This window comes from Streptomyces sp. NPDC050422 (assembly GCF_044458665.1).
Classification (GTDB): domain Bacteria; phylum Actinomycetota; class Actinomycetes; order Streptomycetales; family Streptomycetaceae; genus Streptomyces.
The window spans coordinates 186,684-243,900 of the sequence record NZ_JBITIE010000004.1 but is presented as its reverse complement, the minus strand read 5'-3'; the positions used below and the strand labels follow the sequence as shown (position 1 = coordinate 243,900).

The window sequence follows — 57,217 nt, the reverse complement described above, 5'->3', positions numbered from 1 at the left end:
CGCTGGGTGGGTGGCGCCGCTGCTCCGACCCGGCGACGGCAGGCGTCAGGGTGCTCATCCTGACCACCTTCGACCCTGGACGAGTACGTCTACGCAGCCCTGCGCGCGGGGGCGACGGGCTTCCTGCTCAAGGACACCCCGCCCTCCGAGGTCTTCAACGCCATCGCCGTCGTCGCCACCGGCGACTCGCTGCTCGCTCCCTCGGTCACCCGCCGGCTGATCTCCGAGTTCGTCCGCCGGCCCGAGCCGGGCCGCCCGCCCGCCCGCCCGGACCGTGGACGGCGTCACCGACCGTGAGCTGGAGGTCCTCGGGCTGGTCGCCCGTGGCCTCTCCAACACGGAACTGGCGGCGCACCTGCGTCTGAGCCAGGCCACGGTCAAGACACACATCGGACGGGTGCTGGCGAAGCTCCGGGCGCGTGACCGCGCGCAACTGGTGATCGTGGCCTACGAAACCGGCCTGGTGGGCGGGATTCCGCCCGGCCCATGAGCCGGTCGCGCCTCACTGCCGGCGCAGGCGGATGACGGCGAGGCCGCCGTCGAGGTCGACGGTGGTGCGGTGGGGAGGCGCGCCGTCCTCCTCGTCGTCGCGTAGCAGCAGGGCGCTCTGGCGTTCCTTGAGTTCGCTCTGCTTGCCGGGTGAGAACGTCGCGTGCAGCTGCTCGAATCCGGTCGCCGAGATCTGGCCCTGCCGGGCGCTGTTCCGCCACGGCAGCAGGCCGGCCCGCCCCGCCCGGAGCAGCAGCTGATCGAGGAAGGCGGCGACGGTCAGCCCGATCACCAGCGCGGGCAGCGTCATCATGGCGGCGAATTCCATAGGGGCAGTATCCGTGCAGGGTGGCGCGCTGTGCAGCGGCCGCGGGTATGACGATGCGGGCCGACGCGCAGTGCGCCGGCCCGCAGGGTCGTGGGAGGGGATCGGACGGTCAGCCGTTCGGCAGGATGACCGCGCGGCCGTTGATCTTGCCGGCGTGCAGCCGCTCGTAGGCCAGCGGCGCCTCGTCCAGCGCGTACGTCTCGACGTGCACCTCGACCGCGCCCGCGTGGGCCAGGTCGAGCACCTCGGCCAGTTCGGAGCGGGATCCCCAGTAGGGGGCGGTCACCGTCGTGCTGAAGGGCAGGGAGCCGAAGCCCACCGGCAGGCTTCCGCCGCCGATGCCGACGATCGTGACGTCGGAGTCGATGGCGGCCGCGGCGCCGGCCGTGGCGACGGTCGCGGGGGCTCCGACGAAGTCGAGGACGACCTGGGCGCCGGTGCCACCGGTCAGTTCGCGGATCCGGTCCGCCGCATGCTGGTCGGACAGGACGGTCTCGTGCGCCCCGACCGTACGGGCCAGGGCGAGCTTGTCCTCCGTGACGTCGAGGGCGATGACCCGGACGGCCGTCATGGCACGCAGTAGCTGGATGGCGACGTGACCGAGGCCGCCGGTGCCGATGACCACGGCGGTCGCACCCGGCACCAGCTTCGGCAGGGAGCGCTTGATGGCGTGGTACGGCGTGAGACCCGCGTCGGTGAGCGGCACGGCCTGCACCGGGTCGAGGTCGCCGAGGGGGACCAGGTGGCGCGGGTCGTCGACGATCATGTACTCGGCCATGGCACCGGGCGAGCCCAGCCCGGGCGGGTTGATGCCGAGCTCCTTCGCGCGCAGGCAGTAGTTCTCCTTGCCCTCCGCGCACTTGATGCACGTGCCACAGCCCCAGGGGCCGTAGACCGCGACGGACTCACCGGTCGAGAGGCCGCTGACGCCGTCGCCCAGCGCGGCGACGGTGCCGACGCCCTCGTGGCCGAGGGTGAGCGGCAGCGGGTAGGGGAACTGGTCCGCGGGCCAGCTCATCACCGCGATGTCGGAGTGGCAGACGCCTGCGGCGGTGACCTTCAGCAGCACCTGACCGGGGCCGGGCTCCGGGTCGGGCACGGTGACGACCTCGGGTGCGGCGCCGACTTCACGGTACTGAACGGCTTTCATGGGGTCCTCCTTGACCTCGTTCTGCTCTGATGCTGCCCCCGTCCCCCGTTCTCCGCTCAGGAGGCGGAGTAGCCACCGTCCACCAGGTGATAGCTGCCGTGGATGAAGGACGCGCGGTCGGACAGCAGGAAGGCGGCAAGTTCGGCCACTTCCTCCGGAGTACCGAGGCGTCCCGCCGGGTGCAGCGAGATCAGGTGGTCGCGGGCCGGGCCCTCGGTGTTGCGCAGCAGCGGGGTGTCGATGAAGCCGGGGCCCACGGCGTTGACGCGGACGTTCTGCGCGGCGTATTCGAGGGCTGCCGTCTTGGTGAGGCCGACGACCCCGTGCTTGGCGGCGACGTACGCGGGCGAGCCGGCGAAGCCGTTGGTGCCGAGGATCGACGACATGTTGACGATGGCACCGCCGCCCGCGGCGACGATGGCGGGAAGCTCGTAGCGCATCGAGTAGAAGACGCCGCTCAGGTTGGTGGCGACGACCCGGTTCCAGTCCTCGACCTCGTACGCGCCGGTCGGGCTGCTGGGTCCGCCGATGCCGGCGTTGTTCACGGCGAGGTGCAGGGCGCCGAACGTGTCGACGGCGAACCGCACGCCCGCTTCGACGGAGGCGGGGTCGGTGACGTCCATGGCCACGGCGGCGGCCTTGGCGCCGGCGCTTTCCAGTTCGGCTACCGCCTTGCGGGCGCTCTCCTCGTCGTAGTCGGCCACGACGACGGACGCGCCGGAGGCGGCGAGCCGGTGGGCCAGGGCCAGGCCGATTCCGGAGGCGCCTCCGGTGACGAGAGCGGTGCGGCCGGCGAATTCCTGGTCGGTGGGGGTGGGGGTGGTGCTCATGATGTTCCGTTTCCTTCCGTGGTGCTGTGTGAAGCCGGTGCGGCGGACTACTGGATGAGCTCTCCCGCGAGGGCGTCGAATGCCTGCTCGACGAGTCGGGGCAACTCCTCGGGGCAGCCGCCGCGCACCCAGGCGACCTGGGCGGCGAGCAGCGCGCCGGCTCCGGCGGCGACCGTGACGGCGGGGCGGATGTCCTGCCGCGGGTCGACTCCGAGCCGGTCGGCGACGATGGCGAGCGAGTCCTCCTGGGCGTCCACCCGGATGTGGTGGAACGCCGCGTAGAGGGTCGGCTCCTGCTCGGCGAGGACCAGCAGTTCGAAGATCCTCGGGCGGCGGTGCCATGCCTCCGCTTCGGGGTCCGCCAGCCAGTCGAGAACGGCCCGGCGGTACGCGGTGAGCGGGGGTTCGCCGGCGGGGCGGGCCCGCAGCGCGTCGTTGATCCGGTCGCCGTCGCCCCGGACCGAGTCCAGGACGGCGTCTTCCTTGCTCGTGAAGTACCGGCTGAACGTGCGGCGGTCGACGTCGGCGCGCTCCGCGATCTCCTCGACCGTGACGTCCCTGAGTCCCCGGTCGAGCACGAGCTCGAACGCGGCCTGGGCCAGTGTGTCCCGGGTCCGGCGCGCCTTGCGGCTCCGCCTCTCCGGGGTCTTCGGTTCCCGGTTCATATCTGCACCATACACCCAAAAATGTCCCGACGCGACAAAAGTCTCGTCGGGACATATGGCTTCCTGAAGTGGCGGCCGCTGCTACCGCCCGCTGAACGCCTCCGCTGCCCGCCTCGCGCCGTGGCCCGTCGGTGCGGGCCGGCGGGGAGCGGCGGCCGGTGTCCGCCGCACGGCGAGCACGGCTATGTCGTCGCGCCGCACGCCACCGGAGAACTCCTCCAGGTCGCGGTGGAGCGCGTCGAGCAGTTCCCGGGGGCCGAGGTGAGCCCAGCGGCCGAGCCGGGTGTCGAGCGGGTAGAAGGTCCCATCGCCGTCACGGGCCTCGGTCACTCCGTCGGTGAACATCAGCAGCGTCGCACCGGCCGGGAAGTCCAGCTCCTCGGTGGCACGCGCCTCGCTGCTGAGCTCCGCCATGCCCAGCGGCACCGACGTACGGCGCAGCGGGACGGGGCAGGCCACGTGGTCGTGCAGCAGACGGGGCGGCAGATGCCCGCAGTTGACGGCCCGGACGCGCCCGTCACTGCCGAAATCCAGCACCAGCGCGGTGACGAAGCGTTCGATCTCGCCGGTCTGGGCGGAGAAGGCGTTGTGCCGGGCGACCGCGTCCTCCAGGGCGTCCACGACCCCGGTCAGGGACGGCTCCCGGATCGCCGCCTCACGGAACGCGCCGAGTACGGCGAAGCCCGCCCCTATCGCGGCGAGCCCCTTGCCCTGGACGTCCCCGATGATCACCCGGGTCCCGTAGGGCGACGACACGACCTCGTAGATGTCGCCGCCGACGAGGCGGTCCTCCTCGATCGGCGCGTAGGTGCCGTGGGCGACGACCTGGTCGGTCACGATGGGCAACGGGCGCAGGATCTGGCGCTGGAGCGCGACGGCGGCGGAGCGCAGCCTGGCTATCTCGGTGGCATGGCGGATGCGCAGTGCGCAGGCGCCCACGCCGAGGAAGGAGGCCAGGACCGTGAAGATGACGCTGCTGGTGATGTCCCAGAACGTCCCACCGGTCACCAGCCGCGAGATGACGGCCACCACCATGATCCAGGAGGCCACGCCCACGGTCTGCCGGATCGTCCCGAACACGGAGACGAGGGCGGGCACGACGACCAGCAGCGGCACGATGCGCAGTTCGTCGCCGGACCACATGTCGAGAAGGACGATCACGGCGGTCAGCAGCGCCAGGCCGCCGAACAGCGCCGGGTTGCCGACCCTCCGCGCCCGCACGGCCGCCTCGCCCGCCTCCGTACACGTGAACGCTGGTTCACGCGTCGCCGACAGGTGCTGGAGCCCGATCGTCACGGCCGTCTCCTCCCGGGGTCTGCCGGCCCGGCGCCGGCGTTCCGTACCAGTGCACCGGAGTCACGACAGGTGGCACACGAGGCTTACGGCCTCACACACCGCGCCGAAAGTCCCGGAAACACTGCCGGCAGAGGCCTTCGGCTCCCGGCCCCCGGTCCGCGGGCCGAAGGCCGGAGGCCGGACCTCCCCGGCCCGGGGCATCCGGGCCTCAGGCCCCTCTGCCTCAGGCCCCGCCCCCGGCCCCGAGGTCAGCGCGTGGCGGCCTCACGGACGTCGCCCCGTACCGTGCCGGGCACGCGTACCGGCGGATGCTCCGGGGCGAGTGCCGAGAGGAACGGCGTGCGGCGGCGGAGTGCGAAGCCCAGCGACTCGTAGAGCCTGACGGCGTTGGTGTTGGAGGCGGCGGCATGCAGGAAGGGGGTTTCGCCCCGTTCCCTGATCTCGTGGGCGACGGCCCGTACGAGTCCGCCGGCGAGCCCCTGCCCGCGCACCGACTCGTCCGTGCAGACGCCGCTGATCTCGCTCCAGCCGGGAGGGCGCATGCGTTCACCGGCCATGGCGACGAGCACCCCGTCACGCCGTACGCCGAGGTAGGTACCGAGTTCGACCGTGCGGGGCTCGAACGGGCCGGGCCGGGTGCGGGCGACCAGGTCCAGCATCTCGGGCACGTCGGAGGGACCGAGCCGGACGGCCTCCGGGTACGGCGCCGCGTCGACTCCCGCGTCGACGAGCTGGACGCCCTCCGCGTCGAAGACGACCTCCCAGCCGTCCGGCGGCGGCTCACGGAAGGCGGTGACGGTGACGACTCCGCCGGGTCCGGCAAGCGCGGCGGCGTCGGCCCAGTCGGCGGCCTCCGGCCTGTCCGGAAGGGCGACCCAGGGGGTGACGTCCGGCGGATAGCGCAGGATGCGGCCGCGGCGCTCGGCGAAGTGGGCGTGCGGTCCCCTCAGCGAGGTGCCCACCGGGTCGTCGAGGGGGTGCACATCGCCGTCGGGGTTCCGGGGCTCACTCATGCCGTCACCTCGATCACGGTCTTTCCGAGGGCATGGCCCTCCTCCACCGCACGCAGCGCCTCGCCCGCCTCCGCGAGCGGGTAGCTCCCGCTGACGTGCGTGCGCAGGACACCCGAGACGACGAGTCCGGCCACCGCGTCGAGCACCGCGGCGGTGCGGGCCCGTTCGACGGGCGCCCCGCCGAGCTCGGCCACGAGCGGCTTGTCACCGGCGCTGATCAGCGTGGCGGGGTCGGAGAGCAGCGTGGCCGCTTCGCGCAGCGTGTCGCCGCCGGCCAGGTCGAAGACCGCGTCGATGCCGCCGGGTGCCGCACCCCGTACCCGATCGGCGAGCCCCGCGCCGGATTCCACGTGCACCGCGCCGAGCGACTCGACGAACTCCTTCTTGGCCGCGCTCGCGACGCCGATGACATGGACGCCCGCATGGTGCGCGAGCTGCGCCGCGGCGCTTCCCACCCCGCCGCCGGCCCCCGTGACCAGGAGCGTGGCCCCCGGGGCGAGGTCCAGCTGACGCACTCCGTCGTAAGCGGTGGCCGCCGCGACCGGCAGCACCGCAGCGTCGGTGAACGGGAGCCCGGCCGGCTTGTGGGCGGTCACGGCCACGGGCAGCAGGGTGTGCTCCGCGTAGCCGCCGGTCACCGGATTACCGAAGACCTCGTCCCCGGCCACGAATCCCTCGACGCCCGGGCCGGTCGCCTCGACGACCCCGGCGGCCTCGCTGCCGAAGACCGTGGGAAAGGGCTGCGGCGCACTGCCGGGCCGGGTGTACCCCGTGCGCAGCTTCCAGTCCACCGGGTTGACCCCGGCCGCCCGGACGGCGACGAGCAGTTCCCCGGGGCCGGGCGCCGGCATGTCCTGGTCCACGAGGGCCTCCACCTCCGGTCCGCCGTTGCGGGTGAACACGTAAGCCTTGGACATGGGCTCCCTCTCTGCCGGCGCGGGCACCCCGGCCGGACGCCGATTGCCCCAGCAGCAGGAAGTCCGTTCGCCACGCACGTATTCCCGGGGTCGGGTGCGTTCACGGGGCCGCAACGAATACCGCGGTGAGCGGTGAGGCCCTGCGACGAAGTCAGCCGGATGTGGGGCGCAGGACCAGCGTCACGAAGCCCCACGTCTCCCGGTAGACCCGCAGCCATTCGGTGCGGCGGGTCGCCGCGGTCTCCAGCACCTCCGCGCTCTCCGGGTCGGCCGGGTTGTCCAGGGCCCAGGAGGCCAGCGAGCCCCAGCAGGCCCACTCGTAGGCGTCCAGTTCGGCGCGTGAGCTGACGTGGCCGTGCACGGGCGTCCAGCCGGCGGCGGTGACCTGCTCCAGGGTGGTCGCCAGGTCAGCGAAGTCGCCGAGCATCTCGACGGCCTCCGGCGACGGCTCGCGTTCCCAGAAACCGTCACCGATCAGGACACGGCCGCCGGGGGTGAGGTGCTTGCGCGCGGCCGCGAGGGTCGGAAGCAGTCCGCCGAACACATGCGCGGCGCCGACGCTGAGGACGAGGTCGAACGGGTCGGCGGACGCGAAGGCGGCGCCGTCCTGCTGATGCAGTACGAGCCGCTCGCGCACGCCGAGCCGGTCCGCCGCCCCGCCGGCCTGCCGGAGGGAGCCCTCGGAGATGTCGACACCCTCGGCCCGCAGGCCCGGATGAGCGCTGAGCGCGCGCAACAGCCATTCCCCTCCCCCACAGCCCAGGTCGAGCGCCCTCGCGTCGCCGCGCGGGACAGCATGGTTCAGGAGCTCGCTCACCGAGTCGTCGTCGAGCGGCGCCTTGATCGGATGGCCGGCATGGGCGAGGGCGGAGATCTGGTCACGGTTCACCGGCGCATCCTGACAGCGGCACCCACCGGTGCGCACGTCGTTTTCGGTGCCGTCCCGGACCGTCCGCCGGGTCTGCCGGGCCCCGCCGATCGTCGACCGGCGGGGGAATCCGCCCATCGAGAACGGGGCGCACCTTTCGTTCCCGTACGCCACATAAATCCACCCCGACCGTCCACTCCTTGGACGGCTATTAGTCACCCTTTGACGCCCTCAAAGCGTTCGGATACTGTCCACGCCCAGTTGGGCAGTGACAGTGGACAAAGTGAGATGGGTGGTTCCCGATGACCTCGGAACCGGGTGGCAACCTCAGCCGACGCCGACTGCTGCGCCTCGCCGGCGCCGGCGTGGGCGTCCTCGCCGCGTCCGGTGTCCTCGCCGCGTGTGCGCCCCCGCCCGCGAAGGGCTCAGCTGACGGCGCGTCGGGTTCCGGGACCGGCGCACAGGGCGCGGGCGTGCCGATCGCCACGCTCACTCTCGCCCTGCCCTCCTCCCTCTCCAGCCTCGACGTGGGCCGTGAGTCCGGCGTCCTCAACTACCTCGTCGCGGTGCTGGCCCAGGAGTCCCTGCTCTCGGTCGACCCCTCCGGGAAGCTGGGCCCCGGGCTCGCGTCGTCCTGGAAGCAGCCCGACGCCAGGACGTATGTGTACACACTGCGCCGCGGCGTCACGTTCACCGACGGCACCCCGTTCACCGCGGACGACGTGGTGGCATCCATCGAGGCGATACGGGACCCGGAGAACGGCTCCGCCCTCGGTTACGCGTACGCAGGCGTCGAGTCCGTGAAGTCCACCGGCGACCACGAGGTCACCATCCGGCTGAAGGCCCCCGACGCCATGTTCGCCTGGACGACGACCGCCGGCGGGCTCCTCGTCAGCAGCCGCGCCTTCCTCACTCGCAACAAGGGCCGCATCGGGACGGCGAAGACGCTGCTGCTCGGCACCGGCCCGTACCGGATCACCGAGTTCGCCGCCGACGACCACGTCCTGCTGGAGCGCAACGACGCGTGGTGGGGCGAGAAGCCCGCGGTGCGGAAGCTGAAGCTCTCCTTCGTCCCCGACGCGGGTACGCGGCTGGTCGCGATGAAGTCCGGTGCGGTGGACGGCGCCCTGGGGCTCGCCTCGGACGAGGCCCGCGGCTGGGAGTCGAGCGCCCGTGTCGCGTACACCGGCGACCGTTCCGTGGTGTCACTCGCCTTCGACACCGCCAAGGCGCCGTTCGACGACGTGCACGTCCGCCGTGCCATCGCCCACGCCACCGACCGCGAGGGGATGGTGAAGGGCATCCTGCACGGCCGGGCCGAGGTCGCCGACGCGCTGCCCTCCCGCGAGATGTGGGGCGACCTGATGCCTGCGGACGAGGTCCGCTCGGGCTACGACGCCATCCCCGCCCTGTCCTTCGACCTGGACGCCGCCCGGGCCGAGCTGGAAAAGTCCTCGGCCAAGGGCGGTTTCTCGGCCGAACTGCACTACCCCAACAGCGGTCCTCAGCTGGGCAAGGCGGCGCTCGCGCTCGCCGCTTCGCTCAAGAAGATCGGCATCACGCTGAAGGTCAAGGAGATCACCCTGGAGCAGTGGGTGGCGGAGCTCGGCTCCGGAAAGCAGCCGCTGCAGTTCCTGTGGTACTTCCCCGTCACCGGCGACCCCGCCGAACTGGCCGACCCGTACCTCAACGCGGCGGCCACGGCGACGGACATCGCGCACTACGACAACGACACGGTCAACACCGCGCTGGACACGGCGAAGTCCGCCACGGACAAGGATGTCCGCGCCCGCGAGCTGATGAAGGCGGTGCGGACGGCCGGCGCCGATGTGCCGTACCTCCCGCTGTGGTGGGCACAGACCGCGTCCGCGTTCTCCAAGGAGTTCGTGCTGCTGGACCAGGGGCCGTTCGCGTTCATCGGTCCGTGGGCGACCCGGATCCGCAAGTCCGCCTGATCGCCTCCCCCGCTCCCCCTTCGAGCACTCCCCCTTCGATGAACGGATTCCCATGTCCAGTACCGCTGCGACCGTCGTGCGGCGCGTCCGCGAGGCGATGCTGCGCCTGGTCCACCCGGCAGAGGCCCGGATCAGCCCGGACGGCCGCGCGGTCGCCGTGGCGGCGGCGGGCCCCGAGCGGGCCGGGCTCGTCCTTGCCCCGGTCCCCGCCGGGCTGATCCCCGGGAACGCGGATGTGCCGGCCCCCGTACTCCGCGCACCGTCGGGGCAGGCTGCCGCGACGGACCGTCACAGTCCGCGCTGGCTGCCGGACTCCCGGACCCTGCTGCACATCGCCGAGAGTGCGGGCCCGTCCGGGACCGAGGTGCTGCTCACGGCCCTGGACACGGTCTCCGGCGCCGTACGCACCGTCGTCCGGGCGCCCGGTGCCGTGGAGGAGCTCCTGGTCTCCGACGACGGGACGCAGGCGCTGCTGCTCTGCGCGGCGGACGGCGCCGAGCAGGACGGCATGCACCTCGGCCTGCCGGTGCGGCTCGGAGCCGTACCGGCACCGGAACGCTTCGCCCCGGGTACCGGCCGCCGTTCGCTGCACCTCGTCGGCCTCGCCGACGGCTCGGTACGGGAGGCCGGGCCGGCGGGGCTCACCGTGTGGAACGTCGCGTGGCGCGGCGGCGGGACCGCCGTCGCGACGGTCAGCGAGGACACGCTGCCCGCCGGGTACTACGGCGCCCGGTTCGCCGCCCTGGACCTCGACACCCGTACCGCCAGGACCGTGTACACGCCCCAGGGACAGCTCGGCGCCCCCGCGCTCTCCGCCGACGGCCGGTCCGCGGCGGTCTGCGAAGGGATCTCCATCGTCGCGGGACGCCCCGTCGTGGCCGACCTGGCCACGGGGCAGGCAGCCGTGGTGCCCGGCGTCGAGGACGCGACCTGGCTGCGGTTCGACGACGGCCTCCCCGGCGCCCTGTGGTTCGCGGGCTGGGACGGCACGGGATCCCGCGTCGGACACACCGGACGCGCTACGCGCACCCGCTGGTCGGGTCCGGCCACCCTCGGCGGAGCCGGCTACCAGCCCGCGTTGTCGCTCAGCGGCGACGGGCAACTGGCCGCGACCGTGCTCGACGCACCGGGCCGGCCCCCCGAGGCCGTGGTCGCCCGCACCGAAGGTCCGGACGCCTGGAACTGGACGCCGGTCACCGCGCTCAACGCTGCCGCCGGCCCCGAGCTCGCCGGTGTCCACACCGAACAGACCCTCTGGTCGGCGCCCGACGGCCGCACCGTGCAGGGGCTCGTCCTCACCAGCGGCGAGAGCACCGGTCCCCGCCCCCTCGCCGTCCTCGTGCACGGCGGCCCCGCCTGGCTCTGGTCCGCCGGATACGCGCCCGGCGACGTCCTGGGACTCGCGCCCGCCCTCGCCGCCGCCGGATACCTGGTGCTGCTCCCCAACCCGCGCGGCAGTAACGGCCGTGGCCTCGAACACGCCCGTGCCGTCGTCGGCGACGTCGGCGGCGCCGACCTGGACGACGTGCTGTCCGGTGTGCGCCACCTGACCGACGCCAAACTCGCCGACCCGGACCGCACCGCCGTCCTCGGCCACAGCTACGGCGGCTTCCTCGCGGCCCAGGCCGCGGCGCGCACCGATGTGTTCCGGGCCGCGGTCGTCGTCTCGGCGCCGACCGACTGGCTGAGCTTCACTCACACCAGCAACATCGGCGGCGGCTACGACCGCGCCTACGAGATCGGCGGCCCGGACGCCCCGCAGGAGCTGATCCGGCGCTCGCCGGTCTTCGCCCGCGGCGGCAGCGGCACCCCGACGCTCATCGTGCACGGCTCCGCGGACCGGGTCACCCCGGTCGGCCAGGCCCACGAGCTGTACCGGTCCCTGCTGCGGGCCGGCCACGCCCCCGTCGAGCTGTACGTGTACCCGGACGAGGGCCATGAGTTCGCCGACGGCGGCCATCTCCTCGATGCCGCGGCGCGGGTCGAGCAGTGGCTCGCCACCCATCTGGCGCCGCGTCCCTCGGCAGCCCCACAGACCGCCGTGCCGGGGGACGCTTCCCCCGAGCCGATCCCCGGCACGGCTTTCTCGGCAGGGCCGGACGGTGACACCCCCTCGACACCGTCCGGCCCTGCCACCCCCCTCCCGGCTTCCACCGGCCCGGCCGGAGGTGAACGATGACGGCCACCGCCCGCTCACGGCTGCGCGCCGCGCTCCCCGCCGGGCTCGTACTGCGCCGCCTCGGCGGCACCCTGGGTCTCCTCGTCGTCCTGTCCGTCGCCGTGTTCGCCCTCCTCCAGGCCGCCCCCGGCGACCCGGCCCAGACGCTGCTGGGCCCGCGCAGCGCCACCCCCGAGGCACTGGCCGCCGTCCGGGCCCGCCACCACCTCGACAGTCCGATGGCCGTGCAGTACTGGTACTGGCTCAGTGACGCCATCCACCTCGATCTCGGTACGTCGATCCGCACCGGCGAGAGCGTCGCCGCCGCGCTGGGCGACCGGCTGGTGCTCACCGGGCAACTGGTCGGCCTGGGCTTCGCCGTGGCACTGCTCCTCGGTGTTCCGCTGGGCATCCTGGCGGGCCTGCGCAACCGGCGCGCCACCGACCGGGCCGTACAGAGCCTCGGTGTGGTGGCGCTGTCCACCCCGGCCTTCGCGGGCGGGCTGGTGCTCATCTACGTGTTCGCGCTGATGCTCGGCTGGTTCCCCGCGTACGGGCCGGGCGAGGGCGCGGGGACGGACCGGCTGATGCATCTGGTGCTGCCGGCCCTGGCGCTCGGACTCGCTGTCACGGCCGTCCTGCTGAAACTGACCCGGGCCGCGGTCATCCGGGAACTCGGCCGGGAGCACGTCACGTTCGCCCGCGCCCGGGGGGTGCGGGAGCGGGACATCCTGCTGCGGTACGTGCTGCGCGGCACCGTCGTGCCCGTCCTCACCGGCATCGGGCTGGTCCTCGCCTACCTCCTGGCCGGAACGGTCATGGTGGAGCAGGTCTTCGCGCTGCCGGGGCTCGGTTCCCTGCTCGTCGACTCGGTGACCTTCCGGGACGTACCCGTCGTCCAGGCCGAGGCGCTGCTCATCGCCGCCCTGGTCTGTCTGGCCAACCTCGTCACCGATCTCGTACAACCGCTGCTGGATCCGCAGTTGCGGGCCGCCCCCGCGGCCAGGACCTCGCCCGCCGTGCAGGAGTCCGCCGTGAAGGAGTCCGCCATGGCACTGCCGTCCGGCGCCCGTGAGGAGGAGAACGGATGAAGACCCGTACCCGTAGCCGTATCCCTCGCAGGTTCTCCCCGCTCACCGTGTGCTGCACCGTCCTGCTGGTGCTGTTCTCGCTGGCAGCGGCCGTCGGACAGCTGGTCCTGCCCGACTGGGACGCGCAGGATCTCGCCACCGGCGCGGCCATGCCGGGCGGTGGGCATCTGCTCGGCACCGACGAACTCGGCCGTGACATCGCCCGGATGGTGGTCGCGGGTGCGCGCAGCACCCTGGCCGGTGCGGCGCTGGTCGCGGTCGGCTCGATGGTCATCGGCAACGTCCTCGGACTCCTCGCCGGCTACCGGGGCGGCTGGATCGACACCGTCGTGCGTCGCTGGGCCGATCTACTGCTGGCGCTGCCGGCCCTCCTGGTGACGATCGTCGTGGCCGGCATCGGCGGTGGCGGCTACGCCCTGGCCGTCGGTGTGCTCGTCGTGCTGACGTCGCCGGCCGACATCCGGCTGGTGCGGTCCGCCGTGCTGGAACAGCGGCACCGCGCGTACGTCGAGGCGGCGGAGACCCTGGGGCTCTCCCGCTTCACGGTGATGACCCGCCACATCTGGCCCAATGTGCTGCCTGTCGTGGTGGCCAACACCCTGCTGAACTTCGCCGGGGCGATCGTCGCGCTGAGCTCCCTGTCCTTCCTCGGCCTCGGTGTACCGCCGGGCGCCCCGGACTGGGGCCGGATGCTCTCCGAGAACCGCACCCTGCTGTACGACAACCCGTCCGCGGCCCTGGCTCCGGCGGTGCTCATCGTCGCGGCGGCCGTGGCCCTCAACCTCCTCGGCGACCGGCTGTTCGAGGCGTTCTCCGACCGTGGGAGGTCCTGATGGCAGTACACCCGGCGACGGACAGCCCTCCCGTCCCCGCCGCACCGGCCACCGCGCCGCTGCTGGCCGTCGACGGTCTCCGGGTGGCGGCTACCGCCGCGCCGGGCGGCCCGGTCCCGATCCTGGACGGCATCTCGCTGGAGGTGGGCCGCGGCGAATGCATCGGCATCGTCGGCGAGTCCGGCAGCGGCAAGTCCCTGGCCATGCGGGCCGTGGCGGGGCTACTGCCGTCCGGAACCGGGGTGACGGGCGGTTCCGTACGCATCGACGGCCGTGAGGTGCTCACCCTCTCGCCGCGCGAACTCCACGCGCTGCGCGGCCGGCGCGTCACGCTGCTGATGCAGGACCCGTTCACCATGCTGCACCCGCAGCTCACCTGCGGGCGTCAGATCGCGGACGGCCTCCGCGACCTCGACGGCGGGCAGGCCTGGCGCAGGACGAAGGCGGTCCGGCGCGCGGAGGTGGAGCGGCGGCTCGCCGAGGTCGGCCTCGCTGCGGACGTCGCCGACCGCTACCCGCACGAGCTGTCGGGAGGGATGCGGCAGCGCGTGGCGGCGGCCGCGGCGCTCGCGGGCGACCCCGAACTGCTGATCGCGGACGAACCGACCACGGCGCTGGACGCCGCAAGCCAGCGTGCCGTGCTGGACCTGCTGCGCGGTCTGCAGCAGAGCCGTCGCATGGGCCTGGTCCTGATCACACACGATCTGCGGGTCGCGTTCTCCGCCTGCGACCGGGTGTACGTCCTGTACGCGGGCCAGGTGCTGGAGCACGGCCGCTCGCAGGAACTGGAGTCCGGCCCGCTGCATCCGTACACCGCGGGTCTGCTGGCCTCCGAGCCGTCCGTGCGCGAGCGGTTCGCGGAGCTTCCCGCCATACCCGGCTCCGTGCCCGCTCCGGGTTCCCGGGAGCCGGGCTGCCCGTTCGCCGACCGCTGCGCCCACACGGACCGGGTGTGCCGCAGCGAGCCGGTCGCGCTGCTGCCGCCGGTAGGGGCCGGGAACCGGGCGGAGGCGACGGGCCGGCTGTCGGCGTGTGTACGGATCGCCGAGATCGGCGGCGAGCTCGTCGCACCGTCGGCGCGCATCACCGCCGGGCCCGCGACGGTGCCCGGTCAGGGCTCAGGGGATGAGCCGGACAGCGGTGCCGCACTGGTGGCCTCGTCCGTCGACCGCACGTTCCGCTCGTCGGCCGGAGACCACGCCGCGCTGCTCGACGTGAGCCTGACGGTGCCGCGGAACACGGTCGTCGCCCTGGTCGGCGAGTCCGGCTCGGGCAAGACGACGCTCGCCAGGATCGCGGTCGGCCTGGAGACGTTCGACGGCGGCGCTGTGTCCGTGGGCGGGATCGCCCTGCCCGCCGGCCGCCGCCCCACGACGGCGGACCGGCGGCGTCTGGCGGAGCAGGTGCAGATCGTGTTCCAGGACCCGTACTCCTCGCTCAACCCGCTGCGCACCGTGGGTGCGACGCTGCGCGAGGCCCTGTCCGCCGCCGGGGGCGGGCGCGGGCGGGGCGACGCGCCCGGGGTGGACGCCCTTCTCGCACAGGTCGGGCTGCCCGGGGCCTACGCCTCGCGCCGCCCGGCCGCGCTCTCCGGCGGCGAGCGACAACGCGTGGCTCTGGCCCGGGCCTTGGCCGCCCGGCCCCGGCTTCTGATCTGCGACGAAGCGGTGGCGGCACTCGACGTGTCGGTCCAGGCCCAGCTGCTCAACCTGCTCGTCACACTCCAGCGCGACGAGGGCTTCGCGGTGCTGTTCATCACCCACGACCTGGGCGTGGTGCGGCAGATCGCGGACCTCGTGGCCGTGATGCACCGGGGACGGATCGTCGAACAGGGCGTCGCCGCCGAGGTCCTGGACGCACCTCGGCATCCCTGGACCCGCCGCATGATCGACGCCCTGCCCGGCGCCGCGAAAGCCGGCCGGCACACCTGACGGGTCCGCGCCGACGCGGGTAGAGTGTGCCGCTGACCTGCGCGTACCCGAGAGCGAGGAGGAACGGTGTCCGAACCGACCACCACCGCCGCCGGACCACCCCCGCCCGCGCGTGCGCCCGAGGCGGGACAGTCCGCCTCCGGGGTGCGGGCCTCCCTGGCCGGCAATCTCAACCGCCGCCGCCTCGCCCGCGGCTGGAGCCTGCGCGAGCTGTCGGCGGCGACCGGCGTCAGTAAGGGGCTGCTCTCCCAGATAGAGCGGGCCGAAGCCAATCCGACCGTCGACGTCCTGGTCCGGATCGCCGACGTGCTGGGCACCAACTGCACGGATCTGCTGCGCCAGCCGCTGCTGGAGCCGGAGATCATCCGTGCCTCCTCGCTGGAGGAACCCGAGGACGAGACGTCGGTCAGCCTGCTGTACTCCGGCCACGAACAGGGCCGCATGGAGATCTACCGGACCAGGCTCCACCCACACGCGCAGAGTCAGGTCAGTTCGCACGGCGCCGAATCGGTGGAGTACGTGCTCGTGATGTCCGGTCAGGTGACCCTGGTGGTGAACGACGTTCCCTACCTGCTGGAGGCGGGGGACACCGCCCGTTTCTCGGCCCAGTGCAGCCACTACTACACGACCGAGGACTCGCCCGCGGTCACCCACACGGTCGTCGGCTACCCGCGCGACTGAGCACGCGTCGACCGGCCCGGCCACCGTCGATTTCGACTCAACCATCCCCGGATACACGTCGGCATGCCCCCCTGACGGCTGCGGCTGTGGCACTCTGGTGACGACCGCCCCACCGGGCTCCCCCGTACCGGTGGGGCGGTTCTGCGTTCCGGTGCGCCCGAGACGGCGAAGAGGCGTTGCCTCCCGGCCATTGACGCCATGTCAACTGATCAACTTCCGTTTGTGTGCATGGGAGCCTCCTGACGGGGCAGGCGTCTACACCTCAGGGTCTACCACCAGGGAGCGTGACGAGATGACGGCGCACACTGCGCGGACTGCCGGTGCGGAGCGAGCGGAGAGTGCACGGTCGGTACCGGCCGGCAACGGAGGAGCCCTGACGGCAGTCGTCGGACAGGGGGAATTCACGGGCACCGGGCCGGCCCCCGGTGACCTCGGCGAGCTGCCGTGGATCGAGGACGCGGGCAAGGTGGCGCCCACCGACGCGCGGGAGCTGTCCCGGCTGTTCTTCGACCGGCTCCAGGTCCTTGAGGAGGGGACGCCCGCCCATCAGTACGCGCGGAACACCCTCATCGAGATGAACCTCTCCCTCGTCCGGTTCGCCGCCGGCCGGTTCAGGAACCGGGGCAGCGGCGACATGGAGGACATCATCCAGGTCGGCACCATCGGGCTGATCAAGGCCATCGACCGGTTCGACCTGTCCCGCGAAGTCGAGTTCACCTCCTTCGCGGTCCCGTACATCACCGGGGAGATCAAACGATTCTTCCGTGACACCAGCTGGGCGGTCCATGTCCCGCGCCGGCTCCAGGAGTTGCGGGTCGACATCGCCAAGACCAAGGAGACCCTGGCGGGTGAGCTCGACCGCGACCCCACCGTTCCCGAGCTCGCCGAGCAACTGGGGCTGAGCGAGGGCGAGGTCACCGAGGGCATCGTGGCAGCCAACGGCTACACCGCGGGCTCGCTGGACATGCCCGCCGCCACGACCGACTCGGGGCAGAGCAGCACGACGGGCCGGACCTTCGCTGATGTGCTGGGCAGCCCGGACGCGGCCATGGAGACGGTCGAGAACCTGCACACCCTGGCACCGCTGCTGGGAGACCTGGACGAGCGTGAGCGGCGCATCATCGACATGCGGTTCGGCCAGGAGATGACGCAGTCACAGATCGGCGCGGAGCTCGGCATCTCGCAGATGCACGTCTCCCGGCTGATCAGCCGGATCCTGCACAGGCTCCGTGACGGCATGTTCGTCGAGGAGTGAGCGGAGCGAGGGGGCTCCCGGCCGCGGCGGCCGGGGGCCCCTTCGCGTTTTCCGGTGCCCGTACATTGCGGCCCGATGAAATCGGCGCAGGCCCGGGGCGCCGCCGGCCTTCCGCCTCCCCGGTGGGGCATGCTCCCCCGCGAGCGCACGTCCGCGCAGGTCAACCGCCACGAACGCGGCGCCGCGCAGCGTGGCCGGGCGGCCCTCCCACGTTCCCGCCGGGCTCGTCGGCCGTTCGGGGACGTTGTTGACGCCCCTGCGGCCCACTGACACGCTCTGCCGCATGCCCGCGACTCCGGTTCTCTTCTCGCGGCGCCACGTCGATCTGGGACGCCTCGCGTCCGCCGCGTGTCGCCGCGGTCCGCGCTGCGCCACCGCGCCGTCGGCCGTCTGACCCCCGCCGACGCAGCGACGATTCCGGCGCCCCGGCCTTGAGGCCCCGTACGGGATCCGGCCCCGGATCCCGACCCGCCCCGGCCGCTGCCCGGCCCCGCTCCGTACCGAGAACCGCAGAGGAACCACCATGAGCCAGCCCGTCGACTCCGTCACCGCAGGCCACACCCCCGAGGACATCGACCGTCAGGAACCGGGGGCCGCCTGGTCCTTCGAGACCAAGCAGATCCACTCCGGGGCCGCTCCGGATCCGGCGACCGGCGCCCGGGCGGTGCCGATCTACCAGACGACGTCGTTCGTCTTCCGCGACACCCAGCACGCCGCGGACCTGTTCTCGCTCGCCGAGCCCGGCAACATCTACACCCGGATCCACAACCCCACCCAGGACGTCCTGGAGCAGCGAATCGCCGCCCTGGAAGGCGGCGTCGCCGCAGTGGCGCTCGCATCCGGGCAGGCGGCCGAGACCCTCGCCCTGCTGACGCTCACGGGAGCGGGCGACCACATCGTCTCCTCCACCTCGCTGTACGGCGGTACGTACAACCTGCTGCGCCACACCCTCCCCCGGTTCGGCATCGAGGTGTCGTTCGTCGACGACCCGGACGACATCGACGCGTGGACGGCGGCGATCCGGCCGAACACCAAGGCGCTGTTCGCGGAGACTCTGGGCAACCCGCGCGGCGACGTCCTCGACATCCGGGCGGTCGCCGACGCGGCGCACGCGGCCGGGGTGCCGCTGATCGTCGACAACACCGTCCCCACCCCCTTTCTGCTGCGCCCGATCGAGCACGGCGCGGACGTCGTCATCCACTCGGCGACGAAGTTCCTCGGCGGCCACGGCACCACGATCGGCGGGGTGGTGGTCGACGGCGGTACGTTCGACTTCGGGGCGCATGCCGAGCGGTTCCCCGACTTCAGTGCCCCCGACCCGAGTTACCACGGTCTGCGCTACTGGCCGGATCTCGGGCCCAGTGCCTTCGCCGTCAAGCTGCGGGTGCAACTGCTGCGCGACCTCGGCCCGGCCCTCTCGCCCCACTCCGCGTTCCTCCTGCTCCAGGGCGTGGAGACGCTGAGTCTGCGGCTTGAGCGGCACACCGCCAACGCCCTGGCACTCGCCGAGTGGCTGGAGGGGCGCGACGAGGTGTCGGCCGTCCACTACGCGGGCCTCGCGTCGAGCAAGTGGTACGAGGCGGGGCGCCGCTATCTGCCCCGCGGCGCGGGTGCGGTGCTCTCCTTCGAACTGCGCGACGGGGTGGAGGCGGGCAAGCGGTTCGTGGACGCGGTCGAGCTCTTCAGCCATCTCGCCAACATCGGTGACGTACGGAGCCTGATCATCCATCCCGCCTCGACCACGCACAGCCAGCTGACCGAGGAGCAGCTGACCGCCACCGGGGCCACCGCGGGGCTGGTCCGCCTCTCCGTCGGGCTGGAGAACGTGGACGACCTCAAGGCCGACCTGGAGGCCGGGTTCCGCGCCGCGAAGGCCGCGTCCTGAACCGGACGGCCCTGACACCCGCCCTTCCCCTCCCACCGGCCGCCGGAGGCCGACGGGAGGGGGATCCGCCCGGCCGCCGCTCCTGGGTGCGGGCGCACGTGCCGTTGCCGCTGGAGTCCGGTGGCACGCTGCCGGATGTCCAACTGGCGTACGAGACGTGGGGGAGCCGGGCCCCCGACGGATCCAACGCGGTCCTGGTGCTCCACGCCCTGACCGGGGACAGCCATGTGGCCGGGCCCGCGGAGCCCGGGCATCCCACGGCGGGCTGGTGGGACGCGCTGGTCGGACCTGGCAGGGCGCTGGACACCGACCGGTGGTTCGTCGTCGCGCCGAACGTGCTCGGCGGCTGCCAGGGCAGTACCGGCCCGTCCTCCCGCCGGCCCTCGGGAGCCCGGTGGGGCGGCGACTTCCCGTACCTGACGGTGCGTGACCAGGTGGCCGCCGAGGCGGTACTGGCCGACGCGCTCGGCATCGGCCGGTGGGCGGCTGTGGTCGGCGGGTCGATGGGCGGCATGCGCGCACTCGAATGGGCGGTGGGTCGGCCGGAACGCACCGGAGCGCTGCTGGTGCTGGCCGCGCCCGCCGCCGCGTCGGCGGAGCAGATCGCCTGGGGATCGCTGCAGATCTCCGCGATCCGCTCCGACCCGGGCTGGCGCGGCGGCCACTACCACGACGCGGCGCCGGGCGCGGGACCACACCGGGGCCTCGGACTGGCACGCGGGATCGCCCACGTCACCTACCGCAGCGAACCGGAGCTCGCCGCACGGTTCGGCGGCGCGGCGCAGCCGGGCGAGGATCCGTGGCACGGCGGGCGTTACGGGGTGGAGTCGTATCTCGACCACCACGCGGCCAAGTTGGTGCACCGCTTCGACGCGGGCAGCTATGTGACGCTGACCGGGGCGATGAACGGGCACGATGTCGGGCGGGGACGTGGTGGTGTCCGGCAGGCGCTGCGCCGGGCCCGGATGCCCGCGCTCGTCGCCGCGATCGACTCGGACCGGCTCTATCCGCCCGCGCAGCAGGCGGAGCTGGCCGCGCTGCTGCCCGGAGCCGACCGGCACAGGACCGTGCAGTCGCCCCACGGCCACGACGGGTTCCTGACCGAGACGGACCAGGTCGGCGCGCTCGTGCGGGAGTTGCTGCCGGACCCGGACCGCTGATCCGCCCCCCCCGCTGTCCCGAACCCGTACCCGTCCCATCCGCTCGTCTCCCCTGGAGTTGTCCATGAGATCCGTTCCGCCGTCCGAGGCCACCTACGACGGAATGCGGCTGCGCCAGTGGTCGCGCGGTGCCGCGCGCTCCGCGGGGATCGAGCGGCGTGATCTGCTGCGGCTGGTCGCGGCGGCTTCGGTGGCCGCCCCGCTGGCCGGGCTCGCCGCTCCCGCGGACGCGGCGTCCGCGACCGCGTCCGCCGCCCCGGGAATCGTGAAGCCGCTGCCGCCCGAGGTGTTCACCGTGCGGGGCACCAACGCGGAGACGAACTTCGCCGCGCTGCGGGAGACCGGGCTGCTCACACCGGCCGAGCGCTTCTTCGTACGCAACCACACGGTCACCCCGCGGATCGAGGCGGCCGACTGGCGGCTGAAGGTGTGGGGCGACGGGCTGAAGGGCCCGGCGGTGGAGTTCACGTACGAAGAGCTGCGCGCGCTGCCGGCGGTGACCCGTACCTCGTTCGTCGAGTGCGCGGGCAACGCCCGCAGCTACTACACGTCGCAGCAGAACCAGCAGGTCAGCGGGACCGCGTGGACCCTGGGGGCGATCGGCACGGCCCGCTGGCGCGGGGTGCGGCTCGGCGATGTGCTGCACCGCGCGGGTATCGCCCGGCACGCGGTCGACGTGCTGCCGCGCGGCCTGGACGACGAGGTGATCAGCGACGGGATCAACCTCGGGCATGTGCGCCGGCCGCTGCCGGTCTCGAAGGCGCTGGACGACGTGATCCTCGCGTACGGGATGAACGGCGAACCGCTGCCGCCCGACCACGGCCATCCGGTGCGGCTGATCGTCCCGTCCTGGATCGGCATCGCGAACATCAAGTGGCTCGGCGACATCGAGGTGAGCGCCCAGCCCCTGGTCTCTCCGTGGAACACCGGCCTCTACCGGCTGTTCGGCCCCGGCTACCCGGCCGAGGGCAGTGCGCCGCTGACCCGGCAGACACTGAAGAGCGCCTTCGAACTCGCGCCGGGTGCGGCGTTCCCCGCGCATCGGCGCCAGGTGCTGACGGGGCGCTCGTGGTCGGGCGGGGCTCCTGTGCGCACGGTCGAGGTCAGCACCGACGGGGGCGCGCGGTGGCGGCGGGCCCGGCTGCGTGACGAGCCGCGGAACGGAAGCTGGGTGCGCTGGTCGGCCGACTGGGTGCCCGGGGACCGCGGGCCCGCCGTCCTGCTGGCACGGGCCACGGACCGGTCGGGCCGCACCCAGCCGGACGTCGCCGTGCACAACACGCAGGGCTATCTGTTCGACGCGGTGGTCCGGCACGAGGTGCGGGTGGTCTGACGGGGCGGCGCCGGGCGCGCGCCCCGGATCAGCCGTTGTCCTTCTCCGGGGGCCGTCCGGCGTAGTAGGTGGCGATCATGTCCTCGCCGCCGTGCCCGGCCGCCTCGGCGCGTTCGAAGCGGGCGGCCGACGCCTCTGTCAGGTCCAGCCGGACGCCCGAGTGCTCGGCGGCTTCGAGGATGAGCCGGGTGTCCTTGAGGGCCGTGGACAGGGCGAAGCTCGGGGTGAGGTCGCCGGACAGGACGGCGGCGGACTTGCCCTGCAGGTACGCGGTGTCGAGCGGCCCGCCCTTCATCACGTCGAGGAACGTCTGCGGGTCCACGCCGAGGCCCTCGGCGAGGTTCAGGCATTCCGCGACGCCGCCCACCATGGTGATCACCCAGGTGTTGACCACGAGCTTGAGCCGGGAGGCGGCTCCCGGTTCCTCCGCCACCCACACGGTGCGCTGCCCGATCGCGTCGAGCACGGGTGCGGTCACCGCGCGGGCGGCGGACGGTCCGGAGACGAAGACGGTCAGTGTGCCCTGCTCCGCGGGTTGCCTGGTGCCGGAGACCGGGGCGTCGAGGTAGACGAGGCCGAGGTCCGCGGCGCGCTGCGCCAGTTCGGCGGTGGCCTCGGGCCCGACGGTGGAGCTCTGCAGGAGGATCTGGCCGCGGTGCACTCCGTCGGACGCGGCGGTGAGCGCGGCGGCGACGGCGGTGCTGTCGTTGAGCACGGTGAGGACGACGTCGGCGCCACGTACGGCTTCGGCCGCGGTGTCCGCGACGGTGGCGCCGTCGGCGGCGAGCGGCGCCGCCTTTTCGTGCGTGCGGTTCCAGACTCGGACGTCGAGACCGGCCCTGAGGAGGCTCCGGGCCATGCCCGAGCCCATGATTCCGGTGCCGAGCACGGCGACGGTGGGCCGCTGCGGGACTGCGTCGGCTGCTGAGGTCATGAGGGCTCTACCCTTCGTCGGCCGCGAAGAATGCCTCTCGCGGCGCTTCGGATGGTCAGGATTGCCGCAGTGCGCCTTCGAGGACGGCAGCGTGCACGGCCCTGGCGAGTCGTGCGCCCCAGCGCGAGCGGGGCCCGGCGAACGGCTCGCCCACACCGGCCTCCGTGACAGGAACGGCGATGCAGACGGAGTCGGTGGGGGTGCCGGAGCAGTCGAGTCCGGCGTCCAGGAGCGCCTGCACCTTGGCCTCGGTGGCGGTGGCCACGGCGTTGACGAGTGCGGCATCGGTAAGGGGCACGGGCAGGGTGACGACGATGTTGACCGTCCCCGGCCGGGGCGGTCCGACCGCGTCCTCCACGGGCGCCGCCGCCCAGCCGCGTACGCCCAGACCGCTGGTGACGGTCGCGGTGACACCCTCGTCGGCGGCGACGGTGTACGCGGTGACATCGGCGGCCGTCATCAGTCCGGCGCCGGGCCCGGTGAGCCGTTCGGCGTCGGCGATCTCGGCGAGGTGGCGGTCGGGGTCCATGCGCGGATATCCGCCGGGCACCTGGGCGTTGAGGATCCAGTCGCGCGGGCCGATGCCTCCGCCGAGTACCGCGCTGCTGCACACCCTCCACCCGGGCCCCAGCCGCCACACCAGATGGTGCAGCTCCAGGCCGTCCTCGCGCCGGGCCAGCAGTTCACCACGCTGTTCGGGCAACCGGATGCGTACGGAAGGGATGAGGTGCCTCCGGTGGTGCGGCAGGACGGGTGGTCGGCGTGGACCCGTCGATCATAAGTGCCGCGGCAGGGCTCCTCCCGGGGCGCCCTGCCCGTTGCCGCGGAGAGCGGACACCAAGGGCCCCGTTCACTCGATTGGCCTAATTCTTCCGACAGCCCCGCAGCGGCATCGCACGGGGCCTGCACCGACGTGGGGCGGGTACGGCACCCGCCCTCCGGCGGCCGGGCGGTTGCAGCGTCCATCCGGGTGAGGCGCGATGGAATCCGGACGCGCCTCCCCTGCTGGACCCACCTACAGGACGCGCCCGGGCGAGGAGGAATCGGTCATGGGAGCCGCTGACGGTTTCACGGATTCCGGAGAGCTCGACGGCCTGACGGTGTACGACACCGAGGGCGAGAAGATCGGCAACGTGGGGCGGGTGTATGTCGACGACAGCACCGGCCGACCGGACTGGATCACGGTGAAGACCGGCCTGTTCGGCATGAAGGAGAGTTTCGTGCCCCTCGCCGGAGCCCGTCGCGTGGGCTCCGACCTGCACATCTCGCATCCGAAGGACCGGGTCAAGGAAGCGCCCCGGGTGGACGCGGACGCCCATCTGTCCGTCTCCGAGGAGGAAGAGCTCTACCGGCACTACGGCCTGAGCCGGAACACCAAGGCCAATCTCGGCGACCCCGCCGGGGCCGACGGCACCACGAGTGCCGACGCACCGACCACGACCGGCACCGGCACCATGGGCGCGGCCGCGGCCGGGGCCGGGGCCGGAGCCGGTGCGGCAGCCGGGGCCGGGGCCATGGGCGCCGCGGGCACGGGCCGCACGACCGACCGGACCACGTCGGCCGGTACCACCTCCGGGACCTCGGCCGGCATGGCCGGTGCGGGCACCGGGACCGGCAGGCACCGCGACACCGAGACCTCGGGCACGGCCCGTCCGCTGGTCGGAGCCGGTGCGGGCGCCGAACGCTCCAGCGCCGACCTGAGCGGCAAGGAGGAGCTCATCCGCTCCGAGGAACAGCTCCGTGTGGGCACCGAGGAGTACGAGAGCGGCAAGGCCCGCCTGCACAAGTACGTCGTCACCGAGAACGTCACCAGGACCGTCCCCGTGACGCACGAAGAGGTGCGCGTGGTCCGTGAACCGCTCACGCCGGGCGACAAGGCGGCCCGGTCCGACATCAACGAGCAGGACGTGGAGGTCACCCTCCACGCCGAACGCGCCACGATGCGCAAGGAGACCGTGCCGGTCGAACGGGTCCGGATGGAAACGAAGAAGGTGACCGAGCAGAAGGAAGTCTCCGCCGAACTGCGCAAGGAGCAGATCGACTACGCGGACGGCACCACCAAGAGCGGCAAGGACATGGGTGGCAAGGACATGGGCGGCGAGTTCGGTCAGGGGCGGCGCCGCTGACCCCCCGGCACACCGCGCCGGACGGCCGTACCGCACACGAGAGGGGCGGACCCCGCACCGGGGTCCGCCCCTCTCGCCCCACCGGACAGCACGCCCCGGCGGCCGCACTGCGTCACTCAGGGACGCTCCGGACGAAAACGCACCGAGGGCCTGCCCTGCGGGCCGTCCGGTGTCACGACGGCCCGCACCCGGTAAACGTCGGCGATGAGCGCCTCGGTGATCACCTCCTCCGGGGTGCCGCCCGCGACCACACGTCCTTCGTTCATCACCACGATCCGGTCGCAGAACATCGCGGCCAGATTGAGGTCGTGCAGAGCGACGACGGCGGTCAGCGGCAACGAGGTGACCAGGGACAGCAGTTCGAGCTGGTGCTGGATGTCCAGGTGATTGGTCGGTTCGTCCAGCAGGAGTTCCCGCGGCTGCTGGGCGAGGGCGCGGGCGATCTGGACGCGCTGGCGCTCACCGCCGGAGAGCGTGTGCCAGGACTGGTCGCGGTGTCCGGCGAGACCGGTCCGTTCCAGCGCCTCGCGCACCGCCGCCTCGTCCGCCGCCGTCGGCGCCGACCAGGCACGGCGGTGCGGGATGCGGCCCAGGCGTACGACGTCCACGACGCTCAGCTCGACCTGGGTGACGGCGTGCTGGTCGACCACCGCGACGCGTCTGGCGACGGTGCGGCGGCCGACGGCTGCCAGCAGGTCGTCATCGAGGGAGACCGTTCCCGCGTCCGCGGCCAGGACCCCGGCCAGTATCCGCAGCAGGGTGGACTTACCGGAGCCGTTCGGGCCGATCAGCCCGATCGTGGCGCCGGGCGGCGGAGCGAGTGAGACTCCGTCCAGGATGAGGCGGCCGCCCGCCTCCCTGCTGACCCGGTCGGCCCGCAGGCCGCCGGGGACGGTCCGGGTCATGGGGACCGCCGGGTGCGGTAGAGGACCAGCACGAAGGCAGGCACCCCGATCAGTGCGGTGACGACTCCCACCGGAACCTCCTGCGGGTCGAGGACGGTCCGGGCGAGGGTGTCGACCCAGACCAGGAAGACGGCCCCGGCAAGCGCGGTGACCGGCAGCAGCCTGCGGTGTCCGGAACCGGTCAGCGCACGGGCCGCGTGCGGCAGCACCAGTCCGACGAACCCGATGGCGCCGGCCGAGCTCACGAGTGCGGCGGTCAGCAGCGCGGTCGTGCACAACAGGATGATCCGGGTACGGCCGACGTGAACGCCCAGGGTGGCCGCCGCGTCCTGCCCGAAGGCGAAGGCGTCGAGCGTACGGGCATGGCCGAGGCAGATCAGCAGCGTCACGGCGAGCACGGCGGAGCAGATCCACACGTCGCTCCAGCCGACGCCGCCGAGCGAGCCCAGCAGCCAGAACAGCACCCCGCGGGTCTGCTCGGCGTCGGCGGCCGTCATCACGACGAAGGAGGTGAGCGCGGAGAAGAGCTGCATGGCCGCGACCCCGGACAGGACGACCCGGTCGGTGCTGCCGCCGAGGGTGTGGCTGAGCAGCATGACGAGGGCGAAGGAGCACAGGGCCCCGATGAACGCCCCCGCCGACAGGGAGACCGCTCCCCCGCCGACGCCGAGGACGACCACCACCACCGCGCCGGTCGAGGCTCCGGAGGAGACCCCGAGGACGAACGGGTCGGCGAGAGGGTTGCGCAGCAGCGACTGCATGACCGTGCCGCAGACCGCGAGCCCCGCGCCGCAGACCGCGGCGAGCAGGGTGCGCGGCATGCGCAGGTTCCAGATGATGCCGTCGCGGATCGGGCTGAGCCGCGACTCACCGGCTCCGAGGTGGGAGGCGACCGTGGACCAGACGTCGGCGACGGAGATCCGGGCCGGGCCGATGGTGACGGCGAGGGCGACGGACAGGGCGAGCAGCAGGAGTCCGGCGGCCCACAGGAGCCCGCTGCGGATGCCCCGCGTGGACAGGACACCCCGGGTGCACCCAGCCGCGTCCTCGCGCGGTGGCGCGGCCTGTTCGCTGTCCGTCACCCCGCGAGCCCGAAGGTACGCAGCCCGGCGGCGACGCGTTCCACGCCTTCGACGGTCCGGATCGTCGGGTTCATGGCCTGGCCGCTGAGCAGCACGTAGCGCTTGTGCCGGACGGCGTCCATGTTCTTCGTGACGGGGTTGGACTCCAGGAAGGCGATCTTCTTCGCGGCGCTCTCGGCGGTCTGCGACTTGCGGGTCAGATCACCGATGACCAGCACGTCCGGGTCGCGGTCGGCAACGGTCTCCCAGTTGATCTGCGGCCATTCCTCGTGGGTGTCGGCGAAGGCGTTCTCCGCGCCGAGTTCCCGCGTGATGATGCCGGGCGCACCGCAGCAGCCGGCCAGGTACGGGGCTTCGGAGTTGGCGAACCAGTACATCAGGGAGGTGCCGGAGGCGTCGATGCCCCCGGTCGCCTTCCGCACCCGGGCGCGCAGCTCGGCGACGAGCTTCTCGCCGCGCCCGGGAACGCCGAACACCTTGGCCAGGTCGCGCACCTCGGCGTAGACGCTGTCCATGGTCAGGGCGCCGGTGCGGACGCCGTCGCCGTCCTTGCTGTTGTCCTTGGCGGTGCAGTCGGCGGGCGAGACGTACGTGGGGACACCCAGTTTCTCGAACTGCTCGCGGGGGGCGACACCGCCCTTGGCGAGGGTCGATTCGAAGGAGGCGCTGACGAAGTCGGGCTCCTGGTCCAGGACCTTCTCCGACGAGGGGCGGTTGTCGGAGATCCTCGGGACGCCCGCGTTGGCCTTCTCCAGCCCCTTCAGTACCGGATCGGTCCAGGTGGCCGTGGCGGCGAGCCGGCCGGCGAGGCCGAGCGAGAGCAGGATCTCGGTCGATCCCTGGTCGACCGGGACGGCGCGCTTCGGCGCCGCGTCCACGGTGACGGTGCGTCCGCAGTTCTTCAAGTTGACCGGATAGCCGTCGGCTCCCTGGGACTTGGCGGCGGTGCCGTCCTTGCCGCCGCCGCAGGCCGTCAGCAGGATCAGGGCGGCGGTGAGCAGGGCGGCGGAGCGGGCGCGGCCGGTTATGGGCGGCACGGAGTACCTCGGCGTCTCTGGGCCCATGCGCGGGGCCCGGTGTACGGAGTTCCGCGGCCCGGTACCGGACCGTGGGCGCCAGCAGGTCTTCGGACTCGGGTTCATGCGGACGGGACGCCTTCCCGGGAAACCGTGGGTCTCCCAGTGGCCGTGGCCCCGCCCGTCCCCCTCACCGCTGCGCGTCAGTTCCGGATTCGCACCGGATTCCCTGACCCCTACGTGGAGTTCGACTGGCTCCGGGCACGCTACCACGCACCTCCGCGCAGCTCAGCGGCAGTGCACCCCGGCGGTACGGGGCGGTGGGTGCGGCCGGGGCCGCGTGCCGCGCACCACCCCGGCCGCGGGGTGTCCGGGAGGCCCTCGCTCCGGTTACGCCTTGCGGCGAACCGATTCGCCACCACTGGTGAGCGGCCCCCCGCACCACCGTGAGAGCGCGGCGGCGGTGCCCCAGAAGGCCAGCAGGACGACACGCAGACCCAGCCGCCGGACCGCGTCCGCCGTCCGGTGCGGTGTGCCCGTCATCGCGCGCCCCCAGCCGGTTCCCGGGCCACGGTGGTGTGCCAGGCGGCGCCCGGGTCGTCGTACGCGTCGGTGTAGTGGGCTCCGGCGATGGGCCAGTCGGCGAGCAGTTCCCCGGGCAGTGCGAAGGATGCGGCCAGTTCCGGGAGATGGCGGCTCACCGCGGCGACCAGCTGCTCGGTGGCTTCGGTCAGTCCATCGACCTGACCGGCGGTCAGGTGGCCTGCGGCCAGTAGGTCGCCGCTGTTCCGGGCGACCCAGCGCAGCGCGAACAGCCGGGCCAGCTCACCCAGCCGCTCACGGGCCCCGCCGCCGGGCAGAGCAGCGAGCGCGTTCTCGTACGCGTGGGCCGCCTGCCGGTACGCATGGGCCTCGACGCCCCGCAGCGCGGGGCCGGACGCCGCGTTCCAGCGCTCCAGCGGGCCGCCGCCGGGGACCTGCGCCATCCGTGCGGCCGCCCGGGCGAACCAGATGCGCTCCACCTGGTCCAGAAGCCGTCCGAGGAACCGGAGGTCGGCGAGGTCACCGCTCGGAGGGCCGGCGGCGGGCTCCTCCTGCGGGGTCCGTGCCGCGTCGAAGAGCAGGCCGGCGGCCGCCCGGGAGTGGATGGCCAGATTGTCGCCCTCGGCGGTGATGGCGCCCTCGATCCCGGTGACGAGCTCGGTCATGCCGTTGTTCTCCAGCAGACCCTGGGCGCCGCACCGTTCCCGGCACTCGACCATCACGGACCGGGCCTGCCAGGTGATCCATCCCTTGGCGATGTCGACCAGCCGCTCGGCCGCCTCCCGCTCCGCGGGCGGCCGCGCAGCGGCCTTCTCCCACCGGTCGAGTACGCGCCGGTGCAGCAGGCTCATCGCGAAGACGGTGGCCATGGCCTCGGCGAGGGGGCCGTGGTGGCTTCGGTGGGCGACGACCGGCACCGGCGGCGCCGAGCGGCCCCCCGAGACGAGGCGGTGGCCTCCGTAGCGGACGGCGACGGCCAGCGTGGCGCGTGCGGAGCCCACCGCACTGGCGCTCATGCAGATCCGGCCCGTGGTGACTCGTCCGATCGAGGCGAGGAAGCGGCGCCTGCGCCCCTCGGTGTCGCTGCGGAACACCCCGTCGTCGCCGACCCGCCCCTGCGCGCCGCCGAGCAGCGCCCCACGGCCCACGAAGACCTGGTCGAAGGAGGTCAGGCAGTGGTCGACCGGACTGCCCATCCGGGCGGGAAGCCGGCGCACCCGGATCCCGGGCAGGGCCCGGGCCGCGTCCGTGAGCGGCACCAGCAGCAGGAAGACCCCGTGGTCGGAGCCGTCGACGATCAGCCGGGCGGCGACCAGCCCCGACTTGGGGCCGCCGGCCGGGCTGGTGTTGGGCATGAACTTCTGCGCACCGGCATGCGGGGTGTGCAGCACGAACCCGTCCCGGCCGGGGTCGTAGGTGGCGGTCGTCTCAAGGGATGCCGCGTCGTTGCCGTGCGCCACCTCCGTACAGAGGAAGGTGCCGATCCGTCGCAGCCGGAGGAAGTCCGACAGATCACGGGGGCTGTCGGCGTCGTGGTCCAGGAGGCTGCCGAGGAAGAGGTTGTAGTGGATGCCCGCGACGGTGGTGAGCGCCGGGTCCACCGGGGCGAGCCATTCGTGCAGAGCGGCCAGGGCACGGGGGTCGGCGGCCGGCCGGGCGGCGCTGTCCAGTGCGTTGTTGAGTGTGCGCAGCCGTGCGTGGGCGAGGGCGAGCCGCTCGTCGGGGGTGGCTCCGGGTGACGGCCAGAGCGGCCGGCGGAACGGCTCGGTGGCCACGAGCCGGCGCCAGAAGCCGTGCTCGCGGCGGGCGTCCGGGCCGAGGAGCACGGTGCTGAGCAGGCCGGCGACCGGCCCGGTCCCGGCTCCCGAGGAATCGGCACTGTCGAAAATGGTGTTCATAAAAGCGGCAACGATCAGGAATCGTCCAGGACACCCCCCACGATCGGCGTCCCGGCGTTCCCCGTCTCCCGGCAACGCCCGGCGCGGTCGATGTACGGCCGCTGTCCGTCACCTGTATGCAGCAATCAGCCGCGCTGTGCGGGCGGCGAGGACATCCCCTTGGGGCATGGAACGGCACCCCGATGAGCCGGCGGCACAGAACGAGCACGCCGAACTGGAAGCCCTGCGTGCCCGGGTGGCGCAGTTGGAGACCCGTGCCCCGGCCCGCTCCCGGCTGCGCCTGCGTTCGTTCTTCGCGGTCCTGCTGATCCTGGTGGCGGCCGTGCTCACCCCGCTGAGCATCCTGTCGAGTTGGGCGAGCGGCGTCGCCGGGGACACGGACCGCTACGTGGACATGATGGAGCCGCTGGCCTCCGACCCCGATGTGCAGGCGGCGGTGACCACCCGCGTCACCGACGCCGTCATGACGCATCTGAACATCGACGCGCTGCTGGCGGACGTGGCGCCCGCCGACCGCCCGGTCGTCGACAAGGCGCTCGGGAAGCTCGGCGACCCGCTCACCGCGGGTGTCACCGGCCTCGTGCACGGCACGGTGGAGCGATTCGTCACCAGCGACGCCTTCGAGCAGGTGTGGAGCAGCCTCAACAGGCAAGCCCACGCTTCCGTCGTGAAGGCCCTGACCGGTGAGGGCGGCGGCGCCGTGAAGCTGAACGGCGACACCGTCACCCTGGACCTCGCCCCGGTCATCGACCGGGTGAAACAGCGTCTCGTGGACCGCGGTCTGAAGGTCGCCGGAAGGATTCCCGAGATCCACACCGACTTCACCATCCTGACCTCGGACTCGGTCGGCAAGGCGAAGAAGGGATTCCGGGCGCTCGAACTCCTCGGATTCTGGCTTCCCGTGTTCACGCTGGTGGTGGCGGCGGGCGGGGTGCTGCTCGCGGTGCGCCGCCGACGGGCGCTGGTCACCGCGGCACTGGCCGTCGCGGTCGGTGCCGTACTGCTCGGGCTCGGGCTGTGGGCGGGGCGCACGTTCTACCTCGACAGCCTGCCCCAGGACGTCTCGCAGCCGGCGGCGCGAGCGGTGTTCGACACGCTGGCCGGCTATCTGCGCGCCGGGGTCCGGCTGGTGGTGACCGTCGGCGTGGTGGTGGCGCTCGCCGCCTGGCTCACGGGCCGGGGCCGTGCGGCGAGGCAGGTCGCGGCGATGTGGAGCGGCGGCATCGGGGCCGTACGGGACGCGGCCGGTTTCACCGGCGGCCCGGTCGGCAGGTGGGTGCACCGGGCCCGGCGCCCGCTGAACTGGACGGTGGTCGTGGTGGCGGTCGCGGTGCTGCTGGCGTGGGACCGGCCGACCGGGCTGGTCACGGTGTGGATCGCGCTGTGCGCCCTGTTCGTCCTGGCCGTCGTCGAGTTCCTCGACGACGACAGCTCTCCGCATCTGGCGGCGCCGGGGTAGCACGGGATCGCCATGGCCCCCTTTGCACCGTCGCGCGCTACATCCGGCCGAGTGCCGCGTCCAGTTCCGCCGCGTCGGGCGGGCTGGCGCCGGCCCGGGCGACCGTGACGGCCGCCGAAGCCGACGCGTGGCGCAGGACGTCCGTCATGGTGGCCCGGTCCAGTGCCCGCAGCCCTTCCCGTCCGGCCGGCCCGAGCAGTCCGTGCGCGGCGAGCGCGTGCAGGGTGCCGGACATGAACGCGTCCCCCGCCCCCACCGTGTCGACGACCTCGGCCGGCAGGGCGTCGACCGTCACCGGTCCCTCGGGCAGGACCGCGAACGCTCCGTCGCCGCCCCGGGTGACGAGGACGACGGCCGGGCCGGTGGCGAGCCACCGTTCGGCGGCCTTCACCGGGTCCTCGCCCGGATACAGCCACTCCAGGTCCTCGTCGCTCGCCTTGACGACGTCGCTGAGCGCCACACAGAGCTCGGCCTTACGCACGGCGGCCTCGTGGTCCCCCATCAGCTCCGGTCGCACATTGGGGTCGTAGCTGACCGTCGTAGCGGCACGCAGCGATTCGACGGCGGCGACGACCGCGGCCGCACCGGGTTCCCTGACCGTCGCGATCGAGCCGGTGTGGACATGCGCGGGGGGCCGCTCCAGGGAGACCGGACCGAGCGTCCAGGTGATGTCGAAGGTGTACGTGGCCCGCCCCGCGCCGTCCAGGGCCACGGCGGCTGACGGGGTGGGGGCTGCGGACCCGTCCGTACGGACCTCGACCCCGGCCGCGGTCAGGTGGTCACGGATCAGCCGCCCGTTCTCGTCCGCTCCGAGCTGGGTCAGCAGGGTCGCGTCGTGTCCGAGTCTGGCCAGGCCGTACGCCACGTTGGCCGGGCTGCCGCCCGGGTGGACCCGGTCGGCAGCGCCCCGCAGCCGGACGATGTCGGCGACGCATTCGCCGATGACCAGCAGGTCGAGTCTGTCGAGCATGAGGGTGTGTCTCCTGTTGGGCGAGGACGTGGGCATCCTGGCAGACGGCACCGTCTGCGAACGCGTCGAGTCCGATCCTGCCGTGCGCGACCGGCTCCGACCGGAACCCGGCCCGCCCCGGTCGCGGCGGCCCCGGTCGCGGCGGGCCCGCCCCACGTCACCCAGCCCGTGCCTCCAGCGCGTCGGCCACGAGCGCCAGGAACCGCGCATGGGCCCGCGCGCTGCACACCGGCTCGGGGTTCCAGGGCACCACCCGCACGGAGCGCTCCACCGACGACGCCCACGGCCCGTCGGCCCGGAGCTCGTCGAGCGCGGTGGCGTGCGCCCGGATGTCGGCGAGCACGACGGCCGGCCGCAGTGCGGCGGCCTGGGCCCAGCCGACGGTGGACCAGTTCGCCCCGGGGCCCTCGGCGGGCTCCACCAGGCCGACGCCGAGCTCGGTCAGCACCCGCAGTTCGGGCCACATGCGGGGGCGCGCCAGATGCGCCTGCTCCTGGCCCGCCGGTGACAGGGCGAGCACCCGCGCCCCGTCCGGCCCCGAGGTGAGTGCGCGCAGCCGGCCCCGGGCCGCGTCCAGCTCCCGGGTCGCCGCCGCGGGCTCCTCGGCACCGAGCGAACGGGCCAGTTCGGCGAACCGGTCACCGATCTCCGCGAGGGTGCGGGCCTGGCCCACGTCGATGACGACGACCGGGACGTGCCCCTCCAGATGCTTGGCCGTCTCCGGATCGAGGCCGTAGACCTGGCCGCCGCCGTAACTGACGGCCACCACGAGGTCCGGTCCGCCGCTCAGCAGCGTGTCCGCGTCCAGCGTGGCGCCCGCCCCGGCGTACGGGACGTCGGCCAGGGGCAGCGATCCGGTCTTCGCCGCGTCGGGCACCGACGGGTCGTCGTGCCCCGAGCCGAATATCCCGCTCGGACGGATGCCGTGGTCCCATAAGGTCGCGCCTGCCTGGACATAGGCGAGGACCCTCGTCGGGCGCCTCCCGGCAGCCGACACCTGACCACGGTCGTCGGAGAATTCCCACACGGTCCGCTCGCTCACGTCACACACCTCTCGCCACCGGCTGCCCGCCCCCGTCGCGGTCTCGTCCAGGACTACCTGCCCAGCGAACCCGCGTGGCACCCATGGCACCGGTGACGGACCAGGGCCTGTGGCGTGTTTCGAAAGTCCCGCCTGCCGGGCGGACGGCGCTACTTTCGAAACACGCCCTAGAGGTCGGCCGCCGTGGAGCGCACGAGGTAGGTGACGGGGCCGGGATCCGGGACCTCGATCTCGGCGAAACCGAGCCGGTCGTAGAACGCCCTGGCCGGAGTGTTGGCCGTGAGCATGGACAGGTGCACGCCGTCGACCCCCTTGGCGTTCAGGGTCGCGAGGAAGGTACGCATCAGCTCCCTCCCGTACCCCTTGCGCTGCCAGTCCGGCAACAGGTCGATGTGCAAGTGGGCCGGGTGGCCTTCGAGTTCGGGCAGGACCATGCGCTCCGGGTTGTGGAGGAGCCCGATCATCTCGTCGCTGGGGCTCCGAGGTGCTCCGTCCGGCCGCGGGTAGCGGTCCTCGACCAGGGGCAGCCACCGCTTGCGGAACTCCGTCACGAAGCCCGGCGTGTCGGCCGTCCCCAGGATGTATCCGACCGCCCGGCCCGTCCCGTCGTCGATGACGAACGCCAGGTCGGGTTCGAGGAAGGCGTACGGCGCGGCGAAGATCGACGGCATCAGCTCGAGGTCCGGGTACAGCTGCCGGGAGCCGCCGCCGTTGTCGGCCGTCCGGACACAGATGTCGGCGAGGGCGGCGCGGTCGCCCGACTGATAGGCCCGCAGGCCGGGAAGCAAGGTCACCTTCTCATCCTGCCGAGTGTGGGAGCGCTCCCACAAGACGGTGGGAAAGATTTCGCCGAGCACGGCGTGTTCCGTGTCGATCCGGGGGTCAGCCGTTCGTATAGAGGGTGAGAGACCGGCACGGCGCCGGCTCCGCACCCGAGGAGGCACACCATGAAGCACTACCTGCTCAGCGTGGTCACACCGGCCGACGGGGTTCCGCCCGCCCCCGAGGAGCTGGGGCAGATCATGCGGAGGGTCGAGGGCTTTCACCGGGAACTCCAGGAGGCCGGATCCTGGGTCTTCGACGGCGGGCTGAGCGCGCCGGGCACCGCCACGGTCGTGCGGGCGAAGGACGGCGACACCGTGCTCACCGACGGCCCGTACATCGAGGGCAAGGAGTATCTCGGTGGGCTCAGCATCATCAAGGCGCCCGATCTGGACGCCGCGCTGGACTGGGGCCGCAAGGCCGCGTCGGCCATCGGACTGCCCATCGAGGTCCGGCCGTTCGAGGGTGAAGTGGAGGGCTGATGCCGGGCTCGACCGCCCCGAGCGGCGGACCGGAACCGGCGGTGCCCGCCTCGGCGGTCGAGCGTCTCTTCCGCGACGAGTACGGACGGTGCGTATCCGTGCTCGTCGGCGCCTTCGGTGACATCGACATCGCCGAGGAAGCGGTCCAGGAGGCGTTCGCCACCGCGCTCGACCGCTGGCCGGAGGCCGGGGTGCCGCCCGCACCGGCCGGCTGGATCATCACCACCGCCCGCAACCGCGCCATCGACCGGCTGCGCCGGGAGGCCTCACGGGCCGGCCGGCACACCCAGGCCGCGCTCCTGAACGCCCGGGACGAACCGGCCGAGGAGGGCCCCGTGCAGGACGACCGGCTCCGCCTGATATTCACCTGCTGCCATCCCTCGCTCTCCACGGCCGCCCAGGTGGCCCTGACCCTGCGGCTGTTGGGCGGCCTCACCACCGCCGAACTCGCGCGCGCGTTCCTCGTTCCGGAGCCGACGATGGCGCAGCGGCTGGTGCGGGCCAAGGCCAAGATCCGCGATGCCCGGATCCCCTACCGGGTGCCGGCGGACGCCGATCTGCCCGAGCGGGTCAGCTCGGTCCTCGCCGTGGTCTACCTCGTCTTCAACGAGGGGTACGCGGCGAGTTCGGGGGACCGGCTGGTGCGCGAGGACCTGTGCGCGGAGGCCGTCCGCCTCGGCCGGCTGCTGGTGGGGCTGATGCCCGACGAGCCGGAGGCGGTGGGGCTGCTCGCCCTCATGCTGCTCACCGAGTCGCGCCGCCCCGCCCGCTCGGGCCCGGAGGGCGCACTGGTGCCGCTGGACGAGCAGGACCGGGGCCTGTGGGACCGGGAGCTGATCGCCGAGGGGCAGGCGCTCGTCCGGCGGTGTCTGCGCCGGGGCAGCCCGGGGCCGTATCAGATCCAGGCCGCGGTGAACGCGGTGCACAGCGACGCGGCCGTCGCGGCGGACACCGACTGGCCGCAGATCCTGCGGCTGTACGACCAGTTGCTGGCCGTGGCACCGGGTCCGGTGGTGGCGCTGAACCGTGCGGTGGCGGTGGCGGAGGTGGCGGGGCCACGGGAGGCGCTCGCACTCCTGGACGGGCTGGAGCTCGGCGGCTACTACGTGTTCCACGCCGTACGGGCCGATCTGCTGCGCAGGCTGGGCCGTGTCGCCGAGGCGGCGGCCGCGTACGAGGCGGCCGCCGGGCTCACGGGCAACCGGGCCGAGCAGGACTTCCTGCGGCGCCGACGCGACGCGCTGCCCGACGGCTAGCCGGTCCCTCAGTCGTTGACGGCCGTCAGCAGCACCACGGCGTCCTCCAGGGCGAGCAGCCCGTGCCGTTCCTGCGGAATCGGGTGAAGCTGCCCGGCGGCCAGTTCCACGTCGCCGGACGCGGCGGTGAGCCGGACCGTGCCGCGCAGCACCTGGAGGGAGGCGGCGGGCGGGGCGTTGTGCTCGTCGAGGGAGCGGCCCGAGGCCAGCGCGATGACGGTCTGGCGCAGCGGGTCCTCGCGGAGCAGGAGGTGGGCACTGCGGCCGTGCGGGGAGGTGCGGGCTGCGGCCAGGTGTTCGTCGGCCAGGGCGTTCAGATCGTTCGGTGCGTCCATATGCCCTACTGTGCCGCAGCCCTCGCTCCCCCGCGAACCTGCCGGCCCCCGGCCGCGTCGCACGCGGCCGGGGGCCGGCGGTCAGACGCGCAGCCAGACCGCGGTGTCCCGCGGCAGCCTCCCCGTGGCGTCGAGGGGACCGCTGGCCAGCAGAATCCCGGTGTACGGGGGCAGCTCGGCGGCCTCGGCGGACAGGTTGACGACGCAGACCAGACCATCGGCCCGGGCGAAGGCGAGCACGTCGGGCGCCGTGTCCAGCCAGGTCAGCGTGCGTATCCCGGGCTCCCCCGCCGTATCGAAACCCGGTTCGGTCCGGCGCAGCCGCAGGGCCTGGCGGTACAGGCTGAGCATCGAGTCCGGGTCGCCGCTCTGGAGGTCGGCTGCGTACGCGGACCAGCCGGCCGGCTGCGGCAGCCAGGGTGCGGCGGTGGCGCCGAATCCGGCGTGCGGTTCCCGCGCCGACCAGGGCAGCGGTACCCGGCAGCCGTCGCGTCCCGGGTCGGTGCCGCCCTTGCGGAAGTGCATCGGGTCCTGGATGCGGTCCAGCGGGATGTCGGCCTCCGGCAGTCCGAGCTCCTCGCCCTGGTAGAGGTAGGCCGCGCCGGGCAGGGCCAGCGAGAGAAGAGCCGCGGCGCGGGCCCGGCGGGTGCCGAGGGCGAGGTCGGTGGGGGTGCCGAAGGTCTTCGCGGCGAAGTCGAACCCGGTCTCCGCACGCCCGTAGCGGGTGACGGTGCGGGTCACGTCGTGGTTGCACAGGACCCAGGTGGCCGGCGCGCCGACGGGGGCGTGCTCGGCGAGCGTGTCGTCGATGGCGGTCCGCAGCAGCCCGGCGTCCCACGGGCAGGCCAGGAAGTTGAAGTTGAAGGCGGTGTGCAGTTCGTCGGGGCGCAGGTAGCGGGCGAACCGCTCGGAGTCCGGGAGCCACACCTCGCCGACGAATACGCCGTCGTACGCGTCGGCTATGGCGCGCCAGGAGCGGTAGATGTCGTGCAGTTCGTCGCGGTCGACGAAGGGGTGCGGATCGCGGCCGACGACGAAGTCGGGCAGTGCGGGGTCCTTGGCGAGCAGGGCGGCGGAGTCGATCCGTACGCCGGAGACGCCACGCTCGAACCAGAAGCGCAGAACGTCCTCGTGCTCCTGCCGGACCGCCGGGTGTGCCCAGTTGAGGTCGGGCTGCTGGGTGGCGAAGAGGTGGAGGTACCACTCCCCGTCGTCCAGCCGGGTCCAGGGTGTGCCGCCGAATTCGGAAACCCAGTCGTTGGGCGGGATCTCGCCGTCGGCGCCGCGGCCGGGGCGGAAGTGGAAGAGGTCGCGCTCGGGGCTGCCCGAGCCGGCTTCGAGGGCGGCGCGGAACCACGCGTGCTGGTCGGACACGTGGTTGGGCACGATGTCGATGATGGTGCGGATGCCCAGATCGCGGGCCTCGGCGATCAGCTTCTCGGCCTCGGCGAGGGTGCCGAACGCGGGGTCGATGGTGCGGTAGTCGGCCACGTCGTAGCCGCCGTCGGCGAGCGGTGAGAGGTACCAGGGGGTGAACCAGAGGGCGTCCACGCCCAGTTCGACGAGGTAGGGCAGCTTGGCCCGGACCCCCGCGAGGTCGCCGGTGCCGTCACCGTCGCCATCGGCGAAGCTGCGTACGTAGATCTGGTAGATGGCGGCGTCCCGCCACCAGTGCGCGGTGGCCTCGGACGGACGGTTGGCTGCCACGTGACGTTCCTTTCGGGCAGGTGGTACTCCGCCGCCGGCCCGGCGAGCGGGGCAGGATGGGAGAACCGGCGGCGGAGTGCTGAGGGGAAGGCGGCCGGACGGGGCCCCGATCAGGCGGGGCGCGGTCCTGGAGGGGCGCTAGCCCTTGAGGCCGCCCGCGGTCAGACCGCTCATGATGTTGCGCTGGAAGAGCAGGAAAATGAGCAGCGTCGGGATGGACGCGATGGTGAGCGCGGCGATGAGTACGTTCTCGGGTACGCCGCTGGCCAGTGAGTAGATGCCCACGTTGAGGGTCTGCTTGCTGGGGTCGGGCAGCGTGAGCATCGGCCAGAGGAAGTCCTTCCACACCCCGACGACGGCGAAGATGGAGACGACGCCGAGGATCGGCCGGGAGATCGGCAGGACGATCGATCGCAGGGTGCGCAGAGGTGACGCGCCGTCGATCGCGGCGGCGTCGAGGAGTTCGCGCGGGATGGAGTCGAAGAACCGCTTCAGCAGGAAGATGTTGAAGGCGTTGGTGACCGACGGCAGCCAGATCGCCCAGGGCGAGTTGACGAGGTTGCGCTGGAAGACCGGCACGTCCAGCACCGTGAGGTACTGCGGGACGACCAGCACGGTGGCCGGGATCATCAGGGTGGCCAGCATCATGCCGAGGATGACCTTGCCGAACACCGGCCGGAGCTTGGACAGGGAGTAGGCGGCCGCGACGTCGAAGACCAGTTGGAAGGCGAGCGCGCCGAAGGCGTAGTACAGGGTGTTGAAGAGCAGCTTGGACAGGTCCATCACGGTCCAGGCCTGGCTGTAGTTCTCGGTGTGGAGCGAGCTGGGGAAGGCGGTGGGCGGGCTCTGGACGACTTCCTGGGTGGTCTTGAGACCGCCGGTGACCATCCAGTACAGCGGCCCGAGGAAGGCCACCGTGAACAGGGCGATCACCAGGGCGAAGACGATCCAGTAGACGGCCTTGCCGCGGGGTCTGCCGAGTTGGGCCGGTGAGATCAGGGTCCGCTGGCGCCCGAGGTCGGCCGGGCGTCCGGCCCTGCGCCGGCGTGCTCCGCGCCCCTCGCTCCCGCGCCGGGAGACAAGCGTGTTCGATGCCATGGTCGTGCTCCCCTCCTAGTCTTCGCTGCTGCGGCTCAGTCGTACGTACACCGCGGAGAATCCCGCGAGGACGACGAGCAGGACGAGGCCGAGTGCCGCCGCGCTGCCGTAGTTGTTGAAGTTGAAGGCGTACTGGTAAATGAGGTAGACGACGGTGGTGGTGGAGCCCTCCGGGCCGGCGCCGTTGGTGAGCAGGAACGGTTCGGTGAAGACCTGCATCGTCGCGATGACCTGCATGAGCAGGAGCAGGGAGAGGATGAGCCGGGTCTGCGGGATGGTGACGTGCCAGACCTTGCGCAGCAGTCCCGCGCCGTCGAGTTCCGCCGCCTCGTACAGCTCCCCCGGAATGCCCTGGAGTGCGGCCAGGTAGATCAGGGTCGCGCCGCCCATGTTCATCCAGGTGGCCGCGATGACGACGGAGAGCATGGCGGTGTCGGTGTCCTGGAGCCACTGCTGGGCGGGCAGGTGGAAGACGTCCAGGATGCGGTTGAAGAGTCCGTATCCGGGGTCGTAGAAGTACTTGAAGAGCAGGACGGAGGCGACCGGGGGCAGCATCACGGGGAGGTAGACCAGCAGCCGCAGGTAGCCCTGCCCGTGCCGGAACTCATTGAGCACGACGGCGACGACGAACGGGACGAGGAAGCCGAGGAGCAGCGCCAGGACGGTGAACAGCGCGGTGTTGCGCCAGGCCTGCCAGAACGCCGGGTCGTTGAAGACGTACGTCAGGTTGGACCAGCCGGCCCAGGTGGTCTTGCCGTCCTCGGTCTTCTGGAAGGCCAGGACGAATTCCCTGACCATCGGATACCAGGAGAAGAGCGAGAAGCAGAGCACCGCTCCGATCAGGAAGCCGTGTGCGGAGATGTTGCGGCGCACGGCGCGCAGGAACTCCTCGCGGGCGGAGTCCCGGCGGGCGGGGCCCGGTTGCCCTGGGCCGGGCCTGGTCGCCTTGTGGGAGGACAGGGTAGGGGCCGACATGGTGTGTCTCCTCGGTGCCGGTGAACTTCGAGCGCAGTCGGACGGGTCCGGATGCGGGACCGGGTCCGCGTGACCCGGTCCCGCGCGTCCGTTACTGGTTCGCCAGAACCTGGTTGACCTGCTGCTCGGCGGTGGAGAGCAGCTTGTCGATGTCGGCGTCCTCGTTGGTCAGCACGCCGGACATGGCGTTGTCGAGGATCTTGTAGATCTCCTGCGCCTTCGGCGGTTCGGCCTTTCCCTGGACGGGGTTGCCCATGAAGGCCTTGAAGTTCTCGACGGGCATCGACGCGTTGGTGGTGCGTGACGCGTCGTCCTTGGTCTTGCTGTCGCCCAGGAAGAAGTTCGGCTGCGGAAGCCCGACGGGGAGCTTGTCGGCCTTGGTGCGGGCCCAGTCGAACTGCCCCTTGCCCGGGGTGAGGTTCTTGAAGTTCAGCCAGGCGACGGCGGCCTTGATCTGGTCGGGCGAACTGCCCTTCTTGATCATGTAGTTGTTGCCGCCGAACAGGGTGCCCTTGGCGCCGGGGATCGGTCCCAGGCCGAAGGTCTCGTACTGGGCTCCGAGCTGCTGCACCATGTACGCGATGTCGTCGGGTGCGGCGAGGAACATGCCCAGCTTGTCGCTGGATATCTGCTTCTGCAGGTCGCCCCACTTCAGCAGCTGGGTCTTGCCCATGCTGTCGTCCTCCCAGCGCATGTCGTGCAGTTGCTGGAGGACCTGCTTGCCGGTGGCGTCGTTGAAGGCCGCCTTCTTGCCCGAGGCGTCGACGACGTCCCCTCCGAGGCCGTACTGGGTGGCGGCGAAGTGCCAGCCGCCGTTGTTGCCCGCGCTGTACTCGCCGAAGCCCGCGATGCCCTTGCCCAGGCCCGCGATCTTCTTCGCCGCGGTACGGACCTCGTCCCACGTGGCGGGCGGGGTGTCCGGGTCGAGACCGGCCTGCGTGAACAGCTTCCGGTTGATCATCAGGCCCATGGTGTAGTTGCTGGTCGGCAGGGCGTAGAGCTTGCCGTCCTTGCGGGCCACATCGATGACCTGGGGCTGGATGTCCTTCAGCGCGGGAACCGACTTGTCGTTGACGTAGGCGGAGATGTCCTCGGCCCCGTCGTTGTCCAGCACCTGCTGGAGATCGGTGAAGTACGCGTAGAAGACGTCGGGTTGCGACTTCCCCTTCAGCATGGCGGTGAAGCGGGGCGGCTCGTTGCACTGCCCGGGGGTGGACTTTCCGTTGATCGTGACGTTCGGGTAGGTCTTGTTGAACGTCTTGATGTCCTCGTTCCACTCGCGCAGCTCCGCGGCCTTGGCCGCCGGCGGCATGCAGTCGATCGAGATCGTCACCTTCGCCTTCGGGTCGAGCGGGGCGGAAGGGTCGGACGATCCCTTGGACGCACTGTTCGAGTCCTCGTCCTTGCTGCTGCTCGTGCCGCAGGAGGCGAGCGAGGTCAGGGCAAGTGCGGTGACAAGGGCAGCCGCGGAGGCTCGGCTGATACGGCGTGTGCGGCGCAACCCAGCACTTCTCATCGATGGTCCCCTTTGGGCATGAGCGTGGATGGCCCTCGGCCGACTCTCTGCCGGGGCGAGCCACACTCAACCAGCGGCGACATGTGAACGCAATATCTCGCGCAGTTTTCGTAAAAGTTTGACAGCGCTCCGCACGCGGCGTGCGGCGCCCGGCTTGCGCGCAGCACGGAGCGCCGTCCGGCGGACCGGACGGCGCCCTGGCAGCGGTGCCGGTTACGGGTTGATGTTGATCTTCATGGTGGACGTCGTGTTCTTGACGTCCTGGGCGTTGTCGCTGAGTTTCAGCCCGTTGAAGGTGACCTCACCGACCGCCGGCCCCTGGCCGGACTCCGGCATCTCGTTGGCCCACAGCCCGAATCCGGACTTGGCGTCGTAGGCGTCGCCGCTCTTACGCGCGCCGGAGATCGAGATGTCGGTCAGGATCGTGTCCTTGATGGGGAACTGGGGCTGTCCTCCTACGTAGTTGGTCTGGAACATGATGCCGCTGTACGTCGGGTCGACGATGTCGACGTGGTTGATCCGGATGCCCTGGAAGACCTTGGAGGCGGAGAACAGCCAGATGCCGGGGAAAGTCTGCGTCCCCCAGAAATGGCCGCCGGAGCGGAGCACCGAGACGTTCTCGACCGTGGTCGGATCGGTCCCGAAGCCGTTCATCGGGTAGCCGAAGTCCAGCGAGCTGACGGTGATACCGGAGTACACCAGGGTGTCCGCGATGAGGATGTTGCGGAAGGTGTTGTTGTACCCGCCGTAGACGGCGACGCCCGCGGCCCGCCAGGTCAGCAGCGAGGTGAGGTTCTCGTAGACGTTGTTCTTCATGTCCGCGCCGCCCGAGTCGATCGCGGAGAACAGCGCGAAGCTGTCGTCGCCGGTGGCCCGGGACTCGTTGTTGACGACGTGGTTGTCCGTCGAGCCGTTGGTCATGTTGATGCCGTCGGCGAACGTGTTCCGGATGCGGGAGTTCTTGATGGTGATGCTGTCGGTGTTGGCGCCCCAGTAGAGGCACACCTGATGCTCGTTCCAGACGTTGTCGATCACGATGTCCGAGACGTTGGAGAAGTCGAACACCTTGCCGGGCCCGTCGATGCGCGAGGTGTAGTTCCCGAAGTACGCGAAGTTCGCGAACGACGACCCCTTCGCACTGGCCTCGGCCCGGAAACCGTTGTCGGTGTTCTCCTGGCCGGAGGGGGCGAAGAACCTGGTGTACCAGGGACCCGCGCCGACGACCTTGACGGCCTTCCCGTAGACCTGGAACTTGCTCGCGGTCTGGTAGTCACCGGCCGGCAGGTAGACCCCGACCAGCTTGCCCGTGGTGTCCATCCGCACCTTGTCCAGGGCGTTCTGGACGTCCTGATGGGTGAACCCGGCGGGAACGGCGTAGGCGGACGCGTCCGGGTTCGGGATCTGCGTGGCCTGCTCCAGGCTGATGAAGTCGATCGCGTACGTGCTGGTGTTCGCGCCGTCCTTCTGGAGCCGGATCTTACTGCCGGCCGGGACGGTCCTGCCCAGCAGCATGTTCGCCTCGTCGTAGATGTGCCGCGGCGAACCCGAACCCGGGGAGTTGCCCGGACCGGTCTCGGCGCCGTACAGCCACGCGTACTTCGAGGTGAGGTCGATCGCCTTGAGGAAGGTTCCGTCCACGTAGACGTTCAGCTTGGAGTCGATGCCACCGCCGCCCGCGGAGTCCGGGATGGAGAAGCGGGTCACCAGGGAGTTGGTGCTCGCCCTGGTGGTGAACTCGACGTAGTTGCCGGTGCTGTTGAGGGTGACCGCCTTACGTCCTGACGCCTCGCCCGCGACGTCGCCGACGGTCCTGTTCGGTCCGACGACCTGGGCGCCGCCGCCGGTGACCCCGTCCTCCGCCTCGTACATGTCGTACGGCATGTTCGCGCCGCGTCCCACGAAGAGCGAGCTGGTGGTGGTGTTGTTCTCGCGCTTCACCGGAAGTTCGTTGGTGTCGTCCGCGATGACCGTCTTCACGGAGTACGAGCCGTTGACGGCCGTCCAGCTGCCCAGGTTCACCGGGGCGCCGGTCGCACCGGCGGCTATCGCTCCGGTGTAGGTGCCGGTGAGGGTCTTCACCGTGGCGCCCGTGGAGTCGAGCAGGGTCAGCGTGATGGCGTGGCCGCCCGCTGCGGAGGCCACCGAGCCCTGGTTCTTGAGGGCGACGGAGAAGGTGACGTTCTGGCCGGCGGCCGGGGCCGACGGGGAGGTGCTGACCCCCGTGGAGACCAGGTCCGAGCTGGCGACCGGCTTCACGACCAGGCCGGTCGTGCTCGTGTAGGTGTTGTCGGTCTCGTTCTGCTCGATGACCTCGCCTCCCGGATCGGCGACCGCGCTCAGTGCGTACGTGCCCGCGTCGCGCGGCCCGATGTCGGCGCTGACCTGGGCGGAGGCCCCGCCCGCGAGCGCGCCCACGGACGCGGTGGCGACCTTGGAGCCGCCGAGCCGGAACTCGACCTTGCTCGCCGGTGCCGCGACCGAACCGCTGTTGCGCACCGTCGCGGTGAGCGTGACCGGGTCCGACTCGACGGGCGCGGCCGGGGCCACCGTCACCGCGCTGACCTGGAGGTTCGGATTGGGCGCCGGAGCGCCGAGCACCTGGAACTCCGCGACCTGACCGGCGCCCGAGCCGCTGTTGGAGGTGAACTTCAGCTGGACGTCGGCGACCCGGCCGCTCACCGGAATGGTCACCGTGTTGCCGCCGGCCGGGCTGAACGCGTAGTCCTTGGCGGCGACCAGGCTGGTGAAGGACGTGCCGCTCTGCTCCCGGCCGAGGACCTGGATGTTCTGGGTCCTGGCGCCCCAGCTGCTGTCCGGGTTGAGCTTGACGACGACGCTCTCGGTGTCGGCGTTGGCACCCAGCTTCACGGTCAGGGTGTTCGGGTAGCTGCCCCCGGCACCTTCCCAGTAGGTGGTCACGCTGTTGTCGTTGGCATTCTCCGCGACGAACGTGTGGACCACGGACGAGGCGGTGATGGGCTTGCCGATCGCGAGGTTGGACGCCGTGCCGGTGCTGCCGTTGCGGGTGACGGTGTTGCTGTCGCCCGACACGTTGCCCGCCGCGTCCTTGGCCCGGACGGTGTAGGAGACCGTGGTCCCGGCGGACTGGGTGTCCGTGTAGGTGGTGACATCGCCCGCGACGCTCTTGCGCAGCACGTTGTTGGCGTAGATGTCGTACCCGGTGACGGCCTTGTTGTCGGTGGACGCCTGCCAGACCAGCTTGATCTGCCCGGCGGTCGCCTCGGTGAAGCTCAGGCCGGCCGGGGCGGTCGGCGCCTGGGTGTCGCCGGTGGCGCCCGTCCGGGTCACGGTGTTGCTGTTCCCCGAGACGTTGCCCGCCGCGTCCTTGGCGCGGACGTAGTACGACACGGTGGTACCGGCCGGGCGGGTGTCGGTGAACGTGGTGACATCACCGGCCACGCTCGTCAGCAGCGCGTTGTCGGCGTAGATGTCGTAGCCGGTGACGGCGGTGTCGTCCGTCGACGCCTTCCAGGTGAGCCTGATCTGTCCGGAGGCCGGTTCGGTGTACGCCAGTTGCGTCGGCGCGGTCGGCGCCTGGGTGTCACCGGACTCGGGGCCGTAGATCTCCAGCTCGGAGACCTGGGCGCCCGGCTGGACGGAGTTGGCGCTCACGAGCACGCGCACGTAGCGGGTGGTGGTGGCGTCGAAGGAGATCGTCGCCGACTCGCCCGCCGTCGGGCTGAACGTGTAGGGCGCCGACTGCGTCAGGTCCTGGAAGTCCGTGCCGTTGGAGCTGCCCTGGATCTTCAGCGTCTGGCTGCGCGTCTCCCAGCCGTCCGGCAGGCGCAACACCACACGGTCCACCCGGACGGAGGAACCGAGGTCAGCCTGGATCCACTGCGGCAACTCGTTGTTGCGGCTCTCCCAGTAACTGGCCGTGTTGCCGTCGTTGGCGTGGGCGGCGACGTACGTCTGGGTGTAGCTGGCGGCCGTAAGTGTGCGGCCTGCCGCCAGGTTCACCGACGACTCGGCGGCCGCCCGGACCTCCAGCTCGGCGAGCTGGCCGTTCTTCGACGCGGTGTTCGCGGTGATGTTCGCCCGTACGAACCGTGCCCGGGTCGCCGGGACGTCGATGGTCACCGTGTTGGAGCTGCCCGGGGCGAAGGTGTAGGCGGCCGAGGTCTTCAGCGTGGTGAAGCTCGTGCCGTCGGCGCTGCCCTGGAGCGAGAGGGTCTGACGGCGGGTCTTGAAGTCCTCGGGAAGCCTCAGGGTGACCTGGTCGATGCGGGTGACCTCGCCCAGGTCGCTCTGCACCCACTGGGGCAGGGCGCTGCCCGCTCCTTCCCAGTACGTCGCCCGGTCGCCGTCCGCGATGTTCCCGGCGGCTCTTCCGCTCCCGGCGCTGCTCGCCGTCGTCCTGTGACCGGCGGCGATGTTCGGCCCGCCGGCGGCCGACGCGTTGAGCGCCGGCCAGCCGACCATCAGAAGGCTGGTGGTGAGGGTGGCGGAAAGAACCCGCCACCGACGGCTTCGCGTTCTCATGTGTCCCCGATCTCCGGCCTCGGCGCAGGGCGCGGCCAAGGCGCGACTCAGTCTGCGTACCGCCGGATCACGATTTTCTGCACCAGCGGAATGGGCTTTTGCGTTTTGCGGTCAGAGAGTTGCAGAGAAGTGAGGTCGAGTCCACTGTTGTGACAGAAGACAACACTCCGACGCGCGCCCTCGCTGCGCACAACTAGCGCACCTCGTACGGCATTTAATCGCCCATCGCCTGACCCTCACCCAGCCCCCAGCCCACGCAAGGAATTTGCGCAGATATGCAAGGCACTGAAAGGTGCCAGCTCGCAGGGGCGGCCGAACGGTGCGCGGGAGCGGGGAGGCGTCCGGCTCGGTCTCCCCGTCGAGGCGGCCGTCGTCGCTCACCACCGCGGCGAACCCGTGTGCCGGTCCTCCATAAGATGGGAGCGCCCTCCGCCGTGACCCGTCCTCACGGCGCCCGCCCGGCGAAGGAAATGACGCAACGGTGTATCAGCCCCACGTGTTCGCGTTCCCCGAGGACGGCCACCGGCCCCCGGCCCCGCTCAACCCGCCCGGCGGTCCCTCGTTGTGGCTGGTGGACCCGGTGCGGCACGGACGTCATGCGCAGCGGATCGCGCCGGAGGTCCTCGACGACGGCGAACTCGACAGGGCGGCACGCCTGGTCGTCGCGGCCGACCGCAGTTGCTACGTCGCCGCGCACGTGGCCCTGCGGCTGCTGCTCGGAGCGCGGCTGGGGGTCGCCCCCGGGGCCGTCCCTCTCACCCGGGAGCCGTGCCCGTCCTGCGGTGGCCCGCACGGCCGTCCCGCGACAGGCGGCGGTGTTCACTTCTCCCTGTCGCACACCCGTGGTGTGGCGCTGCTGGCGTTCGCGGACGTGCCGGTGGGAGTGGATGTCGAGCATCTCCCGAAGCCCGCGGTCGTATCCGAGATCGCCGGTCAGTTGCATCCGGCGGAGTCGCGCGAGCTGGCGGGACTTCCCGAGGAACAGCGGCCGGTCGCCTTCGGCCGGGTCTGGACCCGCAAGGAGGCCTATCTGAAGGGCGAGGGCATCGGCCTGACCGAGGGCCTGGCCGCCGAGCATGTGGGCACCGGCCCCCGGCCCCTTCCGGGCCCCGCAGGCTGGATGGTCACCGATGTCGAGGTCCCCGCCGGATACGCGGCGGCGGTCGCCGTTCGCGCGGCGGGGCGGCCGCCCGCCCCTGACGGCGACGGGCGAAAATGACGGGGCGCGCAGATCGTACCGACCGACCGATACGGAGGAGTGGCAGATGCCGCAGACACGAGCCGGGCAGCAGGCCCGCCCGGAGGACCTGACCGATGTGGCGCGGCTGGTGACGGCGTATTACACGCTGCACCCCGATCCCTCCGAGCCGGGCCAGCGGGTGGCCTTCGGCACCTCGGGCCACCGGGGGTCGTCGACGGCCACCGCGTTCAACGAGGACCACATCGCGGCGACGAGCCAGGCGATCAGCGAGTACCGGGCACGGCAGGGCACGGACGGGCCGCTCTTCCTCGGGGCCGACACGCACGCACTGTCGGAGCCGGCCAAGGTGACGGCCATCGAGGTGTTCGCCGCGAACGACGTGGCCGTGCTCGTCGACTCCGCCGACGGATACACGCCGACGCCCGCGGTCTCGCACGCCATCCTCACGTACAACCGGGGCCGCACCTCGCACTTCGCCGACGGGGTGGTGGTCACCCCGTCGCACAATCCGCCGGGCGACGGCGGGTTCAAGTACAACCCGCCGAACGGCGGCCCCGCCGGCTCGGAGGCGACCGGCTGGATCCAGGACCGGGCCAACGAGATCATCGCCGGCGGCCTCAAGGACGTGCGCCGCATGCCGTACGTCCGGGCGCTGGCTGCGCCGTCGACCGGGACGTACGACTTCCTGGGCAGCTATGTGGCGGACCTGCCGTCCGTGCTCGACCTGGACGCGGTCCGCGACGCCGGGGTACGCATCGGCGCCGACCCGCTGGGCGGTGCCTCGGTCGCGTACTGGGGCCGCATCGCCGAGCAGCACCGGCTCGACCTGACCGTCGTCAATCCGCTCACCGATCCCACCTGGCGGTTCATGACGCTGGACTGGGACGGCAAGATCCGGATGGACTGCTCCTCGCCGTACGCGATGGCCTCGCTGATCGGGCAGCGCGACCGCTACCAGATCGCCACCGGCAACGACGCCGATGCGGACCGGCACGGCATCGTCACCCCGGACGGGGGGCTGATGAATCCGAACCACTACCTCGCCGTGGCCATCAACTACCTCTTCGCGCACCGGGACCACTGGCCGGCGAGTGCGGGCATCGGCAAGACCCTGGTGTCGTCCGGCATGATCGACCGGGTCGCCGCGGATCTCGGCCGGGAGCTGGTGGAGGTGCCGGTCGGCTTCAAGTGGTTCGTGGACGGCCTGGCCGACGGGTCGCTCGGCTTCGGCGGCGAGGAATCCGCCGGGGCTTCGTTCCTGCGCCGCGACGGATCGGTCTGGACGACGGACAAGGACGGCATCCTGCTGGCGCTGCTCGCCTCCGAGATCCTCGCCGTGACGGGCGACTCCCCGTCCGAGCACTACGCCGCGCTCACCTCCCGGTTCGGCGAGCCGGCCTACGCCCGGATCGACGCCCCCGCGAACCGCGACCAGAAGGCCGTACTGGCCCGCCTGTCCCCCGAGCAGGTCAGCGCCGACACCCTGGCGGGCGAACCGGTCACGGCCGTCCTCACCTCGGCGCCGGGCAACGGGGCCGCGATCGGCGGCATCAAGGTGACGACGGAGAACGCCTGGTTCGCGGCGCGGCCCTCGGGCACCGAGGACGTCTACAAGATCTACGCCGAGTCCTTCCGGGGCGCCGATCACCTCGCCCGCGTCCAGGAGGAGGCCAAGGCCGTCGTCTCGGCGGCCCTGGACGCCTGACAGGACGCGTCACCCCTCGCACCGGCGGGTGCGGGGGGCTCGGCGCGTGGGGCCTGCACACACGCGACTGGCCGGGCACATAACCGTACCGGTCGATAGAACTCCGGGGAAGTCCTGCCCCTCGGACTCCTCTTCGCGTTCCCCGTCGTCCGACGAGCCGTCGTCGCCCACGACCAAGTCCGGTGAGCCGCCGACGCAGCCGCCCTCGCCGCCCCCGTCGTCCGAGGAACCGCCGCCGTCCCCGCCACCCTCCTCCGAGGCACCGCCGACGTCGGAGTCGGCCCCCGAGCCTGTGACTCCGCAGACCGCGGAGTCGCAGGCACCACCGGCGCCGCCGGCGTCCGGGGACGGGACGGGACGGCGGACGGGACCGCGGACAGTACGGCGTAGGGCTCGGCACCGGCAGGATGCCGTGAAGCTCGACGAGACCTGCCCCTGAGCCGGATGGGGCTGCACGAGAGGTAGCGAGCCACCCCTGGATCCGGTGAGACTCCTTCGTGCACGGGTCTTCGGTTGCGAGGCGGCGCGTCTCGGTGCCGGAGCACGAGAGGGGGAGAGACACATGGCGACGTTCGTCCTGGTGCCCGGCGCCTGGAAGGGTTCCTGGGCGTTCGAGGCGGTGGTTCCGCTGCTGGAGCGTGCCGGCCATACCGTTCACGCCCTGACCCTGACCGGTCTGCGGCCGGACGACGACGACCGGACGGTCGCGACTGCCAACCTCGACACGCACGCCGACGATGTCCTGCGGCTCCTCGACCGCCACCACATCACCGGCGCGACGCTGGTGGGCCACAGCTACGCGGGGATGGTGATCGCCGCCGCCGCGGACCGCGCCGGCGGCCGGATCTCACGGCTGGTGCATCTCGACGCCTACGTGCCACGCGATGGCGATTCGTGCTGGTCGTCGACGAACGAGCACTTCCGGAACGTGTTCGCCGCCGGCGCTGCGGCCACCGGCTACGCCGTCCGGCCTCCGGGTGCCGGCGGCGATCCCCGACGCCGCCCCCATCCCCTCGCCTCGTTCCTGCAAACGATCCGGCTCACCGGCGCGGGCGCCCGGGTCCCACGTCGGGAGTTCGTCTACTGCTCGGGATGGGAGGACCGGACACCGTTCGCCGGGCTCCGCACACGTCTCCTGGCCGACCCGGAGTGGCAGGTTCACGATCTCCCCACCGGCCACGACGCCATGCACGAAGCCCCGGAGGCGGTCGCCGCACTGTTGCTCGGCGGATGACGATCGTCAGTGTGCCGGCGGACAGACGACAGGTCGCCGTCGGGGGCCGGTTGGCGGCTGCGGGTGAGCCGCCCGCAGCCGCCGGCCCTCAGGGCGTCGACACAGTGGGCCTGGGCGCCGTCGCCATCCCGCTGCCGATGAAGAAGCCCGGGTGCGGCGGCTGGTTGTAGGCCGTGTTCTGCCATGCCAGCGCCGTGCGGTAAGTGGTGTCGTGCAGCAGTGTGGTGATCTTCGTGCCCGTCTCGTACGGCGTGGAGTAGATGCGCAGAGCAGTGTTGTTCGTGGTCGCCCAGACCACTTCCTCGCGCCAGTCGCCGAACAGGTCGCCCGAGATCGCGGGGGTGGCCTTGGTCCCGTTGTTCGAATGGACCGACGCCCCGGTCAGCAGCCGGGTGTCGCCGGACGTGCCGTACCTGTCGATGTGGGTGCCGTCGAGGAGTTCCCGGGTGGTGTCGCCGTCCCACCAGGACAGGAAGTTGGCGCTGGAGGGCTTACGGCTCGCGACGACGGTGCCCTTGGGGCTGCGTACCCCGTCGGCCGCCGACGACCAGGACTCGGCACCGGCGCTGCCGGACCAGATGTCGTCGCTGACGCCGCGTCCGTTGTCGCCGTCGGCGGGAGTCGACCAGATGATCTGGCCGGTCCTCGCGTCCGCCATCCAGGACGAGGGTTTCGAGCTGTCCTCGTCGACCTTGAACTCCTCCAGTCCCGGGCGGGACGGGTCCAGGTCGCCGACGTGCAAGGCGTCGCCGTGGCCGTTCTTCGTGGTCCACAGGGCGTTGCCGTTGTCGTCGACGGCCATGGCGCCGTAGACGATCTCGTCCTTGCCGTCGGCATCGACGTCGGCGACCGACAGCTGATGGTTGCCCTGGCCGTCGTACCCCTTGCCGGAGTTGGTCGAACTGTTGGTGTCGAAGGTCCAGCGCCGGGTGAACGCTCCGTTCCGCCAGTCCCAGGCGGCGATGACAGTGCGCGTGTAGTAGCCGCGGGCCATGATCAGCGAGGGCCTGGAACCGTCGAGGTACGCGGTGCCGGCGAGGAAGCGGTCGACGCGGTTGCCGTAGCTGTCGCCCCAGGAGGAGACGGTGCCGCGGGCGGGGAAGTAGTCGACGGTGCCCATGGCGGCGCCCGTCTGCCCGTTGAACATCGTCAGGTACTCCGGGCCGGACAGAATGTAGCCGGATGAGTTGCGGTGGTCGGCCGACGAACTGCCGATCACCGTGCCCCTGCCGTCGACGCTGCCGTCGGCGGTCTTCATCGCGACCTCGGCCTTGCCGTCGCCGTCGTAGTCGTACACCTGGAACTGGGTGTAGTGCGCGCCCGAGCGAATGTTGCGGCCCAGGTCGACGCGCCACAACCGGGTGCCGTCGAGCTTGATCCCGTCGACGATCGTGTTGCCCGTGTAGCCGGACTGGGAGTTGTCCTTGGCGTTGGTCGGCTGCCACTTCAGTACGAAGTCCAGTGCGCCGTCCCCGTCGAGGTCGCCGACGGAAGCGTCGTTGGCCTCGTAGGTGTAGGCGACACCGTCCGGGGTCGTGCCGCCGGCGGGCGGGCTGATCGGCACGTCCTTGTAGCCGCTGCGGAACTGGATCGCGTGCACCGAGTCGGCCTGTTCGACGCCGCCGACGACTCCACGCACCGTGTAGTCGGCCGAGTTGGGGGCCCCGGCGTGGAAGTAGTTCGTCGAGCCGGTGACGGGCGAGGCGTTGACCTTGGTGCCGGCCCGGTAGACGTTGAAGGACACGTTGTCGGCGTCGGTGGCGAGCCAGCGCCAGCTGATCAGGTTGCCGGCGTCGGTGTGGACGCTGACGACGCCGCGGTCCAGCGCCTCCGCCTGGCGCGCGGTCGCGGCGTGCGAGGTCTGGCCGGTGACGACCAGTCCCGCGGCGGCCAGCAGACCCGCGGTGAGGGCGCCGAGCAGGGTACGGGTGCGGGTGGTGCGGCGTCTGCGGGGGGATCGGGGATGCTCAGGAGCCACGGTGCGTGCCTTCCGGAGTGGGGGTGGGTGGGTACACCTCAGTGCCCGCCGGGGCCGCAAAGGTTGCCGTCGGGGCGCACCGGATCCGCGGTGGGGCCGCGCGGTCCGGATTCACCCGTCTGCCGCAGCGCGGTGGCGGGCCGGGAGGGGTATGCGCAGGCTGTCCGCAGAGCTGCCGATTCGCAGGGGTGGCGGAGCCAGATGGGGGTGCGACGTGCCGGACGCCGGTGCACCGGTCCCGGGGACGCCCCCGGCGGACGGGATGGCGAGCGCGCTCCTGGACACACTGTTCAGCCAGTCCGCGGTGGGACTGCACGTGCTGGACACGGAGTTGAGGGTGGAACGGGTCAACGCCCTGTCCGACGCGGTCGCACCCGAGCAGATCGTGGGACTGCACTTCACCGAGGCGTACCGGCTCCAGGACCCGGAGGGGTCGGAAGAGCTGCTGCGCGGCGTGCTGGAGAGCGGTGTGCCCGTCCTGAACCGCGTGATCCGCGGGCAGCTCATGGAGGCGCCCGGGCCGGACCGCAGTCTGATGGTCACCATCCACCGCCTCGACTCCCCGGCCGGCCGGCCGCTCGGGCTGCTGCTGGCCGTCGTCGACGTCAACGAACGGGAGAAGTCGCGGGCCCGGGTGGACGTTCTGGCCGCGGTCCGCAGGAATGTGGGCCACTCCCTCGACATGGAGGCGATCTGCCAGGGGCTCGTGGGGGCAATGGTGCCCCCGTTCGCGGACTTCGCCGTGGTCGAGGTGGTGGACGAGGTACTGCGCGGTACGCGCGCACCGCTCAGCCCGGTGCGGCCCGATGTCCCCCTGCGCCGCGCGGCCCAGCTGGGTACCGACGGGGACACGCCCGTGGGCGTGACCCGGCAACTGCCCGAGGGCACTCCGTACGCACTCGTCGCCAACGACCTGCGTCCCCGGCTCGTCCAGCTCCGCCCGGACACCCCGTGGCTGGACGCGGATCCGGTCACCGCGCACACGGTCACGGCGACCGGTGCCCACTCCCTGATCGTGGCACCGCTGAAACTGCACGGGGCCTTCCTCGGCCTGGTGAGCCTGTACCGCTGCAGCGGATCCGAGCCGTTCGACGAGAGGGACCTCACCCTCGCGCTGACCGCCGCCGCCCATACGGCGCTGAGCATCGAGACGTCGCGCCGCTACGCGCACGACCATGTGATCGCCTCGACCGTCCAGCGCAGGCTCCTGCCCCAGCACAACGGCGCCCGGATCGCCGTCGAGACCGCGCACGTGCTGCTCCCGGGGCGCAACAGCGGCTGCTGGTTCGACACCATCGGGCTGTCCGGCGCCCGGACCGCGCTGATCATCGGCAACGTCGCCGGGCACGGACTCCAGACCGCCATCACCATGGGGCAACTGCGGACGGCCCTTCACGCCCTGGCCGGTCTCGACCTGGACCCCGACGAGGTACTGGCCCGCCTGAACGACACGGCGGACCGCCTCGCGCGGGAGCGCCGGTCGCTTCCACCGGGTGACTCGCTGCACCGCCAGCCGCTGACGGCGACCTGTCTGTACGCGGTCTACGACCCCTTCACCCGGACCTGCACGGTGGCGCGTGCGGGGCATCCGGCGCCGGTCGCCGTCGCTCCGGACGGCCGTCCGGTCGCCCTCGACGTGCCCGAGGGGCCGCCGCTGTTCTCCGACGACAGTGCCCCGTTCGCCACGGCGACGATCACGCTCGACGAGGGCAGTGTGCTGGCCTTCCTCACCGGTTCGCTGCTGTCCGGCGACCATTCGGTGACCAGGGTGCAGGACGCTCTGGCCTATCCGGACCGCCCGCTCCAGGACCTGTGCGACGCCGTCGTCTACAACCAGCCCGCCGAAGCCCACCCGGACGGTGCCGCGCTCCTGCTCGCCAGGACGGGCGTCGTCCCGCCCGACCGGGTCGCCACCTGGGAGCTCGCCCACGACCGGACCACACCCGCCATCGCGCGCACCCTGGTCCGCGACCGGCTCGATGGCTGGAACCTCGACGAGGCGACGATCGAGGCGACCGAGCTGATCGTGAGCGAGCTGATCACCAACGCGGTCCGCTATGGAACGCCGCCGCTGCACCTGCGGCTCCTGCTGGACCGCACCCTCACCTGCGAGGTCCACGACACCAGCCCGGTGGCACCGCATCTGCGCCACGCCCGCACCGTCGACGAGGGCGGCCGCGGCCTGTTCATCGTCTCGCAGCTCGCCACGCACTGGGGCACCCGGTACAGCACCGGCGGGAAGGCCTTGTGGACCGAGCAGGAGGTCCCGGCCGACGACGGTTCCTGACGGGCCGGCACGGGCCGCGGGCGGCTCCGCTCGCAGCATCGCCCGGGGAGACGGAGCATGAGGACATGCGCACGGGCACGGAGACCTTCCGCGGGGAACCGCACCCCCTGCGTACCGTCGCGTTCGTGCTGGCCGCCCTGTGCACGCTGGCGATGGCCCTGACCGCGACCGCGCGCAGCACGCTGGTCTCACCGTCCTTCTACCAGTCGGTGCTCGACGACCAGGAGGCCTACGACCGGTTGTACGACGAGGTGCTCGTCGATCCCGAGGCGTCGGGTGTCACCAGGGATCTCCTCGCGCGACTGCCTGTCCCGGAGGCGATCATCACCTCGAACCTCAAGGTGGTGCTGCCGCCGGAGAAGGTCCGCGACCTGACCCATCAGCAGATCGACAGCGTGGTCGGCTATCTGCGCGGCGATGTCGACACGCTGCGCCTGACCGTGGACCTGCGGCCGGTCGCCGACAACCTCGGCGACCTCACCCAGATCTACTTCGGTGATCTCGTCGCCTCGCTGCAGAACCGGGCCGAGCCCGACTTCGCCGCCTTCTCGGCCGGTCTCGACCGGGCGCTGGAGGGTCTGGTGGCCGGGCGGATCCCGGACGGTCTGCCGGCGCTGCCGCTGTCGGCCGGGCAGGCCGAGCAGGCGACGGACGCACTGCTGCGGTCGGTGCCGGCGGACAGCCGGGCGGCGCTGCGCCCGGAGGTCTCGGTCGCACTGGCCGAGGGCGATGTGGCCACGGCGCTGGCGGCGGTGGCCCCCGGAGCGGTGTCGGAGCGGACCCGCGCATCGGCGGCCGAGCTGCGGGCCACGGTCGGCGACGGCACCTGGGACGTGACCCAGGCGCTCGCCGCTTCGGGGAACGATCTGGACGCCGTCCACCGGGCGCGGGCGGTGACGCACGAGGGCCTCGGTCTGGTCGAGGCGATCGCCACCGTGCTGGGCGTGGCGTCCCTCGCCGTGCTGTGGTTCGCCTCCGCGGCCGGTTCCGGCAGGAGGCTGATGGTGATGGGCTGGGCCCTCGCCTCGGGCGCGGTCCTCACCGGACTCGCGGTACTGATCGCGCGCCTGGTCACCGGCGGACGGGTGGTGACCCCGCCGGACTCCTGGCCGTCGAGCGTGACGGGGCTGGTGGACGACCTCCAGCATGCCGCCTTCGACCGGATCGCCGTCACCGCGCTGACCGCCGCGCTGGTCCCGCTCGTGACCGGAGCGCTCCTGGTGGCGGCGGGCTGGGCCGTCCGGGCACGGCCCCGGCCCTCGTTCACCGCGCCCCGCGTCCGCGGGCTGGCCGCGGGGGCCGGCTGCGCGGCGATGGCGGGGGTGCTGCTCGTACCCCTGGGGGTGAACCGGTCCGTCCCGCGCGTCTGCCAGGGCAGCGCCCGGCTGTGCGAGATGCGGTACGACGAGGTGGCCTACGTGACCTCGCACAACGCCAACTCGACTACGTACGACCGCTTCATCGGTCCGCTGCAGGACCCCGGCATCACGGCTCAGCTCGACGCGGGTGCGCGGGCGCTGCAGATCGACACGTACCACTGGGAGACGTCGCAGGAGATCACGCAACGGCTGGGCATCCCCGACTTCTCCCCGGAGCAGCGGCGGCTCATCGCCTCGGCGATCGACCGGCTCAATCCGCCGCGCGAGGGCCTGTGGCTGTGTCACGCCGTCTGCCGGGCGGGGGCGATCGAGCTGGTGCCCGCCCTCACCGTGTTGGGCACCTGGATGCGGGAGCATCCGAGCGAGGTGGTCACGCTGATCGTGCAGGACGCGATCAGTGGTGAGGAGACCGAAGAGGCCTTCCGGCAGGCGGGGATCGAGGACCTGCTCCACACACCGGACGCCGATCCGGACAAGCCGTGGCCGACGCTCGGCGAGATGGTCGACAGCGGCCGGCGGCTCGTGGTCTTCGCCGAGCAGGCCGACGGGCCCGCGGCCTGGTACCGCAACTTCTACCGGTACGGGATGGAGACACCGTTCGCGTTCCGCTCCCCCGCCGCGATGAACTGTGTCCCGCACCGGGGCGACACCGGGAAGCGGCTGTTCCTGTTGAACCACTTCATCACGGTCGCGGGCGGCAGCCGGCTGGACGCGGGGAAGATCAACGCCCGTGACTGGGTGCTTGACCGGGCTCACCGGTGCGAGCGGGAGCGGGGCAGTCCGGTGAACTTCGTCGCCGTCGACTACACGACGATCGGGGATGTGCGCGGGGCGGTGGCAGCGCTCAACGAAGAGCGGGTGAAGGCGGCCGGCGCATCCTGACGCGGACATGGGTGCGGCGCACCACGGCGGTCGGGCCGTGGTGC

General features: G+C 72.0%; 45 protein-coding genes, 1 pseudogene and 1 riboswitch. Of the genes and pseudogenes, 21 read left to right on the top strand and 25 right to left on the bottom strand.

Going from position 1 to position 57,217, the window contains the following annotated elements; translation table 11 throughout:
* Window positions 1–23 precede the first annotated feature (23 nt).
* Window positions 24–490 (top strand): annotated as a pseudogene (locus ACIBJG_RS07400) (LuxR C-terminal-related transcriptional regulator); the annotation flags it as partial.
* Window positions 491–502: 12 nt separating this feature from the next.
* Here the strand turns inward: ACIBJG_RS07400 and ACIBJG_RS07395 are convergent.
* The 8 genes from ACIBJG_RS07395 to ACIBJG_RS07360 all read right to left on the bottom strand — a co-directional run bounded on the left by ACIBJG_RS07395 (window position 503) and on the right by ACIBJG_RS07360 (window position 7,577).
* Entirely contained in the window at window positions 503–817 is a 315-nt protein-coding gene (locus ACIBJG_RS07395) for a DUF6191 domain-containing protein (RefSeq protein WP_399305011.1), read from the bottom strand.
* Between the two features lie 109 nt (window positions 818–926).
* Entirely contained in the window at window positions 927–1,967 is a 1,041-nt protein-coding gene (locus ACIBJG_RS07390) for an NAD(P)-dependent alcohol dehydrogenase (protein ID WP_399305008.1), read from the bottom strand.
* A 56-nt stretch (window positions 1,968–2,023) separates the two neighbouring features.
* Window positions 2,024–2,797 (bottom strand): SDR family NAD(P)-dependent oxidoreductase, encoded by a 774-nt coding sequence (locus ACIBJG_RS07385; RefSeq protein ID WP_399305005.1) that lies wholly within the window; start codon window positions 2,795–2,797, stop codon window positions 2,024–2,026.
* A 47-nt stretch (window positions 2,798–2,844) separates the two neighbouring features.
* A complete protein-coding gene (locus tag ACIBJG_RS07380) occupies window positions 2,845–3,462 on the bottom strand; it encodes a TetR family transcriptional regulator (RefSeq protein ID WP_399305002.1) in 618 nt (205 codons plus the stop codon).
* An 81-nt stretch (window positions 3,463–3,543) separates the two neighbouring features.
* On the bottom strand, window positions 3,544–4,758 hold the full coding sequence (locus ACIBJG_RS07375; RefSeq protein WP_399305000.1) for a PP2C family protein-serine/threonine phosphatase: 1,215 nt from the start codon (window positions 4,756–4,758) through the stop codon (window positions 3,544–3,546).
* A gap of 248 nt (window positions 4,759–5,006) precedes the next feature.
* The gene (locus ACIBJG_RS07370; RefSeq protein ID WP_399304997.1) at window positions 5,007–5,771 is read right to left on the bottom strand and encodes a GNAT family N-acetyltransferase; all 765 of its coding nucleotides are present in this window, start codon (window positions 5,769–5,771) and stop codon (window positions 5,007–5,009) included.
* On the bottom strand, window positions 5,768–6,688 hold the full coding sequence (locus ACIBJG_RS07365) for an NADP-dependent oxidoreductase (RefSeq protein ID WP_399304994.1): 921 nt from the start codon (window positions 6,686–6,688) through the stop codon (window positions 5,768–5,770). The genes ACIBJG_RS07370 and ACIBJG_RS07365 overlap by 4 nt, the downstream gene beginning before the upstream one ends.
* 151 nt (window positions 6,689–6,839) lie before the next feature.
* A complete protein-coding gene (locus ACIBJG_RS07360; RefSeq protein ID WP_399304991.1) occupies window positions 6,840–7,577 on the bottom strand; it encodes an SAM-dependent methyltransferase in 738 nt (245 codons plus the stop codon).
* Window positions 7,578–7,858: 281 nt separating this feature from the next.
* On the opposite strand from ACIBJG_RS07360, the gene ACIBJG_RS07355 reads away from it, so the two are divergent.
* From ACIBJG_RS07355 to ACIBJG_RS07305, 11 genes are all read left to right on the top strand, one after another.
* A complete protein-coding gene (locus ACIBJG_RS07355; protein WP_399304988.1) occupies window positions 7,859–9,511 on the top strand; it encodes an ABC transporter substrate-binding protein in 1,653 nt (550 codons plus the stop codon).
* 52 nt (window positions 9,512–9,563) lie between these two features.
* Window positions 9,564–11,690 carry an alpha/beta hydrolase family protein gene (locus ACIBJG_RS07350; RefSeq protein ID WP_399304985.1) on the top strand — a complete coding sequence of 709 codons (2,127 nt, stop codon included), beginning with the start codon at window positions 9,564–9,566 and terminating at the stop codon, window positions 11,688–11,690.
* A complete protein-coding gene (locus ACIBJG_RS07345) occupies window positions 11,687–12,760 on the top strand; it encodes an ABC transporter permease (protein ID WP_399304982.1) in 1,074 nt (357 codons plus the stop codon). Before ACIBJG_RS07350 ends, ACIBJG_RS07345 begins: the two co-directional genes overlap by 4 nt.
* Window positions 12,757–13,593: an ABC transporter permease gene (locus ACIBJG_RS07340; RefSeq protein ID WP_399304980.1), complete on the top strand. Its 837-nt coding sequence runs from the start codon at window positions 12,757–12,759 to the stop codon at window positions 13,591–13,593. The genes ACIBJG_RS07345 and ACIBJG_RS07340 overlap by 4 nt, the downstream gene beginning before the upstream one ends.
* A complete protein-coding gene (locus tag ACIBJG_RS07335; RefSeq protein WP_399304977.1) occupies window positions 13,593–15,524 on the top strand; it encodes a dipeptide ABC transporter ATP-binding protein in 1,932 nt (643 codons plus the stop codon). The genes ACIBJG_RS07340 and ACIBJG_RS07335 overlap by 1 nt, the downstream gene beginning before the upstream one ends.
* A 66-nt stretch (window positions 15,525–15,590) precedes the next feature.
* Window positions 15,591–16,205, top strand: a complete 615-nt coding sequence (locus tag ACIBJG_RS07330; RefSeq protein ID WP_399304974.1) for a helix-turn-helix domain-containing protein — start codon at window positions 15,591–15,593, stop codon at window positions 16,203–16,205.
* Between the two features lie 292 nt (window positions 16,206–16,497).
* Window positions 16,498–17,460: an RNA polymerase sigma factor SigF gene (locus ACIBJG_RS07325; RefSeq protein ID WP_399304971.1), complete on the top strand. Its 963-nt coding sequence runs from the start codon at window positions 16,498–16,500 to the stop codon at window positions 17,458–17,460.
* A gap of 283 nt (window positions 17,461–17,743) precedes the next feature.
* Window positions 17,744–17,854, top strand: a complete 111-nt coding sequence (locus ACIBJG_RS07320; protein WP_399304968.1) for a putative leader peptide — start codon at window positions 17,744–17,746, stop codon at window positions 17,852–17,854.
* Window positions 17,855–17,983: 129 nt separating this feature from the next.
* Window positions 17,984–19,345, top strand: a complete 1,362-nt coding sequence (locus ACIBJG_RS07315) for a bifunctional o-acetylhomoserine/o-acetylserine sulfhydrylase (protein WP_399304965.1) — start codon at window positions 17,984–17,986, stop codon at window positions 19,343–19,345.
* Between the two features lie 11 nt (window positions 19,346–19,356).
* On the top strand, window positions 19,357–20,505 hold the full coding sequence (locus ACIBJG_RS07310; RefSeq protein WP_399305401.1) for a homoserine O-acetyltransferase: 1,149 nt from the start codon (window positions 19,357–19,359) through the stop codon (window positions 20,503–20,505).
* 64 nt (window positions 20,506–20,569) lie between these two features.
* Entirely contained in the window at window positions 20,570–21,838 is a 1,269-nt protein-coding gene (locus ACIBJG_RS07305) for a sulfite oxidase (protein ID WP_399304962.1), read from the top strand.
* A gap of 28 nt (window positions 21,839–21,866) precedes the next feature.
* Here ACIBJG_RS07305 and ACIBJG_RS07300 read toward each other — a convergent pair whose 3' ends face one another.
* Window positions 21,867–22,772 carry an NAD(P)-dependent oxidoreductase gene (locus ACIBJG_RS07300; RefSeq protein WP_399304959.1) on the bottom strand — a complete coding sequence of 302 codons (906 nt, stop codon included), beginning with the start codon at window positions 22,770–22,772 and terminating at the stop codon, window positions 21,867–21,869.
* A gap of 55 nt (window positions 22,773–22,827) precedes the next feature.
* Entirely contained in the window at window positions 22,828–23,481 is a 654-nt protein-coding gene (locus ACIBJG_RS07295; protein ID WP_399305398.1) for an adenosylcobinamide amidohydrolase, read from the bottom strand.
* Window positions 23,482–23,821: 340 nt separating this feature from the next.
* Here ACIBJG_RS07295 and ACIBJG_RS07290 point away from each other — a divergent pair, with 340 nt between their 5' ends.
* The gene (locus ACIBJG_RS07290) at window positions 23,822–24,898 is read left to right on the top strand and encodes a PRC and DUF2382 domain-containing protein (RefSeq protein WP_399304956.1); all 1,077 of its coding nucleotides are present in this window, start codon (window positions 23,822–23,824) and stop codon (window positions 24,896–24,898) included.
* 116 nt (window positions 24,899–25,014) lie between these two features.
* On the opposite strand, the gene ACIBJG_RS07285 is transcribed toward ACIBJG_RS07290, so the two are convergent.
* The 5 genes from ACIBJG_RS07285 to ACIBJG_RS07265 all read right to left on the bottom strand — a co-directional run bounded on the left by ACIBJG_RS07285 (window position 25,015) and on the right by ACIBJG_RS07265 (window position 30,342).
* Complete coding sequence (locus ACIBJG_RS07285; protein WP_399304952.1) at window positions 25,015–25,803, bottom strand: ABC transporter ATP-binding protein; 789 nt, start codon at window positions 25,801–25,803, stop codon at window positions 25,015–25,017.
* Window positions 25,800–26,822: a FecCD family ABC transporter permease gene (locus tag ACIBJG_RS07280; protein ID WP_399305396.1), complete on the bottom strand. Its 1,023-nt coding sequence runs from the start codon at window positions 26,820–26,822 to the stop codon at window positions 25,800–25,802. The genes ACIBJG_RS07285 and ACIBJG_RS07280 overlap by 4 nt, the downstream gene beginning before the upstream one ends.
* 59 nt (window positions 26,823–26,881) lie before the next feature.
* Window positions 26,882–27,949 carry an ABC transporter substrate-binding protein gene (locus ACIBJG_RS07275; RefSeq protein WP_399304949.1) on the bottom strand — a complete coding sequence of 356 codons (1,068 nt, stop codon included), beginning with the start codon at window positions 27,947–27,949 and terminating at the stop codon, window positions 26,882–26,884.
* A 35-nt stretch (window positions 27,950–27,984) separates the two neighbouring features.
* A riboswitch (cobalamin riboswitch) is annotated at window positions 27,985–28,172 on the bottom strand.
* A 119-nt stretch (window positions 28,173–28,291) separates the two neighbouring features.
* Complete coding sequence (locus tag ACIBJG_RS07270) at window positions 28,292–28,444, bottom strand: hypothetical protein (protein ID WP_399304946.1); 153 nt, start codon at window positions 28,442–28,444, stop codon at window positions 28,292–28,294.
* The gene (locus ACIBJG_RS07265; protein ID WP_399304943.1) at window positions 28,441–30,342 is read right to left on the bottom strand and encodes an acyl-CoA dehydrogenase; all 1,902 of its coding nucleotides are present in this window, start codon (window positions 30,340–30,342) and stop codon (window positions 28,441–28,443) included. Before ACIBJG_RS07265 ends, ACIBJG_RS07270 begins: the two co-directional genes overlap by 4 nt.
* A 166-nt stretch (window positions 30,343–30,508) precedes the next feature.
* Here ACIBJG_RS07265 and ACIBJG_RS07260 point away from each other — a divergent pair, with 166 nt between their 5' ends.
* Entirely contained in the window at window positions 30,509–31,801 is a 1,293-nt protein-coding gene (locus ACIBJG_RS07260; protein WP_399304940.1) for a hypothetical protein, read from the top strand.
* Between the two features lie 37 nt (window positions 31,802–31,838).
* On the opposite strand, the gene ACIBJG_RS07255 is transcribed toward ACIBJG_RS07260, so the two are convergent.
* The 3 genes from ACIBJG_RS07255 to ACIBJG_RS07245 form a co-directional block, all read right to left on the bottom strand.
* On the bottom strand, window positions 31,839–32,771 hold the full coding sequence (locus tag ACIBJG_RS07255; protein ID WP_399304937.1) for a carbohydrate kinase: 933 nt from the start codon (window positions 32,769–32,771) through the stop codon (window positions 31,839–31,841).
* 157 nt (window positions 32,772–32,928) lie between these two features.
* Window positions 32,929–33,813 (bottom strand): ABC transporter substrate-binding protein, encoded by an 885-nt coding sequence (locus ACIBJG_RS07250; RefSeq protein ID WP_399304934.1) that lies wholly within the window; start codon window positions 33,811–33,813, stop codon window positions 32,929–32,931.
* Between the two features lie 167 nt (window positions 33,814–33,980).
* The gene (locus ACIBJG_RS07245) at window positions 33,981–34,607 is read right to left on the bottom strand and encodes a GNAT family N-acetyltransferase (RefSeq protein ID WP_399304931.1); all 627 of its coding nucleotides are present in this window, start codon (window positions 34,605–34,607) and stop codon (window positions 33,981–33,983) included.
* Window positions 34,608–34,760: 153 nt separating this feature from the next.
* Here ACIBJG_RS07245 and ACIBJG_RS07240 point away from each other — a divergent pair, with 153 nt between their 5' ends.
* Together ACIBJG_RS07240 and ACIBJG_RS07235 are read left to right on the top strand one after the other, a co-directional pair.
* Window positions 34,761–35,117, top strand: coding sequence for a YciI family protein (locus tag ACIBJG_RS07240; protein ID WP_399304928.1), 357 nt, complete (start codon window positions 34,761–34,763; stop codon window positions 35,115–35,117).
* Window positions 35,117–36,373: an RNA polymerase sigma factor gene (locus tag ACIBJG_RS07235; protein WP_399304925.1), complete on the top strand. Its 1,257-nt coding sequence runs from the start codon at window positions 35,117–35,119 to the stop codon at window positions 36,371–36,373. The genes ACIBJG_RS07240 and ACIBJG_RS07235 overlap by 1 nt, the downstream gene beginning before the upstream one ends.
* Window positions 36,374–36,381: 8 nt before the next feature.
* Here the strand turns inward: ACIBJG_RS07235 and ACIBJG_RS07230 are convergent, their stop codons facing one another.
* From ACIBJG_RS07230 to ACIBJG_RS07205, 6 genes are all read right to left on the bottom strand, one after another.
* Window positions 36,382–36,708 carry a cupin gene (locus ACIBJG_RS07230; protein ID WP_399304922.1) on the bottom strand — a complete coding sequence of 109 codons (327 nt, stop codon included), beginning with the start codon at window positions 36,706–36,708 and terminating at the stop codon, window positions 36,382–36,384.
* A gap of 81 nt (window positions 36,709–36,789) precedes the next feature.
* A complete protein-coding gene (locus ACIBJG_RS07225; protein ID WP_399304919.1) occupies window positions 36,790–38,415 on the bottom strand; it encodes a glycoside hydrolase family 13 protein in 1,626 nt (541 codons plus the stop codon).
* A 138-nt stretch (window positions 38,416–38,553) separates the two neighbouring features.
* Window positions 38,554–39,513 carry a carbohydrate ABC transporter permease gene (locus ACIBJG_RS07220; protein WP_399304916.1) on the bottom strand — a complete coding sequence of 320 codons (960 nt, stop codon included), beginning with the start codon at window positions 39,511–39,513 and terminating at the stop codon, window positions 38,554–38,556.
* Between the two features lie 15 nt (window positions 39,514–39,528).
* Window positions 39,529–40,488, bottom strand: coding sequence for a carbohydrate ABC transporter permease (locus tag ACIBJG_RS07215; RefSeq protein WP_399304913.1), 960 nt, complete (start codon window positions 40,486–40,488; stop codon window positions 39,529–39,531).
* A gap of 91 nt (window positions 40,489–40,579) precedes the next feature.
* Window positions 40,580–42,004, bottom strand: coding sequence for an extracellular solute-binding protein (locus ACIBJG_RS07210; RefSeq protein ID WP_399304910.1), 1,425 nt, complete (start codon window positions 42,002–42,004; stop codon window positions 40,580–40,582).
* A 213-nt stretch (window positions 42,005–42,217) separates the two neighbouring features.
* A complete protein-coding gene (locus ACIBJG_RS07205; protein ID WP_399304907.1) occupies window positions 42,218–46,507 on the bottom strand; it encodes a discoidin domain-containing protein in 4,290 nt (1,429 codons plus the stop codon).
* 481 nt (window positions 46,508–46,988) lie between these two features.
* Between ACIBJG_RS07205 and ACIBJG_RS07200 the strand changes: the two genes are divergently transcribed.
* The 3 genes from ACIBJG_RS07200 to ACIBJG_RS07190 all read left to right on the top strand — a co-directional run bounded on the left by ACIBJG_RS07200 (window position 46,989) and on the right by ACIBJG_RS07190 (window position 50,647).
* Window positions 46,989–47,726 (top strand): 4'-phosphopantetheinyl transferase family protein, encoded by a 738-nt coding sequence (locus ACIBJG_RS07200; protein WP_399304904.1) that lies wholly within the window; start codon window positions 46,989–46,991, stop codon window positions 47,724–47,726.
* Window positions 47,727–47,772: 46 nt separating this feature from the next.
* Complete coding sequence (pgm, locus tag ACIBJG_RS07195) at window positions 47,773–49,413, top strand: phosphoglucomutase (alpha-D-glucose-1,6-bisphosphate-dependent) (RefSeq protein ID WP_399304901.1); 1,641 nt, start codon at window positions 47,773–47,775, stop codon at window positions 49,411–49,413.
* A 562-nt stretch (window positions 49,414–49,975) separates the two neighbouring features.
* Window positions 49,976–50,647 (top strand): alpha/beta fold hydrolase, encoded by a 672-nt coding sequence (locus ACIBJG_RS07190; protein WP_399304898.1) that lies wholly within the window; start codon window positions 49,976–49,978, stop codon window positions 50,645–50,647.
* An 88-nt stretch (window positions 50,648–50,735) separates the two neighbouring features.
* Here the strand turns inward: ACIBJG_RS07190 and ACIBJG_RS07185 are convergent, their stop codons facing one another.
* Window positions 50,736–52,625, bottom strand: coding sequence for a rhamnogalacturonan lyase (locus tag ACIBJG_RS07185; RefSeq protein WP_399304895.1), 1,890 nt, complete (start codon window positions 52,623–52,625; stop codon window positions 50,736–50,738).
* 262 nt (window positions 52,626–52,887) lie between these two features.
* Between ACIBJG_RS07185 and ACIBJG_RS07180 the strand changes: the two genes are divergently transcribed.
* Both ACIBJG_RS07180 and ACIBJG_RS07175 read left to right on the top strand, forming a co-directional pair.
* Window positions 52,888–54,912, top strand: a complete 2,025-nt coding sequence (locus ACIBJG_RS07180; protein ID WP_399305393.1) for a SpoIIE family protein phosphatase — start codon at window positions 52,888–52,890, stop codon at window positions 54,910–54,912.
* Between the two features lie 65 nt (window positions 54,913–54,977).
* The gene (locus tag ACIBJG_RS07175; protein WP_399304892.1) at window positions 54,978–57,173 is read left to right on the top strand and encodes a hypothetical protein; all 2,196 of its coding nucleotides are present in this window, start codon (window positions 54,978–54,980) and stop codon (window positions 57,171–57,173) included.
* Window positions 57,174–57,217: the final 44 nt, after the last annotated feature.

What these genes read in the sequence shown, in the direction of transcription:
- ACIBJG_RS07395 (WP_399305011.1), bottom strand. Translation starts at nt 817, where the DNA reads ATGGAATTCGCCGCCATGATGACGCTGCCCGCGCTGGTGATCGGGCTG.
- ACIBJG_RS07390 (WP_399305008.1), bottom strand. Translation starts at nt 1,967, where the DNA reads ATGAAAGCCGTTCAGTACCGTGAAGTCGGCGCCGCACCCGAGGTCGTC.
- ACIBJG_RS07385 (WP_399305005.1), bottom strand. Translation starts at nt 2,797, where the DNA reads ATGAGCACCACCCCCACCCCCACCGACCAGGAATTCGCCGGCCGCACC.
- ACIBJG_RS07380 (WP_399305002.1), bottom strand. Translation starts at nt 3,462, where the DNA reads ATGAACCGGGAACCGAAGACCCCGGAGAGGCGGAGCCGCAAGGCGCGC.
- ACIBJG_RS07370 (WP_399304997.1), bottom strand. Translation starts at nt 5,771, where the DNA reads ATGAGTGAGCCCCGGAACCCCGACGGCGATGTGCACCCCCTCGACGAC.
- ACIBJG_RS07365 (WP_399304994.1), bottom strand. Translation starts at nt 6,688, where the DNA reads ATGTCCAAGGCTTACGTGTTCACCCGCAACGGCGGACCGGAGGTGGAG.
- ACIBJG_RS07355 (WP_399304988.1), top strand. Translation starts at nt 7,859, where the DNA reads ATGACCTCGGAACCGGGTGGCAACCTCAGCCGACGCCGACTGCTGCGC.
- ACIBJG_RS07350 (WP_399304985.1), top strand. Translation starts at nt 9,564, where the DNA reads ATGTCCAGTACCGCTGCGACCGTCGTGCGGCGCGTCCGCGAGGCGATG.
- ACIBJG_RS07345 (WP_399304982.1), top strand. Translation starts at nt 11,687, where the DNA reads ATGACGGCCACCGCCCGCTCACGGCTGCGCGCCGCGCTCCCCGCCGGG.
- ACIBJG_RS07340 (WP_399304980.1), top strand. Translation starts at nt 12,757, where the DNA reads ATGAAGACCCGTACCCGTAGCCGTATCCCTCGCAGGTTCTCCCCGCTC.
- ACIBJG_RS07335 (WP_399304977.1), top strand. Translation starts at nt 13,593, where the DNA reads ATGGCAGTACACCCGGCGACGGACAGCCCTCCCGTCCCCGCCGCACCG.
- ACIBJG_RS07325 (WP_399304971.1), top strand. Translation starts at nt 16,498, where the DNA reads ATGACGGCGCACACTGCGCGGACTGCCGGTGCGGAGCGAGCGGAGAGT.
- ACIBJG_RS07320 (WP_399304968.1), top strand. Translation starts at nt 17,744, where the DNA reads ATGCCCGCGACTCCGGTTCTCTTCTCGCGGCGCCACGTCGATCTGGGA.
- ACIBJG_RS07315 (WP_399304965.1), top strand. Translation starts at nt 17,984, where the DNA reads ATGAGCCAGCCCGTCGACTCCGTCACCGCAGGCCACACCCCCGAGGAC.
- ACIBJG_RS07305 (WP_399304962.1), top strand. Translation starts at nt 20,570, where the DNA reads ATGAGATCCGTTCCGCCGTCCGAGGCCACCTACGACGGAATGCGGCTG.
- ACIBJG_RS07300 (WP_399304959.1), bottom strand. Translation starts at nt 22,772, where the DNA reads ATGACCTCAGCAGCCGACGCAGTCCCGCAGCGGCCCACCGTCGCCGTG.
- ACIBJG_RS07290 (WP_399304956.1), top strand. Translation starts at nt 23,822, where the DNA reads ATGGGAGCCGCTGACGGTTTCACGGATTCCGGAGAGCTCGACGGCCTG.
- ACIBJG_RS07285 (WP_399304952.1), bottom strand. Translation starts at nt 25,803, where the DNA reads ATGACCCGGACCGTCCCCGGCGGCCTGCGGGCCGACCGGGTCAGCAGG.
- ACIBJG_RS07275 (WP_399304949.1), bottom strand. Translation starts at nt 27,949, where the DNA reads ATGGGCCCAGAGACGCCGAGGTACTCCGTGCCGCCCATAACCGGCCGC.
- ACIBJG_RS07270 (WP_399304946.1), bottom strand. Translation starts at nt 28,444, where the DNA reads ATGACGGGCACACCGCACCGGACGGCGGACGCGGTCCGGCGGCTGGGT.
- ACIBJG_RS07265 (WP_399304943.1), bottom strand. Translation starts at nt 30,342, where the DNA reads ATGAACACCATTTTCGACAGTGCCGATTCCTCGGGAGCCGGGACCGGG.
- ACIBJG_RS07260 (WP_399304940.1), top strand. Translation starts at nt 30,509, where the DNA reads ATGGAACGGCACCCCGATGAGCCGGCGGCACAGAACGAGCACGCCGAA.
- ACIBJG_RS07255 (WP_399304937.1), bottom strand. Translation starts at nt 32,771, where the DNA reads ATGCTCGACAGACTCGACCTGCTGGTCATCGGCGAATGCGTCGCCGAC.
- ACIBJG_RS07240 (WP_399304928.1), top strand. Translation starts at nt 34,761, where the DNA reads ATGAAGCACTACCTGCTCAGCGTGGTCACACCGGCCGACGGGGTTCCG.
- ACIBJG_RS07235 (WP_399304925.1), top strand. Translation starts at nt 35,117, where the DNA reads ATGCCGGGCTCGACCGCCCCGAGCGGCGGACCGGAACCGGCGGTGCCC.
- ACIBJG_RS07230 (WP_399304922.1), bottom strand. Translation starts at nt 36,708, where the DNA reads ATGGACGCACCGAACGATCTGAACGCCCTGGCCGACGAACACCTGGCC.
- ACIBJG_RS07220 (WP_399304916.1), bottom strand. Translation starts at nt 39,513, where the DNA reads ATGGCATCGAACACGCTTGTCTCCCGGCGCGGGAGCGAGGGGCGCGGA.
- ACIBJG_RS07215 (WP_399304913.1), bottom strand. Translation starts at nt 40,488, where the DNA reads ATGTCGGCCCCTACCCTGTCCTCCCACAAGGCGACCAGGCCCGGCCCA.
- ACIBJG_RS07210 (WP_399304910.1), bottom strand. Translation starts at nt 42,004, where the DNA reads ATGAGAAGTGCTGGGTTGCGCCGCACACGCCGTATCAGCCGAGCCTCC.
- ACIBJG_RS07205 (WP_399304907.1), bottom strand. Translation starts at nt 46,507, where the DNA reads ATGAGAACGCGAAGCCGTCGGTGGCGGGTTCTTTCCGCCACCCTCACC.
- pgm (WP_399304901.1), top strand. Translation starts at nt 47,773, where the DNA reads ATGCCGCAGACACGAGCCGGGCAGCAGGCCCGCCCGGAGGACCTGACC.
- ACIBJG_RS07190 (WP_399304898.1), top strand. Translation starts at nt 49,976, where the DNA reads ATGGCGACGTTCGTCCTGGTGCCCGGCGCCTGGAAGGGTTCCTGGGCG.
- ACIBJG_RS07180 (WP_399305393.1), top strand. Translation starts at nt 52,888, where the DNA reads ATGGCGAGCGCGCTCCTGGACACACTGTTCAGCCAGTCCGCGGTGGGA.
- ACIBJG_RS07175 (WP_399304892.1), top strand. Translation starts at nt 54,978, where the DNA reads ATGCGCACGGGCACGGAGACCTTCCGCGGGGAACCGCACCCCCTGCGT.